Genomic DNA, 54,832 nt, shown 5'->3' on the forward strand with positions numbered 1-54,832 from the left:
AACTCTCGACCTCAACCTTGGCAAGGTTGCGCTCTACCAACTGAGCTACTCCCGCATTGGAGTCTTACAATTTACTACGCCACTACTTTACTACCTGCTGCCCCAGTCGAAACTGGAGCGGGAGAAGAGTCTCGAACTCTCGACCTCAACCTTGGCAAGGTTGCGCTCTACCAACTGAGCTACTCCCGCTTCGTCTTTCATTCTGCTGCGTTGTTGTCGCAACAGGCAGGCATTATAGAGATTCTATTCTGTACGTCAAGGATGCCACGAAACAAATTACTCATCTGACTACCCGAAGGCTAATGCGGCGCCTTCTCCTTGATCAGCGGCCAGGCCCGGCGCAGGTAATAGAACATCGACCACACGGTCAGCACACCTGCCACCCACAGCAGATAGTCGCCCCAGAAATGGATGTCGATGCCGAACAGGCGGTCGTGGAACAGCAGCATCGGAATCGCCGTCATCTGGGCCGCGGTCTTGATCTTGCCGAGCGAGCTCACTGCTACCGACTTGGTGGCGCCGATCTGGGCCATCCATTCGCGCAGTGCCGAGATCGTGATCTCGCGGCCGATGATGATGAAGGCGATCACCGCGTTCACGCGGTCGAGCTGGACCAGCACCAGCAACGCGCCGGCCACCATCAGCTTGTCGGCCACCGGATCGAGGAAAGCGCCGAAGGCCGAGGTTTCGTTCCAGCGGCGTGCCAGGAAACCGTCGAACCAGTCGGTGATGGCGGCGACGATGAAGACCACGGTGGCGGCCAGGTTGCGTTCCGGCAGGGTGATCCAGTCGGTGGGCAGGTAGAACAGGCCGACGACCAGGGGAATCAGGGCGACGCGTAACCAGGTCAGGAGAATGGGGATGTTAAAAGGCATGGGAAGAACTGATTACCGTGGAAAAATGCTTGGCCGTAAGTCTACATGGGATATGCGTGTTTGGGCCATTCGGCTCAGCTGTATCCGGGAGAAAGCGGGTGATATCCAGCTCAACGGGTTAATGAAGAGGATGGTTGACGTAGGGTCGGCGGCAAAGCCGCCAACCCTACCAATCAATGCAGCTGCCGATAAATCTCTTCCGCCAGCGCGCTCGAAATGCCTTCCACCGTCATCAGGTCTTCCACGCTGGCGTCGACCACGCCGCGCAGGCCGCCGAAGCGTGCCAGCAGGCGCTGGCGGCGCTTGGCGCCGATGCCTTCGATCTCTTCCAGGCGCGAGGCCTGGCGTGCCTTGGCGCGCTTGGCGCGCATGCCGGTGATGGCGAAGCGGTGCGCTTCGTCGCGGATCATGGCCACCAGCATCAGCGCCGCCGATTCCTTGCCCAGCTCCTGCGGCGCACGGCCATCGGCGAAGATCAGGGTTTCCAGGCCCACGCGGCGGCCTTCGCCCTTGGCCACGCCGACGATCATCGAGATGTCCAGCCCCAGCTCGGTGAACACCTGGCGCGCCATTTCCACCTGGCCCTTACCGCCGTCGACCAGCACGATGTCGGGCATGACGCCCTCGCCCGCCTCGACCGCCGCCGCGACCTTTTCGTAGCGCCGCGTCAAGACCTGGCGCATGGCGGCGTAATCGTCGCCCGGCGTGATGCCGTTGATGTTGAAGCGGCGATATTCCCCGTTCTGCATCTGGTGGTGATGGAACACCACGCACGAGGCCTGCGTCGCCTCGCCCGCCGTGTGGCTGATGTCGAAGCACTCGATGCGCAGGGTGTCGAGCTCCTCGCTGTCGAGTTGCAGCACGTCGGCCAGTGCGCGCGTGCGCGCCTGCTGCGAGCCCTGCTCGGACAGCAGCCGCGCCAGCGCGATCTCGCCGCCCTTCTGCGCCATCTCGAGCCACTGGCGGCGCTGGCCGCCCGGCTGCAGCACCAGGTTGATGCGGTGGCCACATTGCTCGGCCAGGGCCAGGATCAGCTCCGGCTGGTCGAACTCGACGTTCATGATCAGCGTGCCCGGGATGAACTGGCCCGCGTAATGCTGGGCCAGGAAGGCGCACAACACTTCGACCTCGATCGGGCATTCACCGAGCGAATCGCCGACATGGCTCGGGAAGTAGGCGCGGTCGCCCAGGTGGCGCCCGCCGCGCACCATCGCCAGGTTGACGCAGGCGCGGCCGCCCTGCACTACCACGGCGATCACGTCGACGTCGGCGTCGCCCGTGGTTTCCATGCTCTGCGCGTGCAGCACTTTGGACAGCGCCTGGATCTGGTTGCGCACGCCGGCGGCCTGCTCGAACTTGAGGTCCATCGCATAGTTCTGCATCTTCTGCTCGAGGTCGGCCATGACTTCGCTCTGGCGACCGCGCAGGAAGCGCGCCGCGTTCTCGACGTCGAGCTTGTAATCCTCGGGTGTGATCAGGTCGACGCACGGCGCGCTGCAGCGGCCGATCTGGTGCAGCAGGCACGGCCGCGTGCGGTTCGAGTACACGCTGTCTTCGCAAGTGCGCAGCATGAACACGCGCTGCAGCAGCTGGATCGATTCCTTGGCCGCCCAGGCGCTGGGGAAAGGTCCGAAATACTGGTTCTTCTTGTCCAGCGCACCACGGTAATAGGCCAGCCGCGGGGCCTTGCCGCCGGTGATCTTGATGTACGGGTAGCTCTTGTCGTCGCGGAACAGGATGTTGTAGCGCGGCTTGAGCGACTTGATCAGGTTGTTTTCCAGAATCAGCGCTTCGGCCTCGCTGCTGACCACGGTGGTCTCGAGGCGCGCGATCTGCGACACCATCATCGCGATACGCGGGCTGGACAGATTCTTCTGGAAATAGCTCGACACGCGATTCTTGAGGTTGCGCGCCTTGCCGACGTACAGCACGTTGTCGGCGCCGTCGAAATAGCGGTACACGCCGGGCAGCGGCGGCAGGCGGCTGACGGTGGCCAGCACCTGGGCCCGCGTATCGGCCTTCACCTCGGGACTGAGGTCGCGGTTGGCGTCGGCGCGGGCCTGCTCGCGCGCTTCGCCGAGGCGCTCGCGCCCCAGGCGCGCCGCCAGTTCGGGCGTGAGGTCGACACCGCCCTGGGATCCATCGGGTTTTGCTTCGGACATTAATCTACCGTTGATGACGCTGATGATGCGGCCGCGGCCTGGGTCACGATCACGAAGGCGACGCCGTAGTCGGCCTCGTCGCTGATCGATACCTGGGCGCTCAGCCGGTTGTGGCGCATGAATTCGTCGAGCGCGCCGCTGCAGACGATGACCGGCTTGCCGCTCGGGTCATTGAGCATCTGCATCGAGCGCCAGGTCATGGGCATGCGCATGCCCATGCCGATGGCTTTGGAGAACGCTTCCTTGGCCGAGAAACGGGTGGCCAGGAAGCGCAGCCCGCGCACCGCGTTCTTGGCGCTGCGGGCATGGTATTTGGCCAGCTCTTGCGGGCCGAGGATCTTCTCGGCAAAGCGCGGGCCGCTGCGTGCGAGGGCGGCCTCGACACGCGAGATCTGGACGATGTCGGTGCCGATGCCGTAGATCATCTCAGGCTCCCTGCTTGGCGTACGACACGCCGAGGCGAGCGGCGACCATGATCGCCTTCATCTCGCGCACCGCGTTTTCCCAGCCGACGAACAGCGCGTGGCCGACGATCGCGTGGCCGATGTTCAGTTCGTGGATGTCGGCGATCGCCGCCACCGGCTGGACGTTGGTGTAGTGCAGGCCATGGCCGGCGTTCACGCGCAGGCCGCGTTTCGCGCCTTCGTGCACGCCGAGCTTGATGCGGTCGAGCTCGCGTGCAACCTCTTCGCCCTCGGCTTCGGCATAGCGCCCGGTGTGCAGTTCGATCACGGTCGCGCCCACGGCAGCGGCGGCTTCGATCTGGCGCGCGTCGGCGTCGATGAACAACGACACGCGGATGCCCTCTTCCTTGAGCTGCTTCACCGCCGCTTCGACTTCATTGTAGTAACGCACCACGTCCAGCCCGCCTTCGGTGGTGACTTCCTCGCGCCGCTCGGGCACCAGGCACACGTCCTGCGGCTTGACCTGGCAGGCGAAATCGATCATCTCGCGCGTCACCGCCGCTTCCAGGTTCATGCGCGTCATCAACAGCGGACGCAGCGCCAGCACGTCGGCATCCTTGATGTGGCGGCGGTCTTCGCGCAGGTGCAGCGTGATCAGGTCGGCGCCGGCCTGCTCGGCCAGCAGCGCGGCGCGCAGCGGGTCCGGGTAGGTCGTGCCGCGCGCGTTGCGTACGGTGGCGACGTGGTCGATGTTCACGCCCAGGTCGATCACCTGGCCGGCGGGTTGCAGGAAGCTCATGTTCGCCCTTACTTTCTTACACTCTTACAGTTGCATCAAATCGATCAAAATCTGGCGCGTGTTGAGCGGTTGCCCGTTCAATTGGTGCGCCAGCAAAAAACGCATCAGCTGCTTGCTCTGCGCCTGGGTCGCCGGGTCGGCATAATCCTCGCGCTCCATGTCCAGCAAGGTCTTGCCCGACACCACGGGCCACACTTCGCCGCTACCAGCTTCGCGCGCGCCCTTTTCCGGATCGACCACATAGTCCAGGCCCGGCTCGACCCGGCTGCGGGTTGTCGTGCAACGGCTCAGGTCGGCAGCGACGCCTGTCTCCTTAAGTAGGGCTCTTTCGAATTTTCGCAAGACGATTTGCGCCGGTTCGCCGTGGGCCAACTGGTTCAGCGTCGAGACATAATGGTCGAACAGGGCCGGATGGCGGTCGTCGCGGGCCAGCAGTTTCACTAAAAGTTCGTTCAGGTAAAAGCCGCACAGCAGCGCGGTGCGTTCCAGCGGCAGCATGCCGCCGACCCATTCGGCGTCGATCAGGGTGCGCAGTTCGGACTTGCCGCTCCACGACACGGACAAGGGCTGGAAGGTTTGCAGCACTCCGCGCAGCTTCGACAGCGGGCGCTTGGCGCCCTTCGCCACCAGGCCGATGCGGCCGTGGTCGCGCGTGAACATATCGACGATCAGGCTGGTTTCTTTATACGGATAGCTGTGCAGTACGAAGCCGGGCTGGCCGGTGACGCGGCCGCCGTCGCGCGCCGGGGGACGGGCGCGCTTGGCCGCTGGCGCGGGCGCGCCGGACTGCACGCCGGGGGACGAACTCAGTTCCGGGCTGTCGTCGAGGAAGTCGTCGTGGCTGGGCATGCGCGTGAGGACAGGCTCCTGGCGTGGTGGGAATTACTCGTAGCCGTAGGCGCGCAGGCCGGCTTCGTTGTCGGCCCAGCCCGATTTGACCTTGACCCAGATTTCCAGGTACACCGGCCCGCCGAACAGCTTTTCCATGTCCAGGCGCGACTGGGTCGAGATCTCTTTCAGGCGCGCACCCTTGTTACCGATGATCATCGATTTATGGGTGTCGCGCTCGACCAGGATGGCGGCGAAGATGCGGCGCAGGTTGCCTTCCTGTTCGAACTGCTCGATCAGGACGGTGCTGGTGTACGGCAATTCGTCGCCCAGCAGGCGGAACACTTTTTCGCGCACGATCTCGGCCGCCAGGAATTTCTCGCTGCGGTCGGTGATGTCGTCCGGGCCGAACACCGGCGCGTTTTCCGGCAGGTGGCGCTTGATCTCGTTTTCCAGGGCATCGACCTGGAAGCGCATCTTGGCCGACACCGGCACCACGGCCGTGAACGGGTGCATGGCGGCGATCTTCTGCGCGAACGGCATCAGCACCGCCTTGTCCTTGACGCGGTCCGATTTATTGATGACCAGTACCACCGGCACATTCTTCGGCAGCAGGTTCAGCACCTGCTCGTCGGCGGCGCCGAAGGTGCCGGCTTCGACCAGGAACAGCACCACGTCGGATGCGGTCAGGGTGTTCGAGACGGTCTTGTTCAGCGTCTTGTTCAGCGCGTTCGCATGACGGGTCTGGAAGCCGGGCGTGTCGACATAGATGAACTGGGCGTCGTCGCGGGTCTGGACGCCGGTGATGCGGTGGCGCGTGGTCTGGGCCTTGCGCGAAGTGATCGACACCTTGGCGCCGATCAGCACGTTCATCAGGGTCGACTTGCCGACGTTCGGACGGCCGACGATGGCGATATAGCCGCAGCGGAAGTTTTCGGGGGTAGTGCTCATACGATGGTGGTCCTGGTTATTTCGATTGCGCAGGGGCGTCGGCCTGGCCGGCATCCGCGTCGGATTGATTGGTGCCGATACCCGCCAGCTTGAGCTGGGCGGCGCGCGGCTTGCCCTTGCGCGCGCCCGGGGCGCGGCTCAGGGCTTGCTGGCCGGCGTCCAGCGCCAGCTGCGCGGCGGCCTGCTCGGCGGCGCGGCGGCTGCCGCCGCGGCCGAACACCTGCACGTTCAGCTTCGGTACCAGGCATTCGACCTCGAATTCCTGGCTATGTGCCGCGCCGTGGGTGGCGATCACGTTATAGGTCGGCAGCGGGATGCGCTTGGCCTGCAAAAATTCCTGCAGCAGGGTCTTGGCATCCTTGCCCAGCGTGCCGGGATCGACCGAATCCAGCAGCGGGATGTAGAAGGCACGGATCGCTTCACGTGCGCTGTCGAAGCCGCTGTCGAGGAAGATCGCGCCCAGCAGCGCTTCCAGCGTGTCGGCCAGGATCGACGGACGGCGGAAGCCGCCCGACTTGAGTTCGCCCTCGCCCAGGCGCAGGAACTGCGACAGGTTGAGTTTCTGGGCGATCTCGAACAGCGTCTGCTGCTTGACCAGGTTGGCGCGCAGGCGCGACAGGTCGCCCTCGTCGAGTGCGCTGAAGCGTTCGTACAGGATCGAGGCCACGACGCAGTTCAGGATCGAGTCGCCCAGGAATTCCAGGCGCTCGTTATGCAGACTGCTATGGCTACGGTGGGTCAGGGCTTGTTGCAGCAGCCCGATATCCCGGAACGTATACCCCAAGCGCGTTTGCAATAACTGAAGATTCATTGTCGATGTTTCGTGGCGGCCGGGACACCCCTGCCGCATGGTTCTTGATGTGGTGAGCTTAACTGAACGGCGCGGATCAGCGCGCCGCTTGCGTGTCGCTGGCTCCGTCGGCTTCGGCCACCACGCCGCTCGGGTCGGTGGTGCCTTCGAAGTCGATCACCAGGCTGACGTTGCCGGCCAGCGGCAGCCGCTTTTCGTAGGCGAAGCTGATCTGCGGCTCGCCCGTGTCACGGGTGATCACCAGGTCGCGCCCGGTAATCGCGTCGACATTATTGATGTCGGCATTACGGTCGAACGCCGCCTGCATGTCGCGCACCGTGCCGCCGCTCTGCCTGGCATTCACGATCGCCTTCTTGATCGCGTTGTACTCGATGTAGGCCGGGATCAGGCGCATGGCGAAGATGCCGGCCACGCCAAGCACGGCCAGCACCAGGATCAGGCTGGTGATCGAGATGCCACGTTCGGCGTTCGAATTGCACAGCTGGTTGCGATCCATGGGCACCTTTCGTGCGTTACTTGATGCCGCCGATGCGGTCGAACTTGCCGAAGTTCATCCAGACCACGAAGGCCTTGCCCACGATGTTGCGGTCCGGAACAAAACCCCAGTAGCGGCTGTCGGCACTGTTGTCGCGGTTGTCGCCCATCATGAAGTAATGGCCTTCAGGCACGGTGCAGGTGAACTTGTCGAAGCTGTATTCGCACGCTTCGCGCAGCGGGAACTCATCCACCGCGCCGATGTCGATACTACGGCGGCCGTCGGTATTCAGGATGCGGTGCTGGGTCACGCCGTTCGGCCCCGGCAGACTCTCGACGAACTGCTTGTGGTATTCCGGATGCTGGTCGTCCAGGTAGTCGTCGAGGGCGGTGTATTCGACCGCCTTGCCGTTGACCGTCAAGCGCTTGTCGGCGTAGCTGATTTTATCACCGGGCACGCCAACGACGCGCTTGATGTAATCCTGGTTCATGTCCTTCGGGTACTTGAACACCATGACGTCGCCGCGCTGCGGATCGTTCACCTGGATCACCTTCTTGTTGATGATCGGCAGGCGGATGCCGTAGGTGTACTTGTTCACCAGGATGAAGTCGCCCACCAGCAGGGTCGGCACCATCGACGACGACGGGATCTTGAACGGCTCCCACAGGAACGAGCGCAGGATGAACACCAGCGCGATCACCGGGAAGAAGCTGCCCGAATATTCGACCCAGGTCGGCTGGCGCAGGTGCGCCTGCTCGATCGCGAGCCGGTTGCCATTGCTGTCGAGCTTGATGCCGTCAGCCGACAGCTTGGCGTTGCGCGCATCGTACTCGCGCAGCGCGGCGTCCGCGGCGCGGCGGCGCTGCTTCGACAACACAAAGGTATCGAGGCACCAGATCACGCCCGTGATCACCATCGCCACGAACAGGATCAAGGCGAAATTGCTCAGGATCGGCTGCAGATTCATTATTTGTCTTCCACCTGGAGAATGGCAAGGAAGGCTTCCTGCGGAATCTCCACCGAACCGACCTGCTTCATGCGTTTCTTACCGGCTTTTTGTTTCTCAAGCAGTTTCTTCTTACGCGAGATGTCGCCGCCGTAGCACTTGGCCAGCACGTTCTTGCGCAGCGCCTTGACGTTTTCGCGCGAGATGATGGTGGCGCCGATCGCGGCCTGGATCGCCACGTCGAACATCTGGCGCGGAATCAGTTCGCGCATCTTGGCCGCCACCTGGCGGCCGCGGTACGGCGCGTTGGCGCGGTGCACGATGATCGCCAGCGCATCGACCTTTTCGCTGTTGATCAGCATGTCGACCTTGACCACGTCGGCGGCGCGGTTTTCCTTGAACTCGTAGTCCATCGAGGCGTAGCCGCGCGAGGTCGACTTCAGGCGATCGAAGAAGTCGAGCACGATCTCGGCCATCGGGATTTCGTAGTGCAATTTCACCTGGCGGCCGTGGTAGGCCATGTCCATCTGGATGCCGCGCTTGCCGTTACACAGGGTCATCACCGCGCCCACGTACTCTTGCGGCATGTACAGGTTGACGTCGACGATCGGCTCGCGCACTTCGTTGATCTTCGACGGTTCCGGCATCTTGGACGGATTGTCGACGCGGATGATGGAGCCGTCGCGCATCTCGACCTCGTACACCACGGTCGGGGCCGTCGTGATCAGGTCCATGTCGAATTCGCGCTCCAGGCGTTCCTGCACGATTTCCATGTGCAGCAGGCCGAGGAAGCCGCAGCGGAAGCCGAAGCCCAGCGCCTGCGACACTTCCGGCTCGTACATCAGGGCGGCGTCGTTGAGCTTGAGCTTTTCCAGCGAGTCGCGCAGCGCGTCGTACTGGTTCGCTTCCACCGGGAACAGGCCGGCGAACACCTGCGGCTGGACTTCCTTGAAGCCGGGCAGCGGCGCCGGCGCCGGCTTGTTGGCCAGGGTCACGGTATCGCCCACCTTGGCGGCGGTCAGTTCCTTGATGCCGGCGATGATGAAGCCCACCTGGCCGGCGGTCAGTTGCGGCAGCGACACCGAGCGCGGGGTGAACACGCCGATGTTTTCCACCAGGTTCACCGACTCGGTTGCCATCAAGAGGATCTTGTCCTTCGGACGCAGGGTGCCATTGACCACGCGCACCAGCATCACCACGCCCACATACGGGTCGTACCAGGAATCGACGATCAGCGCCTGCAGCGGCGCGTCCGGGTCGCCTTCCGGCGGCGGGACCTTGGCGATCAGGGTTTCCAGCACGTCTTCCACGCCCAGGCCGGTCTTGGCCGAGCACACGGTGGCGTCGGACGCGTCGATGCCGATCACGTCCTCGATTTCTTTCTTGGCGTTGTCCGGGTCGGCGTGCGGCAGGTCGATCTTGTTCAGGATCGGCACCACTTCCACGCCCAGGTCGAGCGCGGTATAGCAGTTGGCGACCGTCTGCGCTTCCACGCCCTGCGACGCGTCGACCACCAGCAGCGCGCCTTCGCAGGCCGACAGCGAGCGGCTGACTTCATAGCTGAAGTCGACGTGGCCGGGGGTGTCGATCAGGTTCAGGTTGTAGACCTGGCCGTCGCGCGCCTTGTACTGCAGCGCCGCGGTCTGGGCCTTGATGGTGATGCCGCGTTCGCGTTCGATGTCCATCGAGTCGAGCACCTGCGCATCCATTTCGCGTTCCGACAGCCCGCCGCACAGTTGGATGATGCGGTCGGCCAGGGTCGATTTGCCGTGGTCGATGTGGGCGATGATGGAGAAGTTACGTATGTTTTTCATTAACAAAAATCAAAACCAAAAAGGATGGCACGCAGGATAAGCACGCCAGGCCGGCGCATTGGCGCCGGCGGAACACGAACAAGAAATCGGACAGCACGCGAAACAGCAAGCGCAAAAAAGCGCAGCGCCGGAAGAACCATTCTTCTCAGGCACGCGCTTTAGAGAGGGCTGGAATCGCGAAACCGGGCAATCGAAGCCGCCAAGCCCCGCATTTTACCGGATTTCGGGTTAGAAAGCCCGGTTTCTGGGGTTGGCGCCTTCCCTCGCCCCTGCCGTTGAGGCAATGTTCAATTGCCTTCAAGTAATTACCAGCTCAGCCGTTAAGAAAGCATTGGCGCATCGGCGCCGCGCCTGCCTCTTGACGCCATGATTTCGACACCGACTCCGCTTGCCTGGACCGAACTGTTTCAGCTTCCCCTGCACCAGCGCCTGCTGCCGCTACCGCCCGTGGTGCGCGATTTCGTGCACCAGGTGAACCTCGCCACCGGTGTCGATGCGGTGCCGGAAGCGGCCGGGATCGATCCTGATCTGCAGGCCGACCTGGAGGCGGCGCTGGCGGGCATGCCGGCCGCCGTGCGGGCGCTGGTCGCGCCGCGCCTGCTCGGCATCTGTGTCGGCCGTGGCCTGGGGTCGTGCGGGATCACCGATATCGTCGTCGATGCCGACGATGGCCGCCTGCTGGGCTGTATCGTGCTGCTCGACCTCGACCTGATGGGCGAACGCGGCGCCAATGCCTGGGCGACATGGAAGGACAACCTGCCCTTCCATGGCGGGCCCGGCTTCACGGTCGATACCGCGCTCGCCGACGCGCACGACGACACCCGCGCCGGCGCGCTGCAGTTCCTGCTGCTGCACGAATTCGGTCACGTGCTCAGCGCGGACGGGGATTTCCTGCCGCGCTGGTGGGAACCGGTACCTCAGCGCGCCTTCCCCTTCCTCGACCTGAGCTGGACGACGGACGAGGCCGGGCGCTTCGTGGCGCGCGCCGGCAGTGACTTCGATCTGCGCGGCGTGGTCGACTTCTACGGCGTGAACAAACTGGAGAGCGACGCGCTGGTCTCGGCGTATGCCGGACTGGAGCTGAGCGATTTTCCCAGCCTGTATGGCGCGACCAATCCCTACGACGATTTCGCCGAATGCTTCGCCACCTATGTGCACGCCGAGATGATGGGGCGGCCCTACGTGCTGCGCATCGATCACGACGGGCGGCCGCAGGCCTGGCTGGAGAGTTTCTGGAACAGCCCGCGCAGCGCGCCGAAGCGCGCCTTCATGCAGGCGCTGCTGGGCCACGCGGCCAACGATACGCGGGAACTGGCCGCAGCCTGAACGCCTAGGCGGCGCCCTGCGCGGCCAGATAGCGCACTACAGCCTCGCGGTCGAGGAAGTAGTGGCACAGCTCAGGTTCAGCCAGGTCGCCGTACAGGACGGGCACCAGCTCGTCGAAGCGCGCCACCAGGCTTGGGGCGGCATCGACGTCGATCACGTCGATCTCGAACCGCCGGCCTGGCGGCTCGAGCGCGCGCAGCGCCGTCAGCATGTCTTCGCACAGGTGGCACCAGCTGCGCGAGTACAGGGTGAACGCGATCGCTGGTGCCGGGTTTACTACGCTCACGGACGCGGCTTGAGGGTCAGGTACTGCGTTGTTCCTTCGCGCTGCACCAGCAGGGCCACCGGCTTGGTCTTGTCGTGCTTTGCCAGCAGCGCATTGAACTGCTGGGCACCCGTCACCGGCGTGTTATTCCACTGCAGCACCAGGTCACCCGGCTGGATGCCGGCGGTGGCGGCCACGCCCTGCACATGCTCGACCAGCACGCCGTTGTCGATGCCCAGTTCGCGCTTGTCGGCGGCCGGCACGTCGGTCACGTGCAGTCCCAGCGCGTTCGGCGTGGCGCTTGGCGCCGGCTTCTTCGGCACCGGGCGGCCGTTCGGCGCGGTCTTCTCGTCCTGCAGCTCGACGATGGTGACCGGCACCTCGACCTGGGCGCCGCGGCGCCACACGGTGACGCTGGCGCGGCTGCCGACCTTGGCGGCACCGACCAGGCGCGGCAGGTCGCGCGTGGTTTCGATCGGCTGCTTGTTGAACTGCAGGATGATGTCGCCGACCTTGATTCCGCCCTTCTCCGCCGGGCCGCCCGGCTCGACCATCGAGACTTCGGCGCCGCGCGCCTTGCCCAGGCCGAGCGACTCGGCCACGTCGCGCGTGACTTCGCTGATCTGCACGCCCAGGCGGCCGCGCGTCACGCGTCCGCTCTGCTTGAGCTGCTCGGCGACGCGCATCACTTCGTCGATCGGCACTGCGAACGAGATGCCGTTATAGGCGCCGGACAGGGTCGCGATCTGCGAGTTGATGCCGATGACCTCGCCGCGCATATTGATCAGGGGACCGCCGGAATTACCCGGATTGACCGCGACGTCACTCTGGATCAGCGGCAGGAAGTCGCCGGTATCACGCGACTTGGCCGAAATAATGCCGGCGGTCACGGTATTGTCGAGGTTGAACGGCGAACCGATCGCCACCACCCATTCGCCGACCCGGATCTTGCTCGAGTCGCCGGTACGCAGGAACGGCAGGCCCTTGGCGTCGAGTTTCAGCACGGCGACGTCGGAACGGCGGTCGGCGCCCAGCACCTTGGCCTTGAACTCGCGGCGGTCGGTGAGCGTGACGGTGACTTCGTCGGCGCCCTCGACCACGTGGGCATTGGTCAGCACGAAGCCGTCGCCCGAAATCAGGAAGCCGGAACCGACGCCGCGCTGGACTTCCTGCTCTTCCTGCTGCTGCGGACCGCGGCGGCCGCCGCGCGGGATCTGCATGCCGAAGTGACGGCGGAACAGTTCCAGCATCTCGTCTTCGGCGCCGCCACCGCCACCGCGCATCACGCGCTCGGTGGTGCGGATATTCACCACGGCCGGGCCGGCCTTGTCGATCAGGTTGGAAAAGTCGGGCAAGCCGGTAACCAGCGGCGTCTGGCTCTGGGCCGGCACGGCGCCCTGGGTCTGGGCCAGGGCCGGCGCCTGGAAGGCGACGGCGCCGGACAGCATCAGCGCCGACAGGAGGATGGAGAGAGAGGTTGGCCGGACGCCGGTGCGGGCGTTCTGGCAAGGCAGGCTGGCGGTTTTACGTGTCATGGGGATAGGGTTGGGCAAGTCTGGAATTGACTTAATGGTAAGCCAATTCCAGCGCTTTGTCGCGCCGCTCCAGCCTGTGCGGCGCGCCCCGGTAGAGGTGGGTATTTAGCTGGATGCCGACTTGGCCAGCACCGCCGCCAGCCCGGCCGGTTCGGACGAGACGATGGACCGCCGCGCCGGCAACGGCTCGACCGCCAGCCGTTCGGCCAGGCGTGCGCCGAAGGCCGGCGACAGGCCCGGCAAGGGAACGGTGGCCGCGCCGGCGCCGTCGGTCTGGCGCAGGGTGTCGCCGATCAGGTGATACAGGTTCCAGGCGAGTTGCCCGTCGCTGCCGTGCATGGCGGCCAGGGCCAGCTCCACATCGGCGTCCGGCAATTCGCCATCTTTAAAAGCAGAAATGTGCTCGCGTAATTTTCTATTGGTGTCCATCGGTGCGTCCATCGACGTCGGTCTTCATTCAATATATGCTGTGTTCGTACGATCCCGCTACCTACCGACGTTTGTCAACCGGGAAATCGAGCAAAGGGCGCAATTTCTCGGCAATGACTTCGCGCGCCCGGAAAATCCGGCTACGCACGGTACCTATTGGACAGGCCATCACTTCGGAGATTTCCTCGTAGCTGAGTCCTTCGATTTCGCGCAAGACAATTGCCGTGCGCAATTCCAGCGGCAATGCTTCCATGGCCGCGTTCACTGTATGGGCGATCTGCTTGCTGGCGAGTACCGATTCCGGTGTATTAATGTCGCGCAAGCTATCTGCGTCATCGAATCCTTCGGCGCGCTCGGCATCCGCCTCGGTCGAGGTCGGTGCGCGCCTGCCTTGCGTCACTAGAAAGTTTTTTGCAGTATTGATTCCTATTCGATAGAGCCAAGTATAGAACGCCGAATCGCCACGGAAATGGCGCAGCGCCCGGAATGCTTTAATAAAGGTTTCCTGTACAACGTCTTCGGCCTCGGCGGGATCGTGAACCAGCCGCGACACCAGGCGCATCAGGCGGCGCTGGTATTTGGACACGAGCAGGTCGAAGGCCTGCCGGTCGCCGGCCTGGACGCGCTCTACCAACAGCTGATCACCCTCGCGTTCTGTCGTCACGGACCATGCCCCAGTTGGCGGCCCACCCTACCTAAGAGTTGGCCTCCTGCAATAAAGTTCAACCTATTTTGTGTTCACCGTGCGCCGCCGGCGGCCAGAGCGCCGCGGCGCCGCCCGCGACTGCACGCACCGCCACCGCCAGCGCCCGGTACTGCCCCGGGCCCACGCTGTCGGGCAACAGCAGCAGCGGCCGTACCGCGCCGTCCTCGAAGCGCAGACGCAGCAGCATGCAGCAGGGCCAGACGGTCGCGCCCGGCAGCAGCAGCACCGCTGCACCGTTTTCGGACATGTCCTGTTGTACCGTCACGCGTAGCTGCCCAACTCCAGATATATCAATCCGGCGCGCCGTTGCCGCGGCGGGCAAAACCGTGCACGAATAGCCCAGTAACAGCGCGGCGAAAAGCGGCGCGCACGCGACAGCGGCGCCGAAGGCGAAGCGCGCAGGCAGCAGCAGGCCCACGGCCACGGCGGCCGCGCACAGGGCCGCGCCGAAGGCGGCAAGCAGCCAGCGCAAGCGGCGCGACGGCGCGATGACGGCGGAAACCGCGATCGACATGGCGAGATAACAAGAGGGAAAAGGTTTGCCTGTCAGGGAAGCAGGCGGCGGGCCGAGGGACATCCCTCTTTCCGCCGGCGCCGGCAGGTCAGTCCGCAGAGCGGAAGACAGGCCGGGCCGTGGGAAGCGCCCATCCCATTAGACCGGGATGGGGCAAGCTTGGTTCAACCGTTGGTTGAACCCTTGCTTCAGACCTTGGCGAAGACCAGGGTGCCGTTGGTGCCGCCGAACCCGAACGAGTTCTTGACGGCATAGTCGATCTGCATCTCGCGCGCGGTGTTGGCGCAGAAGTCCAGATCGCACTCCGGATCCTGGTTGAAGATGTTGATCGTCGGTGGCGAGATCTGGTGATGGATCGCCAGCACGCTGAACACCGATTCCAGGCCGCCGGCGCCGCCCAGCAGGTGGCCGGTCATCGACTTGGTCGAGTTCACGACCAAGTTCTTGGCGTGGTCGCCGAAGACGCGCTTGATGCCGCGCACTTCCGCCACGTCGCCCAGCGGCGTGGAAGTGCCGTGCGCATTCACGTAGTGCACCTGGTCGCCGTTGATGCCGGCGTTGTTCAGGGCCGCCACCATGCAGCGCGCCGCGCCGCTACCATCCTCGACCGGCGAGGTGATGTGGTTGGCGTCCGCGCTCATGCCGAAACCGATGACTTCGGCATAGATCTTGGCGCCACGCGCGACGGCGTGTTCGTATTCTTCCAGCACCATGACACCGGCGCCCTCGCCCAGCACGAAGCCGTCGCGGTCACGGTCCCACGGACGGGAGGCGGTGGCCGGGTCGTCGTTGCGGGTCGACAGTGCGCGTGCCGAGGCGAAACCGCCCAGGCCCAGCGGCGACACGGTCGACTCGGCGCCGCCCGCGATCATCACGTCGGCGTCGCCGTACTCGATCAGGCGCGCTGCCGCGCCGATGCTGTGCAGGCCGGTGGTGCAGGCGGTGACGATGGCCAGGTTCGGGCCGCGCAGGCCGAACTTGATCGAGAGATCGCCCGAGATCATGTTGATGATCGAGGCCGGCACGAAGAACGGCGAGATGCGGCGCGCGCCGCGGCTTGCGTATTCTTCCTTGGTCGCTTCGATCATCGGCAGACCGCCGATGCCCGAACCGATCACGACGCCGATGCGGTCCGCATTCTCTTCGGTGACGGTCAGGCCCGAATCCTGCAGGGCCTGGATGCCGGCTGCCATGCCGAAATGGATAAAGCTATCCATGTGGCGGCCTTCCTTGCCCGGCAGGTAGTCTTCGACGACGAAGTTCTTGACTTCACCGGCGAAGTGGGTCGTGAATGGCGACGCATCAAACTTGGTGATGGCGGCAATGCCCGACTTGCCGGCCAGTGCCGCATCCCACGCTTCGGCAACGGTGTTGCCGATTGGTGAAATGCAGCCCAGGCCGGTGACGACGACACGGCGGTTGCGTGAACGACTCAAGCGATTCTCCCAAAAACTGTAAAGCGTACTACTTAGGCCTTGACGTGCGCGGTTGCGTAGTCGATGGCTTGCTTGACGGTGGTGATTTTCTCAGCCTGCTCGTCAGGGATTTCCATTTCGAACTCGTCTTCCAGTGCCATCACCAGTTCAACGGTGTCCAGCGAGTCTGCGCCGAGGTCGTCAACGAACGAGGATTCGATTTTGATGTCTGCTTCGGCAACGCCCAGTTGCTCAGCGACGATTTTTTTAACGCGTTGTTCGATATCCGACATGTTTTGGCTCCATTAAGGTATGTGTTGCGGAAAGTGCGCGCATTTTATCAGGTTTGCGACCTGAAAAACTACTTTCGGCAGTTGGCGCTAACTCTTCCGAAAGTCCTGCTAAAAGACGAGATTGCGCCGGAATTCGTACAGTTCAAGTGAAACGAAAACCGGCCTTTCTCTTATTTTATATTTAATTCATGTACATGCCGCCATTCACGTGCAGCTCGGTGCCCGTGATGTAAGCAGCTTGCGGACCGGCCAGGAAGGCCACGGCGTGCGCGATGTCTTCCGGCTGGCCCAGGCGGCCCAGCGGAATCTGCGTCAGCAGCGCCTCGTGCTGGCCTTCGCCCAGCGCCTTGGTCATGTCGGTGTCGATGAAGCCCGGCGCCACGCAGTTGACGGTGATGTTGCGGCTGCCGATCTCGCGCGCCAGCGCGCGGGTCATGCCGGCCACGCCGGCTTTCGCCGCGGCGTAGTTCATCTGGCCCGGGTTGCCCGAAGCGCCCACCACCGAGGTGATGTTGATGATGCGGCCAGCCTTGGCCTTCATCATTCCGCGCAGTACCAGGCGCGACAGGCGGCCGACGGCGGTCAGGTTGGTGGCGATCACGCCGTCCCACTCTTCGTCTTTCATGCGCATCGCCAGGTTGTCCTGGGTGATGCCGGCATTGTTGACCAGGATCGACAGACTGCCGAAGCCCTTCTGCACTTCATCCACCACGGCGGCGCAGCGCTCGGCGTCCAGCACGTTCAGCACGACGCCCTTGCCGCCGAATTCGGCCAGGTAGTCCGAGATCGCTTGCGCGCCCGATTCGCTGGTGGCGGTGCCGACCACCTTGGCGCCCTGGCGGGCGAGTTCCAGGGCGATGGCCTTGCCGATGCCGCGCGATGCGCCGGTGACGAGGGCGACTTGGTTCTGCAGGTTCATTCTTGTCCTCTTTCTTGGATGTTCTGGATGCTCAGGCGGCCTTGATCGATGCCAGCACGCGCTCGAGCGCGGCCTGGTCGACCAGCGCTTCGCCGACCAGCGCCGGATCGATGCGCTTGGCCATGCCGATCAGCGTCTTGCTCGGCGCGCATTCGATGACCTGGGTCACACCATCAAGCGCCATCTTCTGCATCGTCTCGACCCAGCGCACCGGACCGGCGGCCTGGCGCACCAGCGCGTCCTTGATCTGCTCCGGGTCGTTCAGCACGGCGACGTCGACGTTGTTGATGACGTCGATCTGCGGGGCGGCGAAGGTGAGCTTGCCCATGTATTCGCGCAGGCGGTCCGACGCTGGTTTCAGCAGCGACGAGTGGAACGGCGCCGACACCGCCAGCTTCATGGCGCGCTTGGCGCCCTTGGCCTTGGCGATCTCGCAGGCGCGCTCGACGGCGGCGGTATGGCCGGCGATCACGATCTGGGTCGGCTCGTTGAAATTCACCGCTTCGATGACTTCGCCTTGTGCCGCTTCGACACAGACGGCGCGCACGTCGTCGGCCTGCAGGCCGAGGATGACGGCCATGCCGCCCTGCCCGACCGGCACCGCGTCCTGCATCGACTGGGCACGGAAACGCACCAGCGGTACGGCGTCGGCGAACGGGATCACGCCCGCGGCCACCAGCGCCGAGTATTCGCCCAGGCTGTGACCGGCCACGACCGATGGCACCGGGCCGCCGGCCGCGATCCAGGCGCGGTACACGGCGACCGCGGCGGTCAGCATCACCGGCTGGGTGTTGGTGGTCAGGTCCAGGTCTTCCTTCGGGCCTTCGGCGATCATCTTCTTGAGATCGATGCCGAGCGCGTCGGACGCTTCTTGCACGGTCTGGTCAACCACAGGGTTGCCAGCGAAACCGTTCAGCATGCCCACTGCCTGGGCGCCTTGTCCGGTGAACAGGAATGCGAATTTGCTCATCGTATTTTTCCGTAAATTTGTTGTTCTTGTGGGCGAACCGGCGCGCTTACATGCGCGCCAGCACGGCGCCCCAGGTAAATCCGCCGCCGACGCCTTCCATCAGCACGTTGTGGCCCTTCTGGATGCGGCCATCGCGCACCGCCTGGTCCAGCGCCAGCGGAATCGAGGCGGCCGAGGTGTTGCCGTGTTCGTTGACGGTGACGACCATTTTGTCCAGCGGCAGGCTCAGCTTCTTGGCCGTGCCCTTCATGATGCGCAGGTTGGCCTGGTGCGGCACCAGCCAGTCGATCTCGGCCGCCTTGACGCCGGCGTGATCGAGCACCTCGTTGGCCACTTCTTCCAGCACCGTGACGGCCAGCTTGAACACCGCCGGGCCGTCCATGTACAGGTAGCCGCTGCCGGCGATGGCGCCATTGTCGACACTGCCGGGACCGGTCAGGATGCCGGCCTGGCTGCCGTCGGCATGCAGCTTGGCACTCAGGATGCCCGGCTCGCTCGAGGCTTCCAGCAGCACCGCGCCGGCGCCGTCGCCGAACAGCACGCAGGTGGTGCGGTCGGTGAAATCGACGATGCGCGAGAATACTTCGGAACCGATCACCAGCACGGTTTTATGGTTGCCGGCGCGGATGAAGGCGTCGGCGGTCGAGACCGCGTAGACGAAGCCGCTGCACACGGCCTGCACGTCGAACGCCGCGCTGCCCGGGCCCATGCCCAGCTTTTGCTGCACGATGCAGGCAGTGCTGGGGAAGCTGCCGTGGAAGTCGGGGGTCGAGCTGGCGACGATCACCAGGTCCACATCGCGCGGCGTCTTGCCGGCCATCTCGAGCGCGCGCTGCGCCGCCTTCACCGCCAGGTCGGACGACAACTCGTCGGCGGCGGCATAGTGGCGCGCCTCGATGCCGCTGCGGGTGACGATCCACTCGTGCGAGGTTTCGATGCCGTTCTCGGCCAGCTGGGCGGCGAGCTGCTCGTTGGTGACGCGGTTGGCGGGCAGGTAGCTGCCGGTGCCGGTGATTTTGCTATACAAGGTCATTGCTTCACCATCCTGCAGTTTATTGCGCCTGGCGCAGAGTATCGGAAACCGGCACTGCCGCAGCCGGGGCTGCAGCCGGTGCGCTCGGCATCAGTTCGGCGATCAGCGCCGACAACTGTTCCTGCACATTGTTGTGCGCCGCGTCGTAGGCGCGCTTGAGCGCCCACTCGAAGGCATAGGCATTCGCGCCGCCATGGCTCTTGAACACCAGGCCCTTCAGGCCCAGCAGTGCCGCGCCATTGTAGCGCTCGGGATTGAGTTTCTTCAGCGCCTTGCGCGCCAGCACCGCGCCCAGCATCGACATCACGCTTTCCTTGAAGGTGGTCTTCATGAAGCGCGACAGGCCTTCGATGGCTTTGAGCATGACGTTGCCGACGAAACCGTCGCACACGACGACGTCGACCGTGCCCTTGAAGATGTCGTTGCCTTCGACGTTGCCGAAGAAGTTCAGCTTGCCGCGCTCATGGTCGGCGCGCAGCAGCACGCCGGTGGCCTTGACCGCTTCGTTGCCCTTGATGTCTTCGGTGCCGACGTTCAGCAGACCCACGGTCGGCCGCGGATTGCCTTCGATCGCCGAGCACAGCACCGAGCCCATAATGGCGAACTGGTGCAGGTGGTCCGGGGTGCAGTCGACGTTGGCGCCGAGGTCGAGGATATAGGTCGGGCCGTTCTTCTGGTTCGGGAAGATCGAGCAGATCGCCGGGCGGTCGACGCCGGCCATGGTCTTGAGCACGTAGCGCGAGACGGCCATCAGGGCGCCGGTATTGCCGGCCGAGACGCAGGCATTGGCGCTGCCGTCCTTGACCAGTTCGATCGCCACGCGCATCGACGAATCCTTCTTGCGGCGCAGGGCGACTTCGACCGGATCGTCCATCGTGACGACCTCGGTCGCATTCTTGACGGACAGGCGCGGCAGCTTGTCGGCGTGGTGTTTCTTGAGTTCTGCGCGCAGCACATCTTCGGCGCCGACGAGCACGAGCTCGGCGTCGGCGTGGCTTTTCAGGAAGGAGATGGCTGCCGGAATGGTAACTGAGGGGCCGTGATCGCCGCCCATGCAGTCAATGGAAATTTTAATTGTCATTTGTCGGAGAGATGCCGCGGCTCATGCGAGACGGGCAAGAGGGGACCGGAACTTGGCACGGGGCCAGAGGGGATCCGCGCAATTCACAATGACGGTGCTTTGGTTGCAGCCGATTACCGAATACACGCAAAAGAAAAAGCGGTGCCACGCAGATAACATACGTTGCACCGCTTTCATGTCACTGAAAGACAAGACGTCGATTACTCGTCGTTCTTGGTCTTCAGGACTTTACGACCACGGTAGAAACCGTTTGGCGAGATGTGGTGACGCAGGTGGGTTTCACCGGTGGTCGGCTCGACTGCCAGGTTAGGGGCGGTCAGGAAATCGTGCGAGCGGTGCATACCGCGCTTCGATGGGGACTTCTTATTCTGTTGAACTGCCATGATGACTCCTAATACAAAGTTCTAAAATTCTAACACAATCGACATGCAATACCATGCTTATCGAGGTTCCCAGCGGCAATCTCTATTGAATTGAAGACTGCCGACATGCTGTACGCTGCTGCTTCTACTGTTCCGATGTCATATCCGGGTATTGCACGCGCTTGACACGTTTGTTTGCCTTACTGAGGGCGGCACTATCTCTACGCTGCCGCCACCGTACTGCGAATCCTGTACTGCTGTTTTAAACTACTCTTTATTCCGCCTTGAGATTCTTGAGGGCGGCGAATGGCGAAACTTTCTCGCTCTTGACGCTGTCCAGCAATTTCGTATCCGGGCAGACGTCGTGCTTCGGCGACTGCGGCAGCGCCAGCAGCGCTTCATCCTCGAGCAGGTCGCGGATGTCGCAGGTGCGGCTGCCGACGATCACGTCGATGCTTTCGTCGTCGAGGATTTCCTCGATCTCGTCGGCTTCGGCATCGTCCTTGCCCAACACCAGCATGGTGGACGAGTCGATGTCGTAAGTGAACGGCTGCAGGCAACGCTGGCACACCAGCTGCACGGGACCGGCCACCGACAAGGTCAGCGACGGATAGCCCTGACGGGTCTGCCCGCCTACCACCGACCAGCTCAGCTCACCACTATCGTTGGCGCAATCGGCTGCCAGGCGGCGCATTTCGGCCACGGGGGTTACACCTTCACGATGCCCATCCTGCTTGTGAAACTCAAAGGCGTCGATGACAAAAGCGCTCATTTGGAAAAGTAACCCCGGAAAACCTGCGATAATAACAGGCTTTCCGCCGCAGCGTCAAAAAACTGTGGTTTTCGCTGCAGCTACTTGGACGAACGCCGCCATGATAACAACAACCGCCCCTGCAAGTCCAAATCCGCGCCTGATCCTGGCCTCGAGCTCCGCCTACCGGCGCGAACTGTTAGGCCGCCTCGGCCTGCCCTTCGAAGCGATCGCGCCCGATATCGACGAGACCCCACTGTCCGGCGAAGCGCCGCAAGCCACCGCGCTGCGCCTGGCACGCGCCAAGGCCGAGGCTGTGGCGCGCCTGCATCCGGGCGCGCTGGTGATCGGTTCGGACCAGGTCGCCACACTGGACGAACTGCAGATCGGCAAACCGGGCGACCACGAGCGCGCGCTGGCCCAGCTGCGCCTGATGCGCGGGCGCGAAGTGGTGTTCCACACCGCCCTGTGCCTGTGGGACGGACGGGTCGGCGAACCGGCGCTGGCGGCCCAGCTGGAGGACGTCGAAGTCTTCGTACGTTTTCGCGACCTCCCGGACGCCGAACTCGACGCCTACCTGCGCATCGAGCAGCCCTACGACTGCGCCGGCAGCGCCAAGAACGAAGGCCTGGGCATCGCCCTGCTCGAACGCATCGCCTCGACCGACCCTACCGCCCTCACCGGCCTGCCGCTGATCGCCCTGACCGGCATGTTGCGCAAGGCCGGCGTGCAGTTTTTTCGCAACTGAGTTCGGCACCTGATTTTCACCTTTTATTTTTCTCGCACCAATGCCCGGCACCCTGTACCTGATTCCGAATACCCTTGGCCCGACCGACGCCGCTTCCGGCGCCCTGTCCAACCTGCTACCTACGCAAGTGCAGGCACTCACCGCGCGGCTCGACTATTTCGTGGCCGAGAACGCCAAGACCGCGCGCGCCTTCCTGAAGCTGATCGCGCTCGACCATCCGCTGGCCAAGCCGCTGCAGGAAATCGAGATCGCCGAGCTGAACGTGAACACGCCGGCGCAGGCGCTGGCGCAACTGCTGGCGCCGCTGCTGGCCGGGCGCGACGCCGGGCTGGTGTCGGAGGCCGGCGTACCGGCGGTGGCCGATCCGGGCGCCGACCTGGTGCGCCTGGCGCATCAGCACGGCATTGCGGTGCGGCCGCTGGTGGGGCCGTCGTCGCTGCTACTGGCGGTGATGGCGAGCGGTTTGAACGGGCAGAGTTTCGCGTTCAACGGCTACCTGCCGACCGACGCGGCGGCGCGTACCAAGCGCATCCAGGAGCTGGAGAAGCGTTCGCGTGCCGAGAAGCAGACGCAGTTGCTGATCGAAACGCCGTATCGCAACGGGCAGATGCTGGAAGCGCTGGTGGCGAGCTGCCAGCCGGGGACGCTGGTGTGCGTGGCGACCGATCTGTCGCTGGCGAGCGAATCGGTGCGGACCATGACGGCCGCCAAGTGGAAGGCGGCACTGGCGGCGGGCAAGGGGCCGGATTTTCACAAGAAGCCGACGGTGTTCTTGTTCCTGGGGCAGTAATCTGAAGGCGCCGGAAAAACCGGCTGCCGTCAATGCACGTCGTGCGTCAACTCGCGCACCCAGTCGAACGCCGCCAGCTCGATCTCGCGCACCTCGGGCACCGTCAGCCCGATTTTCTTCAGCGCCGCGGTCAGCTTGCGCCCACCCTCGGCGGCTTCCAGCAATTCGGTGATCTTCAGCATCACGCCGTAATCCCCTTCCCGCTCGAGCAAGGCTTCGCGCACATCGGCCGCGATCTCGACGTGGTCGAGAATGTCGGCCATCGGCACCGAGAACAGCGCCTCGGCCAGCGACATGATGCCCACCGTGAACGCGCGATCGGCGCTGGCGGTGTCGCCCGGGCGCACGCGCAGCGTCATGAGTTCGAGCATCTTGCCGCGCGTGGTGGCCAGCTGCAGCAGCGGCGAGTCGAGCTGGACCCGCGCCCCGGCCGCCGTGTACAGCAGAATCTGCAACCAGCGCGCCAGCTGGCGCCGTCCGAGCTGGGCCAGTGCCTGCGACAGCGATTCGATGCGCGGCCCCGGCACCGCGCGGCTGTTCACCAGGCGCAGCAGATTCAGGCTGATCAGGGCGTCGCGCTTGACCGCGGTTTCGATCGCCTGGCTGTCGGCGTTCGAATTGACCAGCTCCAGCAGGCGCAGGATGCCCAGCTCGGACGGCGTGATCTTGCGCCCGCTGAGGATCACCGGACGCGCAAAATAATAGCCTTGGAAATATTCGAAGCCGAGTTCCATGCACAGCTTGAATTCGTCGATGGTCTCGACCTTTTCCGCCAGCAGGCGCTTGCCGGTGCCCTTCAATGAATCGACCAGCTGCGCCAGGTCGTTCGGCTGCACGCCCTTGACGTCGACCTTGATCACGTCCACCAAGCCGATCAGTTGATCGAGTTCGGCGGAATGCTCGACCACATCGTCGAGCGCGAACTTGAAACCCAGTTCCTTGAGCTCGGCCACGCGCGCCAGCAGCGGCGGGGTCGGCTTCACGGTCTCGAGGATTTCCAGGATCACCTTGTGGGCCGGCAGGAAACGTACGAAGTCGCTCATCAGGACGACCTCGTCCACATTGACGAACGCGAGCTGCTCGCCGACCACCTGCTCCATGCCGAGCTGGGAAGCGTGCGAGATGACGGCGGCGGTGGCCGCGGCGCCATCGGTCAGCTTGGCATCGTCGTCTTCGCCGGCGGCGCGGAACAACAGTTCGAACGCGACGAGATGCTGGTCGCGCCCCAGGATCGGCTGGCGCGCGAGAAAGAAATCATTGGACGGCACGGGTACCGCTGCCGTTGCATCGGCATGCATCGAAAACTCCTGAAAACGATTGCAGCACACGCCGTGCCACCTCGGCAGCACACGCGCCGCCGACGGTGAGGACTATACTACATAAATGCTAATCTTAGCATTTAGACATCGAATCGGGCGGCATGTTGCAGCCACGAGACGGCCCGCATGCGGGCCGCGTGGCGCATCATGTGGCGCCCGACGCGCCGGGGAAATTGTCAGCCGCGCCCGCCGCCCTGGCGGGTGCGCGGACCGCGCGGCGCGCCGGGGCTGGCCGGTCGCGCGGAGCCCGTGCGCGGACCGCTGCGGAACTTGTCGCCGGCTGCGGCGTCGCGTGGTGCGCTGCCGTCCGAACGGCCGCGTGGGCCCGGGCCGCCGCCACGGGCGCGCTCTTCGCCGGCAGGACGCGGGCTGGCGCGGCCGGGCGTGCCGGCGCGTGCCGGACGGTCCTGGCCGCTGCGGCCTGGCGCGTCGCCACGTGCGGGACGGCCTTCATTGCGTTCGCCGTCGCGGCCGCCGCTACGTGCCGGCGCCGGCGCCAGGCCGCGCGGATCTTCCTCGTCGCGCGGCATGCTCTGGCCCGGCAGGCGCAGGCTGCCCTTACCCGACAGCGGGCTGGCGCGGCGCGCGTTGCCGACCGGCGCGCGCGGGGTGTCGGCCACCAGGCGGCCGGCGGCGGCGCCGGTCACCTGCGTGCCCTTCTCGATCGTAAAGCGCGCGCCGGCGTCCGCGCCCAGCACCCGCACCAGGTAGGGCATCACTTCGCGCAGCATCGGCTCGAGCGTGTACGGCGGATTCAGGATGAACATGCCGCTGCTGTGCAGGCCGGTGCCGTCCGGGGTCGGAGTGCGGGTGGTGAGCGTGACGTTCAGCCACTCCTTGGCCGGCAGGCGTTTCAGGCGGTCGGCGAACTGGCGCGACTCCATGCGCTGCAGCACCGGATACCAGACCGCGAACACGCCGGCCGGGAAGCGGCCCAGCGCCTCGTCGAGGGCGTCGCGCACGCGCTTGTAGTCGTCCTTGAGCTCGTACGGCGGATCGATCAGCACCAGCGCGCGGCGCGACGGCGGCGGCAGCAGCGCCTTCAGGCTGTTGAAGCCGTCGCCGTGCTCGATGATCACGCGGCGGCCACGCGAGCGCTCGCCCTGCTCGGCCTTGTGCGCCGCCAGCTTGCGGAAGTTTTCGCTCAGGATCTTGTACTCGGACGGGTGCATTTCGAACAGGCGCAGGCGGTCCTGTTCGCGCGACACTTCCTCGGCCACATAGGGCGAACCGGGGTAGTAGCGCATCTTGCCGCTCGGGTTCATTGCCTTGACCAGGTCGAGGTATTCCTGCAGCGGGGCCGGCACGTCGGTGGCGTTCCACAGCGGGCCGATGCCGGTGTCGAATTCGGCGGTTTTGGTTGCCTGAAAACTGTCGAGCGCATACACGCCGGCGCCCGAGTGGGTGTCGATATAGGTGTAGGCGGCGTCCTTCTGGTTCATATACAGGTGCAGCTGCACTTGCACAAAGTGTTTGAGGACATCGGCGTGGTTACCCGCGTGGAAGGCGTGGCGGTAGCTCAACATAAGCTGGAATTCCTAAAAGATGGCATTGCCGCACGAAACTGGCGGCGCAATTGGCGTCATTATCCACTACAAGCGGGCGTGGCTGGGAATAAGCTGAGAAGATCGTGGCGGGACGAATGCGTATGGTTGGCGGCGAACCGCGGGGCAGCCCAGGCCGACCATACGAAAAAGCCGCAGCCCTTGCGGGACTGCGGCTTATGCGGGACGGATCGGACTCAGGCGACTTTCTTGGCGTCGAAGAATTGCTCGTCCTCGGTCGAGCCGTGTAGCGCGGTGGTCGAGCTCTGGCCCTGCTGGATGGCCTGGGTCACCGCGTCGAAGTAACCGGTGCCAACTTCGCGCTGGTGCTTGACCGCGGTAAAGCCCTGCTCGGCGGCGGCAAACTCGGCTTCCTGCAGCTCGACGAAGGCCGACATGCCGCTGCGGGCATAGCCGTGCGCCAGGTTGAACATGCCGTAGTTGAGCGCATGGAAGCCGGCCAGCGTGATGAACTGGAACTTGTAGCCCATGGCGCCGAGTTCCCTCTGGAATTTGGCGATGGTGGCGTCGTCCAGGTTCTTCTTCCAGTTAAACGAAGGCGAGCAGTTATAGGCCAGCATCTTGCCGGGGAATTTGGCGTGGATCGCCTCGGCGAAGCGGCGTGCGAAGTCGAGGTCGGGCTTGCCGGTTTCGCACCACACCAGGTCGGCATACGGCGAATAGGCCAGGCCGCGCGAGATCGCCTGTTCGATACCGGGCCGCACGCGGAAGAAGCCTTCGACGGTGCGCTCGCCGGTGCAGAACGGGCGGTCATTGTCGTCCACGTCCGAGGTCAGGAGGTCGGCCGCTTCGGCGTCGGTGCGGGCGATCACCAGGGTCGGGGTGCCCATCACGTCGGCGGCCAGGCGCGCCGCGTTGAGTTTTTCGACTGCTTCGCGGGTCGGCACCAGCACCTTGCCGCCCATGTGACCGCATTTCTTGACCGACGCCAGCTGGTCTTCGAAGTGCACGCCGGCGGCGCCCGCGTCGATCATCGACTTCATCAGTTCGTAGGCGTTGAGCACGCCGCCGAAACCGGCTTCAGCATCGGCCACGATCGGGGCGAAATAATCGATGTCGCCCTTGCCTTCGGACCATTGGATCTGGTCGGCACGCTGGAATGTGTTGTTAATGCGGCGCACCACCAGCGGCACCGAATTGGCCGGGTACAGCGACTGATCGGGATACATCTCACCGGCCACATTGGCGTCACCCGCCACTTGCCAGCCGGACAGGTAGATCGCCTTCAGGCCGGCCTTGACCTGCTGCATGGCCTGGTTGCCGGTCAGGGCGCCGAGCGCATTCACGTACGGCTCGTCATGGATCAGGTCCCACAGTTTTTCCGCGCCGCGCCGGGCCAGCGTGTGTTCGATCTGGACCGAACCGCGCAGGCGCACCACATCGGCCGCGCTGTAATTACGGGTCACGTCTTTCCAACGTGGATCGCTATTCCATTCCTCTTGCAGCTGTGTCACTTGCTGTTCACGGTTTGCCATGTCGATTCTCCTCGGGTTTAAAAAAACTGCATTTGCATACATCGCGTGGTCAGGGAAATCATAAGCCGGATTGTGCGCAGCACCATCAGTCTTCTATAAGACATAACAGCTAAATTTTCTCGTTTAATTTCAGTCCCTTACGCTTGGCATTTCGCGATACGGAAAGAGATTTCTTACGGCGATAATTTGCGAGATGACCATGATGCTGCGCATACCGTATGGCGGCAGCGGCATTTCACATGATGGAAATATCTCATTTTATTTCCATGCAGAAATATATAAGAATGCGAATTCATTGCATTGAGGAAATCGCAATCGACAAACGGCAGCGCTTATTAGATTCATTAAAATAAACTAGTGTTGTTTTATTGCATTCAATATTGACCTGATGAATCAAAACCCTCAGCATTGAGCCTTGAAGTCCAGACAACACATTGCCGAAAATTGCTTAACAAGAGGAAAACAAAATAATGCAACGCACTCTGCTCCAGGTCGCCCTGCCCCTGTTCCTGGCCGTCAGCGCCACCCCGGCCCTGGCTACCTACGGCAAACCAAAGCCAAGCACGCCGACTCCGGCTCCGGTCATTAATTCGTATACCGTCGATGGCATCAAGTTCACGACGTCGATCAGCGGCAATACGATGACCGTCAAGGTCGACGGCAGCAAGTCGACTTCAAAGGACAAGTACATCAATGCGATCTCGATCGGGAACATCGGCACGGTCAGCAGCGCCCAGACGCTCGCCTCGCCGTGGGGCAACTCGGCGTTTCTGAACACGTCGACGATCGCTGCTGGCGGCTGCAATGCCGGCGCCAAGGGAACAGCTGGTTCCCAGCTATGCCTGGATGGTTTCGGAAACTTTTCGCTGGGCAGCACCCAGACTTTCACGCTGCAGATCGACGGCAAGAAGGTCAATCTGAGCGCACCGGACTTCAAACTGACCCTGGTCAATCACCCATACAGCCTGCTGGGTACGGTGTTCCCGAGCGGTAACGGTTCTCAGACCGGTGGCGGTTCGCAAAATGGCGGCGGCTCGCAAAACGGCGGCGGCGGTTCGACCACGCCAACCACCCCGACCACGCCAACTACCCCGACGACGTCGCAACCGACGCCGACCCCGGTCCCTACTCCTGAACCGACGCCTGAGCCGACTCCTGAGCCGACGCCAACGCCAGTGCCGACCCCTGAACCGACTCCTGTGCCGACTCCTGTGCCGACTCCTGTGCCGACGCCTGAGCCGACTCCTGAGCCGCCGGTCGTCACCCCGGATCCGACGCCAGTCACCCCACCGGTCACCGCACCTGACCCGGTCCTGATCCCGCCGCCGGTCATTACCCCGGTCGACCCAACCGAGACGCTGCCGGTATCGGGTCCGGGTACGGGTACGGACGATCCATCGGAAGTGCCGGAACCTGAATCGCTGGCCCTGATGGCCGCCGGCCTGGGTCTGGTGGCGCTGCTGCGCCGCCGCAAGTCGCGCAAGTAATACGTCGCGCAAACAAGCAGGCGGCGCCAAGCGCGCCGCGCATAAAAAAAGGGCCGCGATTGCGGCCCTTTGCATTGACGGCACCGGACACGGCGCCGCTCTTTCCCTTACTTCGCCAGCTCGACCTTGTCGGCCGACTCCGACTCGCCGAACGCCAGCTCGCCCCCGCGCACCCGCACCGGAATGACATCCTTCGGCCCGAAGCGGCCCGACAGGATCGCCTTCGACAGCGGATTCTCGATCTGCTGCTGGATCGCGCGCTTGAGCGGTCGTGCGCCATACACCGGATCGTAGCCGGCTTCCGCGATCTTCTGCAGCGCCTCTTCGTCGATATCCAGCGTCATCTCCATCTTCGCCAGGCGCGCTTCCAGGTTGTGCAGCTGGATGCGGGCGATCGCGCCGATGTTCTTCTCGTCCAGGCCGTGGAACACCACGATCTCGTCGATACGGTTGATGAATTCCGGACGGAAGTGTCCGCGCACCTCGGCCATCACCGCCAGCTTGACCACCGCCGGCTCGTCGGTATCCATCGACTGGATGCGGTTCGAGCCCAGGTTCGAGGTCATCACGATCACGGTGTTCTTGAAGTCCACGGTGCGGCCCTGGCCGTCGGTCATGCGGCCGTCGTCCAGCGCCTGCAGCAGCACGTTGAACACGTCCGGGTGCGCCTTCTCGATCTCGTCGAGCAGGATCACGCTGTAGGGCTTGCGCCGCACCGCTTCGGTCAGGTAGCCGCCCTCTTCATAGCCGACGTAGCCCGGCGGCGCGCCGATCAGGCGGGCGACCGAATGCTTCTCCATGAATTCGCTCATGTCGATGCGGATCAGGGCTTCTTCGGTATCGAACAGGAAGCTCGCCAACGCCTTGCACAGCTCGGTCTTGCCGACGCCGGTCGGGCCCAGGAACATGAACGAGCCATATGGCCGGTTCGGGTCCGACAGGCCGGCGCGCGAACGGCGGATGGCGTCGGACACGGCTTCGATCGCCTCGTCCTGGCCGACCACGCGCTTGTGCAGCTCGTCCTCGATGTGCAGCAGCTTGTCGCGCTCGCCCTGCATCATGCGCGACACCGGAATGCCGGTTGCGCGTGCCACCACTTCGGCGATCTCTTCGGCGCCGACCTGGGTACGCAGCAGCTTCGGCTTGTCGCTCGCTTCCGGACGCTCGCCCGCCGCCTCGGCCTGCTTCAGTTGCGCTTCCAGTTCCGGCAGGCGACCGTATTGCAGTTCGGAGACGCGCTGCCAGTTGCTCTGGCGCTTGGCTTCTTCCATCTGCAGGCGGATGCGTTCGATCTCTTCCTTGATGTGGGTGCTGCCCTGCACTGCCGCCTTCTCGGCCTTCAGGATTTCTTCGAAATCGTTGTATTCGCGTTCCAGGCGCGCGATTTCCTCGCCCAGCAGTTCCAGGCGGCGCTGCGAGGCTTCGTCGGTTTCGCGACGCACCGCTTCGCGCTCGATCTTCAGCTGGATCATGCGCCGTTCGAGGCGGTCCATGACTTCCGGCTTGGAATCGATCTCGATCTTGATCTTGGCCGCCGCCTCGTCGATCAGGTCGATCGCTTTATCCGGCAGGAAGCGGTCGGTGATGTAGCGGTGCGACAGTTCGGCCGCGGCGATGATGGCCGGGTCGGTGATGTCGACCTGGTGGTGCAGCTCGTACTTTTCCTGCAGGCCGCGCAGGATGGCGATGGTCGCCTCCACGCTCGGCTCGTCGACGATGATCTTCTGGAAGCGGCGCTCGAGCGCGGCGTCCTTCTCGACGTACTTGCGGTACTCATCGAGAGTGGTCGCGCCGACGCAGTGCAGCTCGCCGCGCGCCAGCGCGGGTTTGAGCATATTGCCGGCATCCATCGCGCCTTCGGCCTTGCCGGCGCCGACCATGGTGTGGATCTCGTCGATGAAGACGATGGTCTGGCCTTCGTCCTGGGCCAGTTCCTTGAGCACGGCCTTCAGGCGTTCTTCGAATTCGCCGCGGAACTTGGCGCCGGCCAGCAGCGCCGCCATGTCGAGCGACAACACGCGCTTGCCCTTGAGCGAATCGGGCACTTCGCCGTTGACGATGCGCTGCGCCAGGCCTTCGACAATCGCGGTCTTGCCCACGCCCGGTTCGCCGATCAAGACCGGATTGTTCTTGCTGCGGCGCTGCAGCACCTGGATCGCACGGCGGATCTCGTCGTCGCGGCCGATCACCGGGTCGAGTTTGCCCATGCGCGCACGTTCGGTCAGGTCGAGCGTGTATTTTTTCAGGGCTTCGCGCTGGCCTTCGGCCTCGGGCGAATTCACCGATTCGCCGCCGCGTACGGCAGAGATGGCCGACTCGAGCGCCTTGCGCGTCAGGCCATGTTCGCGCGCCAGGCGGCCGGCGTCGGATTTATCTTCCGTCAGCGCCAGCAGCACCATCTCCGAGGACAGGAACCGGTCGCCGCGCTTCTGCGCTTCGCGGTCGGACAGGTTGAGCAGCGCCATCAGGTCACGGCCGACCTGGACATTGCCGCCGGCGCCCGAGACCTGGGGCAGGCGCTCGAACGCGGTTTTCAGGGCGTTCGACAGGCCGCCGACGTTGACGCCGGCGCGCTGCAGCAGCGAGCGCGCGCTGCCGTCGTCCTGGTTCAGCAGGGCTGCCAGGAGGTGAACCGTTTCGATGTACTGGTTATCGTTGCCGACCGCCAGGCTCTGGGCATCCGCCAGGGCTTCCTGGAGCTTGGTCGTCAATTTATCTTGCCGCATGTTGTTGCTCCCTAGAGTTATCTTTGACTGGAGAGCAAGATAGGGATGCGTGTCGGCTTTTCAAGATGTGCAACGCGCGCCGGGCGGCGGATGATGCTGCAGGGATAGATGCGGCCCCGGGCCGGCGGCGGCCCGGGGCGATCGGAGAAATCAGGAATCGGACAGCTTGGCATCCGGCGCCGGGCCGGCCGCCTGCAGGTCGCGCACGTTCTTCTGCACCGCGATCACGGCAAACAGCGCCAGCGCGAAGGAGATCGCATAAAAGCCCTTTTCGCTCAGTTCCAGGGTCGCATTCCACAGTCCGACCGACAGCAGCAGGATGGCGGTGAATAGCGAGAACCAGCACAGGCCGGAGTACAGCCCGGTCACCGGCACGCCCTCGGCACGGTCGCGCACGGTCTTTTGCAGCGAGATCGCCGCAAACAGGCCGTACAGCAGCAGGGTCAGGTAATACCCTTTTTCGTTGAGCTGCATCTGCGCATTCCACAGGCCGATCAAATAAGCGGCCATGCCGATCAGCAGCGCGCCCCAGGACGCGCCGACGAAGGCGCCGGTTGGACGATAAGTGGATTGCATGTCAGGGTTCCCCGAAGTTGGTGACGGGGAACTCTACCATGTTTACGCGTGCGAAAAATCACGCTTGATCACTCAATAGTTGAGTTCGATCAACGCCCTTCCCAGCGCGCCTTGGCCTTGTCGTCGGTAACGCGGGCATCGACCCAGCGCGCGCCGTCCGGCGTCTGCTCCTTCTTCCAGAACGGGGCGTCGGTCTTCAGATAGTCCATGATGAACTCGCAGGCCGCGAACGCTTCGCCGCGGTGGGCCGAACTGCAGGCCACCAGCACGATCTGGTCGAGCGGCGCCAGCGGGCCGACGCGGTGGATCACCAGCGCGCCGTACAGCGGCCAGCGGGCGCGGGCCTGATCGACGATGTCCTGTAGCGACTTCTCGGTCATGCCCGGATAGTGTTCCAACTCCAGCTCGGCGACCCGGGCGCCGTCGTTCAGGTCGCGCACCGTGCCGATGAAGGTGACCACGGCGCCGATGCGGGCGTCGCCCGCGCGCAGGCGCGCCACTTCCCGGCTCAGGTCGAAGTCTTCGGTCTGTACCCGGATGTCGCTGAAAAATTTGTCCGCTGCTTCGCTCATCTGCTGTTCTACTCGATCGTCCGACGGCGCGCTCATTTGCCATCCTTCGCCTGGCGCAGCAGCAGGTGCTCGATGCGCGACTCGGTACGCGCGTCCAGCAGCGCCGGCAGCGCCAGCAGCGCGCGCAGTTCGTCGGTCTGGGCGCCGCGCTTCTGGCCCGACTTGAGCGAACTTTGCAGCACTTCGACCTGCAGCCGCAGGCGCTCGCGCGCGAACTCGGCGCCGCTGTCGACGCCGGCCGCGATCTCCAGGCGCAGCAGATCCTGCAGCAGGCGCTCGCGGTTGGCTTCCAGTTGGCCGACGTAGCCGTTGCGCTCGCCCTCCAGCGCGGCCAGGCCGGCGTCGAAACGCCCGCGCAGCACCGCCTCGTAGCCGCCATCCAGTGGCAGCAGCGCCTCCCAGCGCGCGCGCCAGTCGGCGGCGCTGGTGTCGAGGGCCGGATTGGCGATCGCCGTTTCCAGCGACTGCACCAGGCGCAGCTTGTCGCGCACGGCGCCGGCCAGCGCCACCCCGGCCGCGCGGCGCACGGCGTCGGCATGCTGCTCCACCTGCGCGATGGCGGCGTGGTAGCGCTTCTCGATGCGCGCTTCATGGGCGCGCGGCACCGGGCCGATCGATTGCCATTCGGCGGCTGCTTCGCGCAGCAGCTTGCCGGCAGTGGCCGGGGTCGCGTCCGCTGCCGCCGCTTCCAGACGTTCGCACAGCGCTTCCTTGGCCGCTTCGTGGGCACGCCGCTCGCTGTCGGCGGCGTGGGCATGCTCCTTGCGCGCGGCGAACAGGTCGTCGCAGGCGGCGCGGAAACGCTGCCACAGGGCCTGCTCGGCCTTGCGCTCGAGCGGCAAGGCGCGCGCATGTTCCTGCCAGCGGTGCTGCAGCTCGCGCAGCAGGTCGACCGCGTGGCGTTCGTGCGGGTCGAGCTTGCGCACTTCTTCGATCAATTGCTCGCGCACGGCGACTTCGACCCGGCGCTGGTTTTCGAGCGGACGCTGCAGCGTGGTGAGCGCTTCCGAGAACAAGGTGTCGAGACGCTTCTTTTCCTTGCGGTCGACCGCGCCCAGGTGACTCCAGGCAGTGCGCAGGCGCTGCACGGTGCCGGACACGTGCTTCCAGTCGGCCGCGCCCGATTCCAGGCGGGCGATCTCGGCATTGGCCTCGTCGACCAGCGCCTGGCCGCGCGCTGCATTCGTGTGGCGGTCGTCGGCCAACTGGCGGAAGTGGGCCGCGGCCGGGGCGTAGGCCTGGGTGCAGGCGGCATCGAAACGCTCCCACAGGCTGCGCGGCGCCGGGCCCGACAGGCTGTCGAGCGCCTTCCAGCGGTCGCGCATGCTGCCCACCTTCTTGGCCAGCTCGCCCATCGCCAGGTTCTGGGTCGGCAGGCCTTCGACGGTCTTGATCAGTTCTTCGCGCGAGACATTGCCGCCCCAGCGCGCCCAGTCCGACAAGCGCTTGAGCTCGGCCCGCAGGTGGGCCAGGCGGTCGGCCTGCTGGTTGGTCAGGCGCATGCCGCGGTCCTTGCTTTCCTTCAGCGACTTGTCGAGCTCGGCAGCGCTGCCGAGCGAACCCTGCTGCAGGGCGGCTTCGAGCGCGTCCATATTGTCGAGGAATTGCTGGTCGGCGCCTTTGGTCTTGTCGGCGCCCTGACCTCCCGCCTTGGCGGCGGTGCGGGCAACGTCCTTGGCGCTGTCGGCGCCGGGCGCCCCGACGCCGGCGGCCGGCTTCGGTTTGCGGATTTCCTGCGGCAGCGTGGCCAGCAGCGCGTCGAAGCGTGTCTGCAATGCCGTGGCGGCATCGTTGGCTGGCGCGGCGGGCAGGCGTTGCCACTCCTTGCGCAGCGTATCGCCGTTGAGTTCGGCGGCCGGACGGGCTTGCCATTCGGCCAGCGCGGCTTCGCGCGCGGCCAGCGCGGCCTGGTCCTGCTCGACGGTGGCCAGGCTCGCGGTCAGGCGCGCGTGCTCGGTGGCGAACTCTGCGACCAGGGTGCGCGGCAGCGAGGCGTGACCGGGGTCGACCAGCGCCGCTTCCTGCTCGGTCTGCAGTGCGGACAGGCGCGCAGCCAGACCTGCGGCGTCGAGGCCGGCCGAACCCAGCTGGCGCAGCGCGGCCAGGCGGTCGATCATGGCGCGCTGCAATTGCACCTGCGATTCCAGGCGGCGCCCAAGTTCGGCGCGCACGATGTCGAAGTCGGCGGCCAGCTCGGGCGCGCGGATGACCGACCATTTACGGTCCAGCTCGGCGACGTGGTTCGGGGTCAGCAGCGTGTCGCTCAACAGCGCGCGCGCCTGCGCCAGCGCTTCTTCGCCGCGGCGCAGTTCGGATTCGTGATGGCGGATCGCTTCCAGCCGGCCGTGGACCAGCTTGGCGACGCGGCGGTCGAGGTTGCGCATCGCGCCGTGGACGCGCTCGAGCGCTTCCTTGCCATGCACCAGCTCGGCGGCGGCGAGACGCAGTTCGGAAAATTCGGAACGCAGGATGAAGGCGACGGCTGCGGCTTCGTCAGTACCGAGCGCCTTGAGCTCGTCGGCCTGGCGCGCGCGGGCGCCGGCAGTGGCGGCCGCCGAGGACGAGGCCACCCCGTCCGCAGGCGCCGCTGCGCCCGGTGCCGGGCTCGACTTCGCTACGCCCGGCGCGTTCTTGCCGCCGCCGGCCTGCTCGCCGGAAGCGGCCGGTTTCGCGCCGCCCTGCCGCTTGAATAGGAATTCGAACATGATGAAATCGCACTTCCAAAACTCCCATCATAGCAAATTACCCCCGGCTCTACCGGCGCAAGCCGTCCTTTCTTCCTTCAGTTTACAAGCGGCAAGGAATGTTCTTTCCTTGGGGCAAAGGCGCGCTGCGCCAGCACCGGCTGGCGCGGCGGACCGGCGGCCCCGCCGCGCTGCTCGTTCTGGTGGGCGTCGTGCGCCAGCATCTGGTTGGCGATCGCGAACCAGGCCTCGCCCGAGATCCTGCTGCGCGCCAGCGGCAGCAATTCACGCTCTTCGCGCTCGAGGCGCTCGAGCAGCAGGTGGCAGCAGCGCTCGATCGCGGCCAGGCAGCCCGGATCGCCCTCCATCGCGGCCGCCTCGGCAGCGCTGCGCGCTTCGGCGGCGCGCCGGCTCAGGCCATCGAGTTCGGACAGCAGCGACTCGGCCACCGCGCCGTCGCGGCGCAGCGCCGGCAGCACGAACTTGTCGAGCTTGCGCCAGTGGCAGGCCTCGAGCACCCGGCGCAGCGATGCGCAGGCCTGCTCGTATTGGCGCATGGCCGGCGGCTCGCCCCACCAGGCGCCGGGACGCCAGCGTTCAAGCAGCCCCTGCACCTCCACCCGCGCCCGCGCTTGCTCAACCGATAGAGCGACCAGCGTATAGGTTGACGTCAACATCTTGTCTCCTCTCGATATGGCTCCGCCAGCGCACACGACGCATACGATGGGGCCGCGCCTGGATAGCTGGGGATGCTTTGTATGGGTGGCCGGTTCTTGGATTGGTGTTGTCGCCGGCCGACAGAGACTTCGTAGTGTAGAGACAAGAAACTGTGCGGGTTTGAGGTGGCTCAAATCCGCACAGGCCGTGAGAGCGAAGTCAGGCCGAGTGAATTTCCTCTGCGAACTGGTCTCTCAACATGCTAGCGAATGCGTACAGGGTTGGCCTCGGCGCCCCGCGCTTCGCCGCCGACGCATTCGAATCCCGTCCGCCAGCCGGGCTCGTCAACGCACACGCCAGCAATCAATGCGTCGGCAGGATCTGCCGACCCTACGTTGAGCGCCTCCTCGCCGGTTTCTCTGCAGGGTGGCGCCCGGCTGCGCTATAGTAAGCGCCGATTTATCTTCGAATCTGCTTCCTCTCTACCGGAATCCCGACTCCTCCATGCGGCTGCTGCACACCTCCGACTGGCACCTCGGCCAGACCCTGCACAATTACGACCGGACCTACGAACACCAGTGCTTCCTCGACTGGCTGGTCGATACACTGGCGGATGAAGCGATCGACGTCCTCTTGATCGCCGGCGACATCTTCGACAACGCCAACCCGTCATCGCACGCGCACCGCCAGCTGTACCGCTTCCTGCAGCGCGCGCGCAGCCGGGTGCCGCATCTGCAGGTAGTGGTGATCGCCGGCAACCACGATTCGCCGGGCCGGCTGGAGGCACCGACGCCGCTGCTGGAAGCGTATGGTACGACCGTGGTCGGCAACGTGCTGCGCCGCTCGGATGGCGAAGTCGACCTGGAGCGCCTGCTGGTGCCGCTCAAGGGCCGTGACGGCGAGATCAAGGCCTGGTGCCTGGCAGTGCCCTTCCTGCGTCCGGGCGACGTGCCGCGCATCGCGCGCGAAGCGAAGCAGGAAGGCCAGCCCGATGAGCCTGCCGCGCCGCACGATCCCTACCTGCAAGGCACTACCCTGCTGTATCAGCAGGCGCATGCGCTGGCGCGCGAACGCGCGGCGCCCGGCCAGGCGATCGTCGCCATGGGCCATTGCCACATGGTCGATGGCCAGTCCTCGCTCGACTCGGAACGCCGCATCGTGATCGGCGGCAGCGAGGCGCTGCCGACCAGCATGTTCGGCAGCGACATTGCTTACGCTGCCCTGGGGCACCTGCACCTGGCCCAGCGCGTCGGCGGACGCGAGCATGTGCGCTACTGCGGCAGTCCGCTGCCGCTGTCGTTTTCCGAAGTCGGCTACCAGCACCAGGTGCTGCGCATCGATCTCGATGGCGACCGTGTCCCAACGGTCACGCCGGTGTTCGTGCCGCGCGCGGTCGAACTGCTGCGCGTTCCCGCCACCCCGGCCCCGCTGGAACAGGTGCTGGAAGCACTGGAGACCTTGGCGCTGGATCCCGACCTGCCACCGCAAGCCTGGCCCTACCTCGAAGTGCGGGTGCTGCTGGACGGCCCCGAGCCGGGCCTGCGCGGCCGCATCGAGGCGGCCCTGGCCGGTAAACCAATACGCCTGGCCAAGATCGAACCGACGCGCAAGCTGGTCGCCGTCTCGGAAGCCTCCGACGCACTGAGCCTGGAGCAGCTGGCGCGGCTGCAGCCGGACGACATCTTCCGCCGCCTGTGGCAGCAACGCTTCGGCGATGAAGCCCCACCCGACCAGATCGACGCCTTTGCCGAACTGTTCCATGCGGTGGGAGACGTCAAATGAGGATCCTGCGCATCAGGGGCAAGAACCTGGCCTCGCTGGCCGGCGAATTCACGGTCGACTTCGAGGCCGAACCATTGGCCTCGAGCGGCCTGTTCGCGATCAGCGGCCCGACCGGCGCCGGCAAAAGCACCCTGCTCGACGCCCTGTGCCTGGCGCTGTATGGCGCCACCCCGCGCCTGCAAAAACGCATCGGCGGCTCGCAACTGCCGGACGTCGGTTCGGAAACGGTCACCGCGCAGGACCCGCGCACCTTGCTGCGCCGCGGCGCCTCCGAGGGCTGGTCCGAAGTCGACTTCGTCGGCAGCGACGACGGCCGCTACCGCGCACGCTGGAGCGTGCGGCGCGCCTACAACCGCCCCAGCGGCGCGCTGCAGCCGGTCAAAATTACCCTGCACCGCCTGCCCGAGCTGGCGCCGCTGGGCGGCACCAATACCGAATCGGCGCAGGAAATCGTGGCGCGCATCGGCCTGTCGTTCGAGCAGTTCACGCGCGCCGTGCTGCTGGCGCAGAACGAGTTCTCGGCCTTCCTCAAAACCGACGAGAACGAGCGCGGCGAGCTGCTGGAAACGCTGACCGGCACCACCATCTACACCGAGATCTCGCGCCGCGCCTTCGAGCGCTACAAGGTCGAGCGCGACAAGACCAGCCTGCTGCAGGCGAAACTGGCCAACCAGGCGCCGCTCAGTCCCGAGGAACGCGCCCAGCTCGACAGCGAACGCGAGGCCGCCGAAGCCGCGCAGGCCGCGCTCGACACCCGCCACGCCGCGCTCGACCTGCAGTTGCGCTGGCACCGCGACCTCGACAAACTGACTGCCGGCGAAGCCCAGGCGCAAACCGCGCTGGCCGCCGCCACCGCCGCGCGCGACGAAGCCGGCGAACGGCGCCAGCGCCTGGCCACGCTCGATGCGGTGCAGCCGGCGCGTCCGCTGGTGGCGGATGTGGCGCGCCTGGAAAGCGAACGGCGCCAGGCCACCGCCGCCAGCGTCAAGAACGAAACCGAGCTGGCCGCGGCGCTGGAAACCCGGCGCCAGGCCGGCCAGGAACTGGACGCCGCCATGGCGCGCCTGGACTCGGCCGAAGAAGCGTTGCGCCAGGCCGCACCGCAACTGGACGGCGCCAAGGCGCTCGACGCCGGCCTTGCCACGCTGGCCCCGGCCCACGCCCAGGCCGCCAGTGCATTGGAAGCGACGCGCAATGCCGCGCGCGAAGCCCGCACCGTGCACGCCGCCAAGTTGGCCGAACTGGAACGGGCACGCCAGACCCGCGATGCCGCCGGCGCCTGGCTGGCATCCAACGCACGCCTCGAGCCGCTGGCCACCCAGTGGCAGCGCTGGGACCGCTTGTTGACGCAAGCCGGGCAAGCGTCGGATACCCTGGCCGCCGGCAGCGGTGCGCTGGACGCGACCCGCGCCGGGGCCGAACAGGCATCCGGCCGCGAAGCCCAGGCCGCGGCCGCCCTGGCCCAGGCCATCGAACACCAGGAAACGCTGGAAATGGCGCGGCGCAGCGCGATGGCGGCGCTGGACGCGTTCGACACCGAGGCGATCGGCGCCGAGCGCCAGGCGCTGGAAACACGGCGCGAACGCTTGACGGCCGCCGAGCGCACCTGGCTCGACCTGTCGGGCGCGCGCGCATCGCTGACCGCGCTGGCGCGCGAGCACGACCGTTTTGACACCGCCCGCGTCGGCGCGCAAGGTCAGCTCGACAGTGCGCGTGCGGCGGCACCGCTGCTGGAATCAAGTATGCAGCAAGCCGAGCGCTCGCTGGCGGCGGCCGAACTGGCCTGCGCCGCCAGCGTCGAGCAGCTGCGCGCCAACCTGAACGACGACGCGCCGTGCCCGGTCTGCGGCGCGCATGAGCATCCGTATGCGCACCAGGACGCGCAATTGCACGCCATGCTGACGGGCCTGCGCGGCCAGGTCGACGAATGCCGCATGCGCGTGCGCGACAACGGCGCCCAGCAAGCCAACGCGACGGCGGCGCTGAACGCGGCACTCGAACGCCTGGCGTTGCTGGCGAACGAACGCGCCACGCTCGAGACGCGCATCGCCGCCCTCGCACAAAGCTGGGATGCCGATCCATTGGCATCCGAAGCACCGGCCGAGGAAGCGCGCGGCGACTGGTTCGGCACCCAGCGTGGCTTGCTGCGCGATGCCTTCGACGTACTGGCGCAGCGTGAACAGGCCTGGCGCACGGCAGCGTCCGCGCGCGACGCGGCCCAGCGCGACGTCGACGCCGCGCAATCGGTGCTGGCGCGCCTGCGCCAGGCGGCCGACGGCGAACGCGAGGCTGCCGCGCACCTGCGCGACGAGCTGCGGGCGCAAACCGTGCGCCTGGAAGCGCTTGAAGCGCAGCTGGCCGCACTGCTGGGTGAACTCGATCCGGTATTGGCCGCGGCCCACGGCGACGGCTGGCAAATTGCATGGCGCCGCGATCCTGCCGACTGGCGCCAGGCCCGCGCAGTCGAAGCCACCGAATGGCAGGAGCAGACCGCGCTGCAGGCACGCGCGCTCGCCTCCGCCACCACGCTCGAGGCAGAAACCTCCGCCGCCGAGGCCCGCATTGCGGACATCGACCGCAGCGGCGCCGCATCGAAGGCCGAGTTCGAACGCATCGACGCCGAGCTGGCGCGCATGCGCAGCGAACGCAGCGCGCTCTGGCAAGGCCGTCCGGCGCGCGAGGTCGAACAGGAGCTGAACGCCTCCGTGGCCTCCGCACGCGAAGCCCTGGCCGCACGCCAGAGCACCGCCAACGACGCCGCACAGCGCGAAAGCGCCGCGCGCGCCGCGCTGGCCCAGCTGTCCGAACGGATCGCCGAGCTGGACAATGCCGGCGCGGCCGCCGCCACCGCCCTGGCCGACTGGCTGGACGATTACCGGCGCCAGTCCGACGGGCTCGACCCGGTCGAGGACAGTACCGAGCTGGCGCGCCTGCTGCAGGTGGGCACGGCCTGGCTGGCGCAGGAACGCGCCGCGCTGGCCACGCTCGACGCCGACGTCGGCAGCGCCACGGCGGTGCTGAACGAACGCCGCGCCCAGCGCGCCGCCCACATGGCGTCGCAGCCGGAAGGCATCCAGCCGCTGGATGCGCTGCAGGCCTTGTTCGATGCCGTGCACACCGAACGCCAGTCGGCGCACGACCAGGCCGCCGCCCTGCGCCTGCGCGCGCTGCAGGACGACGAGCGGCGCAAGCAGGCCGCATCGAGCCTGGCCGAGATCGAGCGCCAGCAGGAAGTCGAGGCGCGCTGGGGCAAGCTGTCGGAACTGATCGGTTCCAGCGACGGCAAGAAGTTCCGCAACTACGCCCAGCAGTTCACGCTCGACGTCCTGCTCGGCTACGCCAACGCCCACCTGGCGCAGCTGGCCAAGCGCTACCGCCTGGAGCGGGTCAGCTACCAGGGCATGCCGTCGCTGGCATTGATGGTGCGCGACCAGGACATGGGCGGCGAAGTGCGCTCGGTGAACTCGCTGTCGGGCGGCGAATCGTTCCTGGTATCGCTCGCGCTGGCGCTGGGCCTGGCCTCGCTGTCGTCGAACCGGGTGCGGGTCGAGTCGCTGTTCATCGACGAGGGTTTCGGCAGCCTGGACAGCGAAACGCTGGGCGTGGCGATGGATGCGCTCGACGCGCTGCAGTCGATGGGCCGCAAGGTGGGCGTGATCTCACACGTGCAGGAAATGACCGAGCGCATCGCGACCAAGGTGCTGGTGCGGCCGTCCGGCGGCGGCAGCAGCGCGGTGGTGGTGGAATGATCCAACCGGCGCCGGGCCGCCGAATATCCAAACGGCGCCCGGTGTAGAATGCCGCTCTTTTCCATCCAACACACCCACATCATGAAGCCAGCCCGCATCCTGACCTTCAAGTGCGCCAAGTGCACCAAGCCGGTCAAAGTCTTCCTGCAGAAAGTTTCCGCCTGCTCGCACATCCAGCCCTACCAGGGCATCTGCGATTGCGGCGAAGTCAAGCGCCACGCAACCGGCAGCCCGGACGCAGTGAAGTCCTACATCGAATCCACCGACGGTAACTGGCACCACCACCACTGATATGACGCGCATCGAATGGGTTGAGAACGGCGAAGCGCGCTCGGCAGTCTGGCGCTCCGAGAGCGGCTGGCCGGCGCCGAAAAAAGTCGTGCTGGCCGACGACACCATGAGCGCCGACGCCGCCTACCGCCTGGCGCTGGACGGCACCGCCCTGCTCTGGCGCGGCGACTTCCAGAACGCGCGCCAGCTGCTGCAGGCGCTGGTGCGCCGCATCGAGCACAAGGGCGAGCGCGGGCGCCGCGCCAAGGCCGGCAAGGCCCCGGCCACGCCACTGGAAGCCTTCCACCGCCACCGCCTGACCCAGCTGCAGCGCGCCCGTACGCTTGCCATGCTGGTGATCCCGTTCGATGCCGACCACGCGATTCCGCTACGGCGCGCGCCCGACGCGCGCCTGGCCTGCCTGGAAGCCTACGGCCTGTCGCCCGAGCCTTACGTGGCATCGCTGCGCGAACTGCTGGGCGTGATCGGCGCCCACGAATGGCGCCGCAAGGGCGTCATGATCCCGGCGCTGGACGAGCGCATCCACCCCTGGTACGGCGTGTTCTCGCCGGTGCGCGGCGAATACGTCGAGCTGGTGGCGCAGGCGCCGCTGCCCGAGGGCGCGAAACTGGCCTTCGATATCGGCGCCGGCACCGGCGTGCTGTCGGCGGTGCTGGCGCGGCGCGGGATGCAGGTCGTGGCCACCGATATGGATCAGCGCGCGCTCGGCTGCGCACGCGAGAACATCGCCCGCCTTGGCCTGGCGACTCAGGTTGACATCGTCCAGGCCGACCTGTTCCCGGACGGCCGCGCGCCGCTGGTGGTGTGCAATCCGCCCTGGCTGCCGGGCAAACCGAGCTCGTCGATCGAATACGCGATCTACGACCCCGACAGCCGCATGCTGCGCGGCTTCCTCGACGGCCTGGCCGCGCACCTGGAACCCGGCGGCGAAGGCTGGCTGATCATGTCCGACCTGGCCGAGCACCTGGGCCTGCGCAGCCGCGAGCAGCTGCTGGGCTGGATCGGCGGCGCCGGGCTGGAAGTGGCCGCGCGCCACGATACGCGGCCGGTGCATCCGCGCGCCAGCGATGCGGACGATCCGCTGCATGCGGCGCGCTCGAAGGAAGTGACCTCGCTGTGGCGCCTGCGCGCCGCCGGATGACTGGCTGATCTGACGAAAATCAACTGAGGTCCCCGCTTCCGCGGGGATGACCTCGGCTTGGGGCCGAGGCCATTTGCAAAATAAAGTCAACCGCGCTATACTGACGTTCTCAGACGCGGGGTGGAGCAGTCTGGCAGCTCGTCGGGCTCATAACCCGAAGGTCACAGGTTCAAATCCTGTCCCCGCAACCAAATTCGAACCAAAAGCCCGACTCACCGAGCCGGGCTTTTGTTTTTGCGCCATGTGGGGCAGATGAGAGACAAGAAAGACAACGCGACGTTCGACCTGCCCGGCTTCGAACCGGCCGCGCCGCTCGCCGCGGCTGTCGCGCCGGGCGGCCCGCATGCAGACCAGCATGCAGCTCAGCCCAAGCGCAGCCCACGCCCGCGCCGCATCGCCCTCAAGCAAGAGCAGATGCCACTGCTCGAAGAAACCGATACCACCGGCCTGCCAGTCTGGCGCCGCGACGACAAGCTCGACCTGACCGGCCTGCCGGTCTGGGCGCCCGATCCCAGCGATCATCCATAGTCCGGCCCGGCCGGCTGAAACAGGCCCTGCTACTGCCATGCAATCCGATTCGTTCACCGCGCTGCCCCTCGGCCCGCGCTTCCTCGCCAACCTGGCGACCCTCGGCTACCACAACATGACCCAGGTGCAGGCGGAAACCCTGCCCGCGGTGCTGGAAGGACGCGACCTGATCGCCCAGGCCAAGACCGGCAGCGGCAAGACCGCCGCCTTCGGCATCGGCATCCTGCACAAGCTCAATCCGGCCTGGTTCGCGGTGCAGGGCCTGGTGCTGTGCCCGACGCGCGAACTGGCCGACCAGGTGGCGGGCGAACTGCGCCGGCTGGCGCGCGGCGTCGGCAACGTCAAGATCCTGACCCTGACCGGCGGCGTGTCGATGCGTCCGCAGATCGCTTCGCTCGAGCATGGCGCCCACATCGTGGTCGGCACCCCGGGCCGCATCCGCGACCACCTCGGCCGCGCCACGCTCGACCTGTCCAAGGTGCAAACGCTGGTGCTGGATGAAGCCGACCGCATGACCGACATGGGCTTCTATGACGAGATCGCCAACATCGTCACCGCCACGCCGGAACGCCGCCAGACCCTGCTGTTCTCGGCCACCTATCCGGACGACATCCGCTTCGCCACCGCCGGCTTCCTGCGCGATCCGCTCGAGGTGACGGTCGAAGGCAAGCACACGCAGGAAAAGATCGCCCAGCGCTTCTACGAAATCGGCTTCGACGGCCGTGACGAAGCGGTGGCGCGCCTGCTGCGCCATCATCGTCCGACCTCGGCGCTGGCATTCTGCAATACCAAGGCACGCTGCCGCGAACTGGCCGAATCCCTGCGCGCCGATGGTTTCTCGGCGCTGGCGCTGTACGGCGAACTGGAGCAGCACGAACGCGACGAGATCCTGGTGCTGTTCGCCAACCGCAGCTGCTCGGTGCTGGTGGCAACCGACGTCGCCGCGCGCGGCCTCGACATCGCCGACCTCGACACCGTGATCAACGTCGACGTCTCGAAAGACCCGGAAGTGCACGTGCACCGGATCGGCCGCACCGGCCGCGCCGGCGGCAGCGGCATGGCACATACCTTGTGCGCGCCGAACGAAAAGAAATGGGTGCGCCTGGTCGAGGAATACCAGGACCAGCCGGCGGTCTGGGAAGACCTGGACACGCTCGGCGGCCAGGATGAGCCGGCCGCACCGGCGCCGATGGTGACCTTGAACATCGCCGGCGGCAAGAAGGCCAAGCTGCGTCCGGGCGACCTGCTGGGCGCGCTGACGGGCGATGCCGGCCTGACCAAGGAACAAGTGGGCAAGATCAATATCGGCGAGTTCAGCAGCTATGTGGCGTTAGAACGCAACGTGGCGCAGGCGGCGGTCGAGCGCCTGGCCGCCGGCAAGTCGCCCGGCCCCGGCTTCGGCGCGATCAAGGGGCGCTGGTTCAAGATGCGCTTCGTCGAGTTCTGATCCGCCCCACCCTCGCAGCAGCCGCCGCGCACTGTTGACTTCCCGGCCACGTGCGCGGCGCAAATATGGCATCATTTGCAACATAACAAGTTGCCCGGAAGCGCGCCCCGCGTGACCGGCACGATGCCATGACAATCAATCCGCCCAGCACGCCAGATACTCCACCCGCAACGATCGAGGGACGCACCGTCCGCGAGATCGTCGAGCACAGCCATGAGGTGGTGAGCGAGCCCTGGTGCCGCCGCATCTTCCGCCAGCTGCTGCAGTCGCTCGAGGTGCAATACGGCATGCACATGCCGCACCGGCGCATCACGCCCGACACCATCATCATCCTCGACGCGGGCGACCCGATGCTGCTGCCCGACGGCGGCGAACCGGCGGCCGACGAACGCATCGTGGACGACCTGCGCGACCTGGCCAGCGTGATTCACTACGCGATCACGCTCGAACTGATTCCCGAAGGGCCATTGCGCGGGCGTGCCCTGCCCGGCTACAGCGATTCCTTCCTGGCCGCGATCGACCGCTGCATGTCGCCGGACATCGAACAGCGTCCGCGCAGCATCGAAGACCTGCGCAATCTGCTCGGCATCGTGGTGCTCGGCCCGCCGGCGGCGCTGACGCTGCCGGGCGACGAGCCGCCGCCGGTGCGCATCACCGAAGTGCCGCGCCGGGAACGCGCGCCCGAGCCGGCACCGCAGCGCTCGCAGCGCTGGCTGATCCTGAGCGCGGCCGGCCTGTTGCTGGTGGGCGCCCTGATCGCGCTGGCGCTGCTGCTGCGCCAGACCGACAGCAGCGATGCGCTGGCGCTGTCCGTGCCCGAGCAGCCGGAGCCGACCTCGGCTCCGATGGATCCGCCTTCCAGCAGCGCGCCGCTGGTGACGCTGCCGCAGCCGGCCCCGGCCACGCTGGAAGGCCCGGTGCTGGACGAAGCCGCGGCCAATGTCCCGTCGCCAACGCTTGGCGCGCCAACGCCGGCCGCGAACGTCGCGCCGCCGACCGCGGTCCAGCTGGTACCGAAAGGTGCGGCGCCCGGCGACGCCGTCGCCGGCACCACCTACAAGCTGGTGATCCAGCCATGGGGCACCGTGGTGGTGGACGGCATCGAGCGTGGCGCCAGTCCGCCGCTCAAGCACCTGACCCTGCCGCCGGGCGAGCACACGATCCGCATCGTCAATCCGAGCTTCCCCGAGCACACCGTGACGGTGCAGTCGGCCAAGGGCGGCAAGGGCGTGATCGAACTGGATTTCACCGAGGAGAAAACACCGTGAGCGCGACTGCCGCACCACTGAAACTGCTGTCCGGACTGACGCTGGCTCTGGCCCTGGCGGGCTGCGTCCAGGTCGCACCTGTCCTGGGTGGCAAGGAACCGGCACGTGCCCACCCGCGCGCCGACGAGGTACGGCCGCGTGCCGAGCGGGCCCAGGCGCCGTCGCGCCCCGCCCGCAGCGAGCGCTCGGCGCCGGGCCGCGACGAGGTCGCCTTGCGCGACGGCATCGCCCTGTTCAACGACGGCGACTACAACGGCGCCATCCGCCGCCTGAGCGGGCCGGAGATGAACGGCGCCGCACTGCGCAACCGCGTCGCCGGCCTCAAGTACATCGCCTTCAGCTATTGCGTCACCGGACGCCAGGGCCTGTGCCGCGAGAATTTCGAGCGCGCGCTGCGCCTGGACGCCGGCTTCGACCTGGCCGAAGGCGAACACGGCCACCCGTTGTGGGGGCCGGAATTCGTCAAGGCCAAACAGGCTGTGCGGCGCTGACCGGCTGTACCGGACTTTACAGCGTGAGCGTGGCCGGATAGGTCGGCGCGCGGCGCCGGCGGCTGGCCTGCTCGTAGGCATAGGCCATGCCGATCAGCGCCGCTTCGCTCCAGGCGCCACCTACGAACGACAGCCCGACCGGCAGACCACGCACCTGGCCCGCCGGCACCGTCACGTGCGGATAGCCGGCCACTGCCGCCGGCGACGAGAAGCTGCCGCCGTAATGGTCGCCGTTGACGTAATCGGTCAGCCAGGCCGGGCCGCCGGTGGGCGCCACCAGTGCATCCAGCTTGTGCTCGCGCATCACCTTGTCGATGCCCTCTTCGCGCGAATAGCGCAGGTTATTGGCCAGCGCTTCCTTGTATTCGCGCGCTTCCAGGCCCGGCTTGGCCTGGGCCGCGATCAGGTGTTCCTGGCCGAAGTGCGGCATTTCCTGGGCGGCGTGCTTGACGTTGAAGGCGATCACGTCGGCCATGCTCTTGACCGGCGCGTGCGGCGCATAGGCAGCCAGCCAGGCTTCCAGGTCGGGGCGGAACTCGTGCAGCAGCACCGCCAGCTCGCTGTCGTTGTACTTGTCGGTGTTCGGCACTTCGACGTCGACCAGGATCGCGCCCTGCGCCGCCAGCAGCGCCAGCTCCTTCTCGATCACCGCATCGACCAGCTCGTTACTGCCGAAGAAATTGCGCGCGACACCGAGGCGCTTGCCGCGCAGGCTGTCGCTGCGCAGCGCGGCGGCATAGTCGGCCACGCGCGCATCTTTGGTGGCGCCGTCCCGGGCGTCGGCACCGCTCATTGCCGCCAGCAGCAGCGCGGCGTCGGCCACGGTGCGCGTCATTGGCCCGGCAGTGTCCTGCGAGTGAGCGATCGGGATGATGCCGCTGCGGCTGACCAGGCCCAGGGTCGGCTTGATGCCGACGATGCCGCAGGTGGACGCCGGCGACACGATCGAGCCGTCGGTTTCGGTGCCGACCGCCAGCGTGGCCAGGCTGGCTGCCATCGCCGCGCCCGAACCGGAGCTGGAGCCGCTGGTGTTGCGGTCCAGCGCATACGGGTTGCGCGTCTGGCCGCCGCGGCCGCTCCAGCCGCTCGAGGAACGGGTCGAACGCATATTCGCCCATTCCGACAGGTTGGTCTTGCCGAGGATGACGGCGCCGGCTTCGCGCAGCAGCGCCACGATGTGGGCGTCCTTCTGCGCGCGCACGCCGTCCAGGGCGAGCGAACCGGCAGTCGTGCTCATGCGGTCGGCGGTGGCGATATTGTCCTTCAACAGCACAGGGATGCCGTGTAGCGGGCCGCGCAGCTTGCCGACCTTGCGTTCACGGTCGCGCTCGGCGGCAATGGCGAGAGCGTCGGGATTGGTTTCGATGACCGAGCGCAGGCGCGGGCCGGCGCGGTCGATGGACTCGATGCGCGCCAGGTAGCGCTTGGCCAATTCCTGGGCGGTCAGTTTGCCGCTGCGCATCGCTTCCTGCTGGGCTTGCACGCCGGCTTCCAGTATGGCGTCGTTTGCGGGCGCGGCGGCCAGCGCCGGATGAATCCCTGCAGCACCCACTGCCGCAGTTGCCCCTAAAGCTGCTCCCAGTTGCACGAATTCCCTGCGCTTCATCGCCACTCCCTCGTTTTATTGAAAGCAATAGCATAGCAGTAAGACAAACTGTGTTGTCAGAAAGTCGGTTCAGCAACCGCGAAATGAACAGGCGAAAAAAAACGCTGCCGAAGCAGCGTTTTTCTCGACCAGACAGTCGGTGCTTAGTTACGCACGACTTTCTTGTACTCGTTGGTACGGGTGTCGATTTCGATGGTGTCGTCCTGGCTCACGAACAGCGGCACCATGACGATGTGCTGGTGGGCTTCGATCGCGTTTTCGATCTTGGCTTCTTTCAGGACGTTGCCCGAAGTGTTGCCCTTGACCGCTGGCTCCGAGTAGATCACTTGGCGCGCGATGATGGTCGGCAGTTCGACCGAGATGGCCTTGCCGTCATAGAACACGGCTTCGCATTCCATGCCGTCTTTCAGGTAGTGCAGTGCGTCGCCCAGGTTTTCTTCTTCGATTTCGTACTGGTTGTACTCTTCGTCCATGAAGACGTACAGCGGGTCAGCGAAGTACGAGTAGGTGACCGGCTTCTTGTCCAGCACGACCACGTCGAACTTGTCGTCGCCGCGGAACACGTTTTCCAGCGGGGCGTTGGTCAGAAGATTCTTCATCTTCCACTTGTAGGTGAAGCCCGTGCGGCTCGAACCGTTGACGTCGGAACGCAGCACGATGAACGGCTTTTCATCGACCATGATGATGTTGCCAACACGAATTTCTTTTGCGGGTTTCATAGGTGTTTTACGTAAAAAAGTAGTTGCATTAAATCATCGTGGGCAGGTTGGCTATCGCCATGGCGCCTACGTTTGATCGTCGGAATCCATTACAAACTAACCGGGCATTATACTCGGTTTTGTCCGGCCTGCCCCAGCTCGCGCACGAAATCGAGCAGCTTCGTCACCAAATCGCCATTGGCAAGCACTTCCCTGCGCCATTCTTCGGCGCGCGCCACGTCCTGCGGTATTTCATTCAGCACGGCCTGCCAGGCCTGTTTCCAGTCGGCCACCGGCTGGGCGCCGTTCCAGCCGAGCATGAAGCGATTCAGTGCCGGCAGTTGCGGAGCGTAGCGCTCCAGGAAGGCGCGCAGTTTCTTGTGATGCAGGTTCTCGTCCTGGACGTAGATATGCCAGACGAAAGGACGGCCGGCCCACTGGGCGCGCACCCATGAATCCTCGCCGCGCACGAAGTTCAGGTCACAGGCCCACAGCAACAGGTCGTAGTCGGGCTGCGGCACGAAAGGCAGCACGCGCACGGTCAGCGCGCCGCGCGTGGCCGAAGCGCCGGCCACTGCGGGAGCGCCGGTGAAGGCCTCGATCTGCTCCTTCGCCACGCCCTCGGGCACCAGGGACAGCACCGGCTCGCCGCCCTCGGCCCACACCTGCAGCATGGCCGCGACCGGCGCATCCGGGTAGCAGAACAGCGACACCTTGCGCATCGCCGCCTCCTGCGGCGTGACGCCGAAGCGCGCCAGGAAGGCCGCGACCGCGCCGGCATCCTGCTGGAAGGCGTGGCGGCGCTCGTCCAGCCCGGCCTCGTGCAGCAGGCCGCCGGTGCGCTCGTTAAAGCCGGGGAAATAGAAATGCTTGGTCAGGCGCAGGCGCGGGTGCATCGACGGCAGGCGGTGGCAGCCTTCGACCCAGTCCTCGGCGGTCAGGCCTTCGTAGTTCAGCCACACCGGGCGCGGCGAGCACGCCGCCATTGCCTCGACGTAGCCGGGCGGCAGCTCACAGCCGAAGAATTCGATGACGATGTCGGGAATCTCCTGCGGGGTGTAGACGCCGTCCTGGCCGCGCCACAGGCGCACCGTGACGCCTTGCACTTGCTGAAGTTCCGGGCCGGTGTCGACTTCCGGGCAGATGCGGCGGTAGCTGGCCAGGTCGTCGACCCATAGCGTCACCGCCACGCCATGCTCGTGATGCAACTGGCGCGCCAGGCGCCAGCAGATGCCGATGTCACCATAGTTGTCGACCACCTTGCAGAAGATCGCGAGCGAGGGAGCGGATGGATGCTGGGACATGGCGGTGATGGACGCTGAAAGTGGATCGGGATTCGGCCGGCGCGCACGATGGCCGCACTGCCGGAGGGCCGCCATTCTACGCGATTTCGCGGATGCTTTTTCCACGTGCAAAGTGCTTTGCGCAATGAAATGTCGCGGTTTTTAAGCAGTAGTCTGCGCTATCGCAAGCGGCGATTGTGAAGTCGCTGCACATGGAGTTAGTTCATAAACTTCGCGATTTACCCCCGGTCGAACGCCTACCTGCAGGGAAGGCGGTCTCGATGATGCCTCCCTGCCCTACGCTCGCGCCACCCCATTCATCATTGGATTCGTGGCGCGATTCACATGAACGCGGCCGAAAGTGCTCGTTCGTTGCAACCTGGCGCAGCCGTACGGCCCGCATCTTGCGACCGCATCGCATGGCGCGCACGAGCACGTGGGCCAGGCCTCACGCCGGCACCACGGCCGATCACTGGAGGAGTCGACCATGTACGATTTTCAGCAAGGTTATGGAGCACAGCAACAGCCGCAGGGTTTCGCGCCGCAGGCATTCCTCGGCGGCACCTTCGGCGCCCCGCTAGGCGGCGCCATCGGACGCGGCATCGGCGGCCTGTTCAACAGTCCGGGCCTGGGCAGCCGCATCGGCCAGGTGGCCGGCGGATTCCTGGGCGGCCTGTCGCCGTTCTCGGCGGATCCAACCGGCACCCAGCAGCAGCAGATCGATCCGCAACAACTGCAGCAACTCCAGCAATTGCAACAGCTCCAGCAACTGCAAGAGCTGCAGCAACTGCAACAGCAGCAGCAAATGCAGCCGCATCAGTTTTCGCCGCAAGGCGGCATGTTCGGCAGCCTGATCTCCAAGATCAGCAAGCCGGCCGGCGCCATCGTCGGCGGCCTGACCGGCAACCGCAAGCTGGGCGACATGATCAGCGACACCGGCGGCTACGCCCGCTTCCTGCCGTTCGCGGCCGATCCGCAGGCCCAGCAAGGCCAGCAGAATCCGCTGGCGCAGCTGCAGCAGTTGCAGGCCCAGGAGCAGCAGTTGCAGCAGCTGCTGCAGCAATGCCAGCAACAGCAGGCCATGCTGCAGCAGCAGATCGCGGCACAGCAAGGCGGCCAGGGCCAGATGACGCCGCAGGGCGGCTGGGTCGGCAGCATGATCGGCCAGTACGCGCAACCGGTCGGCAGCTTCCTCGGCGGCCAGCTCGGTCACCAGGGCCTGGGCTCGGCCATCGGCGGCGTCGCCAGCCAGATCGGGCGCATGCTGCCGTTCTCGGCCGACCCATGGAGCGCTTACCAGCAGCAGGCGCAGCAGGCTCAACTGCAGGCACAGCAAGGCCAGTTCGGCGGCCAGCAAACCATCCATTAAACGATAACAAAGCTGCCGGACGCCGCGGGTGCGGCGTCCGGCTTTGAGAGGCTTCGTCAGCCTCTCGGGAGCCCTACCATGCCGCAATCCTCGCCACCCGGTGTGGCCAGCCGCGAACCTGATCGCAATATCGGTCGCTACATCGTGCGCGCCAGCAGAGAAGACGACGCCCTGGCCCGCTTCCTCGCCGCGCTCGATACCGAACCGGGCGTGCGCCTGGTCGACACCATTGGGCCGTCAGCCGGGCCGCCGCATACCGCCGTCGTCGAGACCGATGCCGCGACCGCCGAGCGCCTGCGGCGCAGCAGCCTGTATCAGTTAACGATCGAGCCGGACCAGCCGCTCTCGCTGTCGAGCTGAGCTGCGCCACTTAGAGAACACGCTACAGAACACGCTACAGAACACTACATAGGACACGACATGCCTAAAAATCCTCAAGGCGGCGCCGGCGATTTCCAGGACCGCCCACCTCCTCCGCCCGACGGCGCCGGCGACAAGCGTCCCACAGCCGATGACGGCAGCGCCGGCGCTTCTGGTGCATCAGCAGCATCCGGCGCTTCGGGTACCGATTCGGGCGCGGCGGGCAGCGCCGGTGCCGCGCCGATACGCGGCCGCCCGGTCGCCGAACGCAAGAAGAAATATCTGGTGGCGCCGCGCACCGCGCCCGGCGCCACGTTCGGCCCGGCCGGCCTGACCGCCACGCTGGGACTGCAATCCGTCGAGCAGGCGCTGCAGGCGTTGCCCGATATCGACGTGGTCGAGACCATCGCCACCCGCGCCAGCGTGGCGCCGGCCGGCTTCGGCCCGCTCGGCATGGCCGGCTTCACGCCGGCGGGCGCGAATGGCGCAATGGGCACATTCGGCGATACCGCCGATGGCGTGGTGGTGGCGCGCATGACCGACCAGAAGGCCGGCGAATTGCTGCAGCGCAGCCAGGGGCAACTGCTGGTCGAGCGCGACCAGCACCTGCAGCTGCTCGATCCGATGCTGCGCCGCCCCGACCTGGTCAGTTCGCTCACGCCCTACCAGGGACCGCAGACCGAGCTGCTGCTGACCGTGGTCGGAAAGGACGGCCAGCCGCTGCCCGACGTCGAAGTGTCGCTGTTCGGCGGCGCCTTGCCGAGCAGCGCCGTCACCGGGGCGGACGGCGTGGCGCGGCTGCGCGTCTACGGCCCGAATGCGAGCGCGGTCAGCGGCCTGTACGTCAAGCCGCGCGTCGACTACTGGAGTTTCTACCAGCGCGACCCCGACCTCAGCGTGGACGAACCCAATGTGGTGATGCTCAAGCCGCTGGCCGACTGGCCGGCGCTGCGCAACCTGCCGCAGCAGAACACGCTGGGATGGGGCGCGCGCGCGATGCGCCTGGACCGGGTGCCGCCGCAGTTCGGTGGCCAGGGCATCAAGGTGGCCGTCATCGATTCCGGTGCCGCGACCACGCACGGCAACCTGAACCGCATCCGCGCCGGCTTCGACGTCGTCAACAAACAGGTCGACCGCAACACCTGGAACGCCGACACCCTCGGCCACGGCTCGCACTGCACCGGCGTGATCGCCGCCACCGATGCGGCCTGGGGCATCCGCGGCTTCGCGCCGCAAGCCGAAGTCCATGTCTGCAAGCTGTTCCCGGGCGGCCAGGTGAGCCAGTTGATCGATGCGCTCGAGTACTGCATCGAGCAGCAGATCGACGTCGTCAACATGAGCCTGGGCGGCGGCGCGCCGTCCGAAGCGCTGGAACGCCAGATCCTGCGCGCCAGGCAGGCCGGCGTCGCCTGCATCGCGGCCGCTGGCAACTCGAGCGGACCGGTGCAGTATCCGGCATCGTCGCCGCACGTGCTGGCGGTTGGCGCGATCGGCAAGGTCGGGGAGTTCCCGCCCGACAGCTATCACAGCGAAACGCTGGGTAACGATATCGATGCGCAGGGTTACTTCACCGCCCGCTTCAGCTGCTTCGGCCCGCAGGTCGATGTGTGCGCACCGGGCGTGGCCGTGGTGTCGTCGGTGCCGCCGAATAACTTCGCGGCCTGGGACGGTACTTCGATGGCGACGCCGCACGTCACCGGCCTGGCGGCGCTGGTGCTGGCACACCGGCCCGAGTTCCAGTCGGTACTGCGCATGCGTTCGCCTGAACGGGTGGAAGGACTGTTCCAGATCCTGCGCATGAGTGCGCGTCCCGTCACGCTGGGCGACCCGAACCATGTCGGTTATGGCATGCCGGATGCCTTGATCGCGCTCGGGCTGTCTACCGTTCAGATGGGCATGCCGTGGCAAGGCCAGAGCGCATTCGGCATGCCGGCGGCGATGTTCGCCAATGGCATGGATGCCGGTTCGCGTGCCGGCGCCGGTCTTGCCATGGCAGGGAGCGGCCCGGGGCCGGGCACGGCCGGCCTGAGCTTGCAAAGCTTGCCCTTCGGTTTCGGATTCGGTGGCATTCGGCCGTCGGGCTGGTGACGTAAGGATCAGATTGATGACGCAGGCAGGTGCAGCCATGTTCGACCGGGCGAAGAACATGGTTGCGCTTGCGACGAAGCCGGCACCTTGGCGTAGCAGGTCGGCTGAACTGCGGCAAGCTCGACAACAAATCGCTGCCGGCGGCGCACAAAAAAGAAAACCGGAGCCCCACTCGCGTGGCCGGCTCCGGCTTCTGTCTGGCGTCCCCACGGGGATTCGAACCCCGGTACTCACCGTGAAAGGGTGATGTCCTAGGCCTCTAGACGATGGGGACCTAAAACTGTACTACTGCTACTGTTACTACTGCCGGCATCGCCACGGCGCCACCTGGCACCTGTGCGCAAATATACCAGCACAATTGAAAAACCGGAGCACCTCTCCGCGCATGCGCGTTGGTCTACTCCGGTTTTAAGCTGGCGTCCCCACGGGGATTCGAACCCCGGTACTCACCGTGAAAGGGTGATGTCC

The 54,832-nt window shown here is 65.7% G+C and carries 49 protein-coding genes and 3 tRNA genes; 16 read left to right on the top strand and 36 right to left on the bottom strand.

The features are described 5' to 3' along the window. Positions 1-113: 113 nt before the first annotated feature. From RTQ83_RS19570 to lepA, 11 genes are all read right to left on the bottom strand, one after another. Positions 114-189: transfer RNA gene (locus RTQ83_RS19570), tRNA-Gly, on the bottom strand. A gap of 110 nt (positions 190-299) precedes the next feature. After that, positions 300-875: a CDP-diacylglycerol--glycerol-3-phosphate 3-phosphatidyltransferase gene (gene pgsA, locus RTQ83_RS19575; protein ID WP_312518207.1), complete on the bottom strand. Its 576-nt coding sequence runs from the start codon at positions 873-875 to the stop codon at positions 300-302. 173 nt (positions 876-1,048) lie between these two features. Beyond that, entirely contained in the window at positions 1,049-3,037 is a 1,989-nt protein-coding gene (gene uvrC / locus RTQ83_RS19580; protein ID WP_312518209.1) for an excinuclease ABC subunit UvrC, read from the bottom strand. Next, positions 3,037-3,462, bottom strand: coding sequence for a holo-ACP synthase (gene acpS / locus RTQ83_RS19585; RefSeq protein WP_312518211.1), 426 nt, complete (start codon positions 3,460-3,462; stop codon positions 3,037-3,039). The genes uvrC and acpS overlap by 1 nt, the downstream gene beginning before the upstream one ends. A 1-nt stretch (position 3,463) precedes the next feature. After that, positions 3,464-4,240: a pyridoxine 5'-phosphate synthase gene (gene pdxJ, locus RTQ83_RS19590; protein ID WP_312518213.1), complete on the bottom strand. Its 777-nt coding sequence runs from the start codon at positions 4,238-4,240 to the stop codon at positions 3,464-3,466. 24 nt (positions 4,241-4,264) lie between these two features. Next, positions 4,265-5,089, bottom strand: a complete 825-nt coding sequence (gene recO / locus RTQ83_RS19595) for a DNA repair protein RecO (protein ID WP_312518215.1) — start codon at positions 5,087-5,089, stop codon at positions 4,265-4,267. Positions 5,090-5,122: 33 nt separating this feature from the next. Continuing rightward, positions 5,123-6,019 carry a GTPase Era gene (gene era, locus RTQ83_RS19600; protein ID WP_312518218.1) on the bottom strand — a complete coding sequence of 299 codons (897 nt, stop codon included), beginning with the start codon at positions 6,017-6,019 and terminating at the stop codon, positions 5,123-5,125. A gap of 16 nt (positions 6,020-6,035) precedes the next feature. Further along, a complete protein-coding gene (gene rnc / locus RTQ83_RS19605; protein ID WP_409456130.1) occupies positions 6,036-6,830 on the bottom strand; it encodes a ribonuclease III in 795 nt (264 codons plus the stop codon). A gap of 76 nt (positions 6,831-6,906) precedes the next feature. Beyond that, positions 6,907-7,326 carry a DUF4845 domain-containing protein gene (locus tag RTQ83_RS19610; protein WP_312518223.1) on the bottom strand — a complete coding sequence of 140 codons (420 nt, stop codon included), beginning with the start codon at positions 7,324-7,326 and terminating at the stop codon, positions 6,907-6,909. Between the two features lie 16 nt (positions 7,327-7,342). After that, entirely contained in the window at positions 7,343-8,272 is a 930-nt protein-coding gene (gene lepB / locus RTQ83_RS19615; protein ID WP_312518226.1) for a signal peptidase I, read from the bottom strand. Continuing rightward, the gene (gene lepA, locus RTQ83_RS19620) at positions 8,272-10,065 is read right to left on the bottom strand and encodes a translation elongation factor 4 (RefSeq protein ID WP_312518228.1); all 1,794 of its coding nucleotides are present in this window, start codon (positions 10,063-10,065) and stop codon (positions 8,272-8,274) included. Before lepA ends, lepB begins: the two co-directional genes overlap by 1 nt. Before the next feature lie 366 nt (positions 10,066-10,431). Here lepA and RTQ83_RS19625 point away from each other — a divergent pair, with 366 nt between their 5' ends. Then, positions 10,432-11,391, top strand: coding sequence for a hypothetical protein (locus RTQ83_RS19625; protein ID WP_312518230.1), 960 nt, complete (start codon positions 10,432-10,434; stop codon positions 11,389-11,391). 4 nt (positions 11,392-11,395) lie between these two features. Here the strand turns inward: RTQ83_RS19625 and RTQ83_RS19630 are convergent, their stop codons facing one another. From RTQ83_RS19630 to RTQ83_RS19690, 13 genes are all read right to left on the bottom strand, one after another. Continuing rightward, positions 11,396-11,677 (bottom strand): glutaredoxin family protein, encoded by a 282-nt coding sequence (locus RTQ83_RS19630; RefSeq protein WP_312518232.1) that lies wholly within the window; start codon positions 11,675-11,677, stop codon positions 11,396-11,398. Next, a complete protein-coding gene (locus RTQ83_RS19635; RefSeq protein WP_409456131.1) occupies positions 11,674-13,104 on the bottom strand; it encodes a Do family serine endopeptidase in 1,431 nt (476 codons plus the stop codon). Before RTQ83_RS19635 ends, RTQ83_RS19630 begins: the two co-directional genes overlap by 4 nt. Before the next feature lie 192 nt (positions 13,105-13,296). Continuing rightward, on the bottom strand, positions 13,297-13,632 hold the full coding sequence (locus RTQ83_RS19640; protein WP_312518236.1) for a sigma-E factor negative regulatory protein: 336 nt from the start codon (positions 13,630-13,632) through the stop codon (positions 13,297-13,299). A 49-nt stretch (positions 13,633-13,681) separates the two neighbouring features. Continuing rightward, the gene (gene rpoE, locus RTQ83_RS19645; RefSeq protein ID WP_312518238.1) at positions 13,682-14,284 is read right to left on the bottom strand and encodes an RNA polymerase sigma factor RpoE; all 603 of its coding nucleotides are present in this window, start codon (positions 14,282-14,284) and stop codon (positions 13,682-13,684) included. Between the two features lie 58 nt (positions 14,285-14,342). Further along, positions 14,343-14,903, bottom strand: coding sequence for a protein YgfX (locus tag RTQ83_RS19650; protein ID WP_312518241.1), 561 nt, complete (start codon positions 14,901-14,903; stop codon positions 14,343-14,345). Positions 14,904-15,028: 125 nt separating this feature from the next. Further along, positions 15,029-16,276, bottom strand: a complete 1,248-nt coding sequence (fabF, locus tag RTQ83_RS19655; RefSeq protein ID WP_312518244.1) for a beta-ketoacyl-ACP synthase II — start codon at positions 16,274-16,276, stop codon at positions 15,029-15,031. A 32-nt stretch (positions 16,277-16,308) separates the two neighbouring features. Next, on the bottom strand, positions 16,309-16,548 hold the full coding sequence (gene acpP, locus RTQ83_RS19660) for an acyl carrier protein (protein WP_020653257.1): 240 nt from the start codon (positions 16,546-16,548) through the stop codon (positions 16,309-16,311). Between the two features lie 181 nt (positions 16,549-16,729). Next, positions 16,730-17,467, bottom strand: coding sequence for a 3-oxoacyl-ACP reductase FabG (fabG, locus tag RTQ83_RS19665; protein ID WP_312518264.1), 738 nt, complete (start codon positions 17,465-17,467; stop codon positions 16,730-16,732). Between the two features lie 31 nt (positions 17,468-17,498). After that, on the bottom strand, positions 17,499-18,437 hold the full coding sequence (gene fabD / locus RTQ83_RS19670; RefSeq protein ID WP_312518266.1) for an ACP S-malonyltransferase: 939 nt from the start codon (positions 18,435-18,437) through the stop codon (positions 17,499-17,501). A gap of 46 nt (positions 18,438-18,483) precedes the next feature. Next, entirely contained in the window at positions 18,484-19,470 is a 987-nt protein-coding gene (locus tag RTQ83_RS19675) for a beta-ketoacyl-ACP synthase III (protein WP_312518271.1), read from the bottom strand. Positions 19,471-19,489: 19 nt separating this feature from the next. Then, entirely contained in the window at positions 19,490-20,551 is a 1,062-nt protein-coding gene (gene plsX / locus RTQ83_RS19680; RefSeq protein WP_312518274.1) for a phosphate acyltransferase PlsX, read from the bottom strand. A gap of 200 nt (positions 20,552-20,751) precedes the next feature. Next, positions 20,752-20,934: a 50S ribosomal protein L32 gene (gene rpmF, locus RTQ83_RS19685; RefSeq protein ID WP_005666806.1), complete on the bottom strand. Its 183-nt coding sequence runs from the start codon at positions 20,932-20,934 to the stop codon at positions 20,752-20,754. A 253-nt stretch (positions 20,935-21,187) separates the two neighbouring features. Then, the gene (locus RTQ83_RS19690; RefSeq protein ID WP_312518277.1) at positions 21,188-21,685 is read right to left on the bottom strand and encodes a DUF177 domain-containing protein; all 498 of its coding nucleotides are present in this window, start codon (positions 21,683-21,685) and stop codon (positions 21,188-21,190) included. Positions 21,686-21,785: 100 nt separating this feature from the next. Here RTQ83_RS19690 and RTQ83_RS19695 point away from each other — a divergent pair, with 100 nt between their 5' ends. Both RTQ83_RS19695 and RTQ83_RS19700 read left to right on the top strand, forming a co-directional pair. Further along, entirely contained in the window at positions 21,786-22,412 is a 627-nt protein-coding gene (locus tag RTQ83_RS19695; protein ID WP_312518279.1) for a Maf-like protein, read from the top strand. 40 nt (positions 22,413-22,452) lie between these two features. Further along, a complete protein-coding gene (locus RTQ83_RS19700; protein ID WP_312518282.1) occupies positions 22,453-23,202 on the top strand; it encodes an SAM-dependent methyltransferase in 750 nt (249 codons plus the stop codon). Positions 23,203-23,231: 29 nt separating this feature from the next. Here RTQ83_RS19700 and RTQ83_RS19705 read toward each other — a convergent pair whose 3' ends face one another. From RTQ83_RS19705 to aceA, 3 genes are all read right to left on the bottom strand, one after another. Further along, on the bottom strand, positions 23,232-24,500 hold the full coding sequence (locus RTQ83_RS19705) for an EAL domain-containing protein (protein ID WP_312518284.1): 1,269 nt from the start codon (positions 24,498-24,500) through the stop codon (positions 23,232-23,234). Positions 24,501-24,697: 197 nt separating this feature from the next. Continuing rightward, the gene (gene rlmJ / locus RTQ83_RS19710) at positions 24,698-26,047 is read right to left on the bottom strand and encodes a 23S rRNA (adenine(2030)-N(6))-methyltransferase RlmJ (protein WP_312518286.1); all 1,350 of its coding nucleotides are present in this window, start codon (positions 26,045-26,047) and stop codon (positions 24,698-24,700) included. Between the two features lie 215 nt (positions 26,048-26,262). Next, positions 26,263-27,561 carry an isocitrate lyase gene (gene aceA, locus RTQ83_RS19715; RefSeq protein WP_312518289.1) on the bottom strand — a complete coding sequence of 433 codons (1,299 nt, stop codon included), beginning with the start codon at positions 27,559-27,561 and terminating at the stop codon, positions 26,263-26,265. A 470-nt stretch (positions 27,562-28,031) separates the two neighbouring features. Between aceA and RTQ83_RS19720 the strand changes: the two genes are divergently transcribed. Next, positions 28,032-29,048 carry a PEP-CTERM sorting domain-containing protein gene (locus tag RTQ83_RS19720; protein ID WP_312518291.1) on the top strand — a complete coding sequence of 339 codons (1,017 nt, stop codon included), beginning with the start codon at positions 28,032-28,034 and terminating at the stop codon, positions 29,046-29,048. A 107-nt stretch (positions 29,049-29,155) separates the two neighbouring features. On the opposite strand, the gene clpB is transcribed toward RTQ83_RS19720, so the two are convergent. The 5 genes from clpB to RTQ83_RS19745 form a co-directional block, all read right to left on the bottom strand. Further along, a complete protein-coding gene (gene clpB / locus RTQ83_RS19725; RefSeq protein WP_312518293.1) occupies positions 29,156-31,774 on the bottom strand; it encodes an ATP-dependent chaperone ClpB in 2,619 nt (872 codons plus the stop codon). Positions 31,775-31,924: 150 nt separating this feature from the next. Further along, positions 31,925-32,350 carry an inner membrane protein YiaA gene (gene yiaA, locus RTQ83_RS19730; protein ID WP_312518295.1) on the bottom strand — a complete coding sequence of 142 codons (426 nt, stop codon included), beginning with the start codon at positions 32,348-32,350 and terminating at the stop codon, positions 31,925-31,927. An 89-nt stretch (positions 32,351-32,439) separates the two neighbouring features. Continuing rightward, positions 32,440-32,922 (bottom strand): molybdopterin synthase catalytic subunit MoaE, encoded by a 483-nt coding sequence (moaE, locus tag RTQ83_RS19735; RefSeq protein WP_312518339.1) that lies wholly within the window; start codon positions 32,920-32,922, stop codon positions 32,440-32,442. A 32-nt stretch (positions 32,923-32,954) separates the two neighbouring features. After that, positions 32,955-35,627: a DUF349 domain-containing protein gene (locus tag RTQ83_RS19740; protein ID WP_312518298.1), complete on the bottom strand. Its 2,673-nt coding sequence runs from the start codon at positions 35,625-35,627 to the stop codon at positions 32,955-32,957. Between the two features lie 77 nt (positions 35,628-35,704). Beyond that, a complete protein-coding gene (locus RTQ83_RS19745; RefSeq protein ID WP_312518301.1) occupies positions 35,705-36,283 on the bottom strand; it encodes a hypothetical protein in 579 nt (192 codons plus the stop codon). A 484-nt stretch (positions 36,284-36,767) separates the two neighbouring features. On the opposite strand from RTQ83_RS19745, the gene RTQ83_RS19750 reads away from it, so the two are divergent. The 9 genes from RTQ83_RS19750 (at position 36,768) to RTQ83_RS19790 (ending at position 46,960) form a co-directional block, all read left to right on the top strand. After that, on the top strand, positions 36,768-38,045 hold the full coding sequence (locus RTQ83_RS19750) for an exonuclease SbcCD subunit D C-terminal domain-containing protein (RefSeq protein ID WP_312518303.1): 1,278 nt from the start codon (positions 36,768-36,770) through the stop codon (positions 38,043-38,045). Continuing rightward, positions 38,042-41,794 carry an AAA family ATPase gene (locus tag RTQ83_RS19755; protein WP_312518307.1) on the top strand — a complete coding sequence of 1,251 codons (3,753 nt, stop codon included), beginning with the start codon at positions 38,042-38,044 and terminating at the stop codon, positions 41,792-41,794. Before RTQ83_RS19750 ends, RTQ83_RS19755 begins: the two co-directional genes overlap by 4 nt. An 81-nt stretch (positions 41,795-41,875) precedes the next feature. Further along, the gene (locus tag RTQ83_RS19760) at positions 41,876-42,085 is read left to right on the top strand and encodes a hypothetical protein (protein ID WP_208277906.1); all 210 of its coding nucleotides are present in this window, start codon (positions 41,876-41,878) and stop codon (positions 42,083-42,085) included. Position 42,086: 1 nt separating this feature from the next. Further along, the gene (locus RTQ83_RS19765) at positions 42,087-43,226 is read left to right on the top strand and encodes a class I SAM-dependent methyltransferase (protein ID WP_312518315.1); all 1,140 of its coding nucleotides are present in this window, start codon (positions 42,087-42,089) and stop codon (positions 43,224-43,226) included. A gap of 114 nt (positions 43,227-43,340) precedes the next feature. After that, positions 43,341-43,417, top strand: a tRNA-Met gene (locus RTQ83_RS19770). Between the two features lie 61 nt (positions 43,418-43,478). Then, the gene (locus RTQ83_RS19775) at positions 43,479-43,754 is read left to right on the top strand and encodes a hypothetical protein (protein WP_312518318.1); all 276 of its coding nucleotides are present in this window, start codon (positions 43,479-43,481) and stop codon (positions 43,752-43,754) included. A gap of 37 nt (positions 43,755-43,791) precedes the next feature. Further along, positions 43,792-45,201, top strand: a complete 1,410-nt coding sequence (gene dbpA, locus RTQ83_RS19780) for an ATP-dependent RNA helicase DbpA (RefSeq protein ID WP_312518320.1) — start codon at positions 43,792-43,794, stop codon at positions 45,199-45,201. A gap of 128 nt (positions 45,202-45,329) precedes the next feature. Further along, a complete protein-coding gene (locus RTQ83_RS19785) occupies positions 45,330-46,469 on the top strand; it encodes a hypothetical protein (RefSeq protein ID WP_312518322.1) in 1,140 nt (379 codons plus the stop codon). After that, positions 46,466-46,960 (top strand): TssQ family T6SS-associated lipoprotein, encoded by a 495-nt coding sequence (locus tag RTQ83_RS19790; protein WP_312518325.1) that lies wholly within the window; start codon positions 46,466-46,468, stop codon positions 46,958-46,960. The genes RTQ83_RS19785 and RTQ83_RS19790 overlap by 4 nt, the downstream gene beginning before the upstream one ends. Before the next feature lie 16 nt (positions 46,961-46,976). Here RTQ83_RS19790 and RTQ83_RS19795 read toward each other — a convergent pair whose 3' ends face one another. The 3 genes from RTQ83_RS19795 to earP form a co-directional block, all read right to left on the bottom strand. Then, positions 46,977-48,566 (bottom strand): amidase, encoded by a 1,590-nt coding sequence (locus RTQ83_RS19795; RefSeq protein WP_312518328.1) that lies wholly within the window; start codon positions 48,564-48,566, stop codon positions 46,977-46,979. Between the two features lie 143 nt (positions 48,567-48,709). Then, positions 48,710-49,285: an elongation factor P gene (locus RTQ83_RS19800; protein WP_290419183.1), complete on the bottom strand. Its 576-nt coding sequence runs from the start codon at positions 49,283-49,285 to the stop codon at positions 48,710-48,712. A 107-nt stretch (positions 49,286-49,392) separates the two neighbouring features. Then, the gene (gene earP / locus RTQ83_RS19805) at positions 49,393-50,568 is read right to left on the bottom strand and encodes an elongation factor P maturation arginine rhamnosyltransferase EarP (protein ID WP_312518333.1); all 1,176 of its coding nucleotides are present in this window, start codon (positions 50,566-50,568) and stop codon (positions 49,393-49,395) included. A gap of 466 nt (positions 50,569-51,034) precedes the next feature. Between earP and RTQ83_RS19810 the strand changes: the two genes are divergently transcribed. The 3 genes from RTQ83_RS19810 to RTQ83_RS19820 all read left to right on the top strand — a co-directional run bounded on the left by RTQ83_RS19810 (position 51,035) and on the right by RTQ83_RS19820 (position 54,364). Next, the gene (locus RTQ83_RS19810; protein ID WP_312518334.1) at positions 51,035-51,916 is read left to right on the top strand and encodes a hypothetical protein; all 882 of its coding nucleotides are present in this window, start codon (positions 51,035-51,037) and stop codon (positions 51,914-51,916) included. Positions 51,917-51,994: 78 nt separating this feature from the next. Then, positions 51,995-52,276 (top strand): hypothetical protein, encoded by a 282-nt coding sequence (locus RTQ83_RS19815; RefSeq protein ID WP_312518336.1) that lies wholly within the window; start codon positions 51,995-51,997, stop codon positions 52,274-52,276. A gap of 60 nt (positions 52,277-52,336) precedes the next feature. Beyond that, the gene (locus RTQ83_RS19820; protein ID WP_312518337.1) at positions 52,337-54,364 is read left to right on the top strand and encodes a S8 family serine peptidase; all 2,028 of its coding nucleotides are present in this window, start codon (positions 52,337-52,339) and stop codon (positions 54,362-54,364) included. A gap of 198 nt (positions 54,365-54,562) precedes the next feature. Here the strand turns inward: RTQ83_RS19820 and RTQ83_RS19825 are convergent. Then, positions 54,563-54,638: transfer RNA gene (locus tag RTQ83_RS19825), tRNA-Glu, on the bottom strand. Positions 54,639-54,832: the final 194 nt, after the last annotated feature.

It is taken from the genome of Massilia sp. (assembly GCF_031995545.1).
Taxonomy (GTDB): Bacteria; Pseudomonadota; Gammaproteobacteria; order Burkholderiales; family Burkholderiaceae_D; genus Telluria.

Coding starts and splice junctions, on each gene's coding strand:
- rpmF (WP_005666806.1), bottom strand. CDS start 20,934: ATGGCAGTTCAACAGAATAAGAAGTCCCCATCGAAGCGCGGTATGCAC.
- RTQ83_RS19625 (WP_312518230.1), top strand. CDS start 10,432: ATGATTTCGACACCGACTCCGCTTGCCTGGACCGAACTGTTTCAGCTT.
- recO (WP_312518215.1), bottom strand. CDS start 5,089: ATGCCCAGCCACGACGACTTCCTCGACGACAGCCCGGAACTGAGTTCG.
- clpB (WP_312518293.1), bottom strand. CDS start 31,774: ATGCGGCAAGATAAATTGACGACCAAGCTCCAGGAAGCCCTGGCGGAT.
- RTQ83_RS19610 (WP_312518223.1), bottom strand. CDS start 7,326: ATGGATCGCAACCAGCTGTGCAATTCGAACGCCGAACGTGGCATCTCG.
- pdxJ (WP_312518213.1), bottom strand. CDS start 4,240: ATGAGCTTCCTGCAACCCGCCGGCCAGGTGATCGACCTGGGCGTGAAC.
- plsX (WP_312518274.1), bottom strand. CDS start 20,551: ATGACAATTAAAATTTCCATTGACTGCATGGGCGGCGATCACGGCCCC.
- RTQ83_RS19635 (WP_409456131.1), bottom strand. CDS start 13,104: ATGCTGTCCGGCGCCGTCGCCTTCCAGGCGCCGGCCCTGGCCCAGACC.
- lepA (WP_312518228.1), bottom strand. CDS start 10,065: ATGAAAAACATACGTAACTTCTCCATCATCGCCCACATCGACCACGGC.
- yiaA (WP_312518295.1), bottom strand. CDS start 32,350: ATGCAATCCACTTATCGTCCAACCGGCGCCTTCGTCGGCGCGTCCTGG.
- earP (WP_312518333.1), bottom strand. CDS start 50,568: ATGTCCCAGCATCCATCCGCTCCCTCGCTCGCGATCTTCTGCAAGGTG.
- RTQ83_RS19690 (WP_312518277.1), bottom strand. CDS start 21,685: ATGAGCGCTTTTGTCATCGACGCCTTTGAGTTTCACAAGCAGGATGGG.
- RTQ83_RS19820 (WP_312518337.1), top strand. CDS start 52,337: ATGCCTAAAAATCCTCAAGGCGGCGCCGGCGATTTCCAGGACCGCCCA.
- RTQ83_RS19785 (WP_312518322.1), top strand. CDS start 45,330: ATGACAATCAATCCGCCCAGCACGCCAGATACTCCACCCGCAACGATC.
- RTQ83_RS19795 (WP_312518328.1), bottom strand. CDS start 48,566: ATGAAGCGCAGGGAATTCGTGCAACTGGGAGCAGCTTTAGGGGCAACT.
- RTQ83_RS19695 (WP_312518279.1), top strand. CDS start 21,786: ATGATAACAACAACCGCCCCTGCAAGTCCAAATCCGCGCCTGATCCTG.
- fabG (WP_312518264.1), bottom strand. CDS start 17,467: ATGAACCTGCAGAACCAAGTCGCCCTCGTCACCGGCGCATCGCGCGGC.
- RTQ83_RS19675 (WP_312518271.1), bottom strand. CDS start 19,470: ATGACCTTGTATAGCAAAATCACCGGCACCGGCAGCTACCTGCCCGCC.
- RTQ83_RS19750 (WP_312518303.1), top strand. CDS start 36,768: ATGCGGCTGCTGCACACCTCCGACTGGCACCTCGGCCAGACCCTGCAC.
- RTQ83_RS19740 (WP_312518298.1), bottom strand. CDS start 35,627: ATGTTCGAATTCCTATTCAAGCGGCAGGGCGGCGCGAAACCGGCCGCT.
- uvrC (WP_312518209.1), bottom strand. CDS start 3,037: ATGTCCGAAGCAAAACCCGATGGATCCCAGGGCGGTGTCGACCTCACG.
- RTQ83_RS19800 (WP_290419183.1), bottom strand. CDS start 49,285: ATGAAACCCGCAAAAGAAATTCGTGTTGGCAACATCATCATGGTCGAT.
- RTQ83_RS19810 (WP_312518334.1), top strand. CDS start 51,035: ATGTACGATTTTCAGCAAGGTTATGGAGCACAGCAACAGCCGCAGGGT.
- moaE (WP_312518339.1), bottom strand. CDS start 32,922: ATGAGCGAAGCAGCGGACAAATTTTTCAGCGACATCCGGGTACAGACC.
- rnc (WP_409456130.1), bottom strand. CDS start 6,830: ATGAATCTTCAGTTATTGCAAACGCGCTTGGGGTATACGTTCCGGGAT.
- RTQ83_RS19720 (WP_312518291.1), top strand. CDS start 28,032: ATGCAACGCACTCTGCTCCAGGTCGCCCTGCCCCTGTTCCTGGCCGTC.
- RTQ83_RS19775 (WP_312518318.1), top strand. CDS start 43,479: ATGAGAGACAAGAAAGACAACGCGACGTTCGACCTGCCCGGCTTCGAA.
- RTQ83_RS19745 (WP_312518301.1), bottom strand. CDS start 36,283: ATGTTGACGTCAACCTATACGCTGGTCGCTCTATCGGTTGAGCAAGCG.
- RTQ83_RS19815 (WP_312518336.1), top strand. CDS start 51,995: ATGCCGCAATCCTCGCCACCCGGTGTGGCCAGCCGCGAACCTGATCGC.
- lepB (WP_312518226.1), bottom strand. CDS start 8,272: ATGAATCTGCAGCCGATCCTGAGCAATTTCGCCTTGATCCTGTTCGTG.
- RTQ83_RS19700 (WP_312518282.1), top strand. CDS start 22,453: ATGCCCGGCACCCTGTACCTGATTCCGAATACCCTTGGCCCGACCGAC.
- RTQ83_RS19755 (WP_312518307.1), top strand. CDS start 38,042: ATGAGGATCCTGCGCATCAGGGGCAAGAACCTGGCCTCGCTGGCCGGC.
- dbpA (WP_312518320.1), top strand. CDS start 43,792: ATGCAATCCGATTCGTTCACCGCGCTGCCCCTCGGCCCGCGCTTCCTC.
- RTQ83_RS19760 (WP_208277906.1), top strand. CDS start 41,876: ATGAAGCCAGCCCGCATCCTGACCTTCAAGTGCGCCAAGTGCACCAAG.
- rlmJ (WP_312518286.1), bottom strand. CDS start 26,047: ATGTTGAGCTACCGCCACGCCTTCCACGCGGGTAACCACGCCGATGTC.
- RTQ83_RS19650 (WP_312518241.1), bottom strand. CDS start 14,903: ATGTCCCTCGGCCCGCCGCCTGCTTCCCTGACAGGCAAACCTTTTCCC.
- fabD (WP_312518266.1), bottom strand. CDS start 18,437: ATGAGCAAATTCGCATTCCTGTTCACCGGACAAGGCGCCCAGGCAGTG.
- RTQ83_RS19640 (WP_312518236.1), bottom strand. CDS start 13,632: ATGGACGCACCGATGGACACCAATAGAAAATTACGCGAGCACATTTCT.
- era (WP_312518218.1), bottom strand. CDS start 6,019: ATGAGCACTACCCCCGAAAACTTCCGCTGCGGCTATATCGCCATCGTC.
- RTQ83_RS19705 (WP_312518284.1), bottom strand. CDS start 24,500: ATGCATGCCGATGCAACGGCAGCGGTACCCGTGCCGTCCAATGATTTC.
- acpP (WP_020653257.1), bottom strand. CDS start 16,548: ATGTCGGATATCGAACAACGCGTTAAAAAAATCGTCGCTGAGCAACTG.
- pgsA (WP_312518207.1), bottom strand. CDS start 875: ATGCCTTTTAACATCCCCATTCTCCTGACCTGGTTACGCGTCGCCCTG.
- aceA (WP_312518289.1), bottom strand. CDS start 27,561: ATGGCAAACCGTGAACAGCAAGTGACACAGCTGCAAGAGGAATGGAAT.
- acpS (WP_312518211.1), bottom strand. CDS start 3,462: ATGATCTACGGCATCGGCACCGACATCGTCCAGATCTCGCGTGTCGAG.
- RTQ83_RS19765 (WP_312518315.1), top strand. CDS start 42,087: ATGACGCGCATCGAATGGGTTGAGAACGGCGAAGCGCGCTCGGCAGTC.